The organism is Pseudomonas sp. GD04019 (genome assembly GCF_029837695.1).
Taxonomy (GTDB): domain Bacteria; phylum Pseudomonadota; class Gammaproteobacteria; order Pseudomonadales; family Pseudomonadaceae; genus Aquipseudomonas.
In genome coordinates this window covers 55,644-111,995 of the sequence record NZ_JAOEEA010000012.1, presented here as the reverse complement: position 1 = coordinate 111,995, position 56,352 = coordinate 55,644, and the positions used below count along the sequence as shown (strand labels likewise).

At 62.7% G+C, this 56,352-nt stretch carries 54 protein-coding genes (2 of these 54 running past the window's edge); 12 read left to right on the top strand and 42 right to left on the bottom strand.

Going from position 1 to position 56,352, the window contains the following annotated elements:
- From fliF to N7607_RS18480, 36 genes are all read right to left on the bottom strand, one after another.
- A protein-coding gene (fliF, locus tag N7607_RS18655; RefSeq protein WP_279867344.1) for a flagellar basal-body MS-ring/collar protein FliF crosses the window boundary here: on the bottom strand, positions 1 to 1,040 show its 5' portion. 754 nt of this gene lie to the left of the window's left edge; the window shows 1,040 of its 1,794 coding nt (coding positions 1–1,040); the start codon lies at positions 1,038 to 1,040; the stop codon falls past the left edge of the window.
- Positions 1,041 to 1,057: 17 nt separating this feature from the next.
- The gene (gene fliE / locus N7607_RS18650; protein ID WP_279867343.1) at positions 1,058 to 1,390 is read right to left on the bottom strand and encodes a flagellar hook-basal body complex protein FliE; all 333 of its coding nucleotides are present in this window, start codon (positions 1,388 to 1,390) and stop codon (positions 1,058 to 1,060) included.
- A gap of 152 nt (positions 1,391 to 1,542) precedes the next feature.
- Positions 1,543 to 2,994, bottom strand: coding sequence for a sigma-54-dependent response regulator transcription factor FleR (gene fleR / locus N7607_RS18645; protein WP_279867342.1), 1,452 nt, complete (start codon positions 2,992 to 2,994; stop codon positions 1,543 to 1,545).
- 4 nt (positions 2,995 to 2,998) lie between these two features.
- A complete protein-coding gene (locus N7607_RS18640) occupies positions 2,999 to 4,216 on the bottom strand; it encodes an ATP-binding protein (RefSeq protein ID WP_279867341.1) in 1,218 nt (405 codons plus the stop codon).
- 158 nt (positions 4,217 to 4,374) lie between these two features.
- A complete protein-coding gene (locus N7607_RS18635; protein WP_279867339.1) occupies positions 4,375 to 5,850 on the bottom strand; it encodes a sigma-54 dependent transcriptional regulator in 1,476 nt (491 codons plus the stop codon).
- A 180-nt stretch (positions 5,851 to 6,030) separates the two neighbouring features.
- Positions 6,031 to 6,327: a flagellar protein FliT gene (locus N7607_RS18630; RefSeq protein WP_137972835.1), complete on the bottom strand. Its 297-nt coding sequence runs from the start codon at positions 6,325 to 6,327 to the stop codon at positions 6,031 to 6,033.
- A 28-nt stretch (positions 6,328 to 6,355) separates the two neighbouring features.
- Positions 6,356 to 6,736: a flagellar export chaperone FliS gene (gene fliS, locus N7607_RS18625; protein ID WP_279867336.1), complete on the bottom strand. Its 381-nt coding sequence runs from the start codon at positions 6,734 to 6,736 to the stop codon at positions 6,356 to 6,358.
- 88 nt (positions 6,737 to 6,824) lie between these two features.
- Positions 6,825 to 7,220 (bottom strand): flagellar export chaperone FliS, encoded by a 396-nt coding sequence (gene fliS, locus N7607_RS18620; protein ID WP_279867335.1) that lies wholly within the window; start codon positions 7,218 to 7,220, stop codon positions 6,825 to 6,827.
- Positions 7,221 to 7,222: 2 nt separating this feature from the next.
- Positions 7,223 to 8,992: a flagellar filament capping protein FliD gene (gene fliD, locus N7607_RS18615; protein WP_279867334.1), complete on the bottom strand. Its 1,770-nt coding sequence runs from the start codon at positions 8,990 to 8,992 to the stop codon at positions 7,223 to 7,225.
- Between the two features lie 75 nt (positions 8,993 to 9,067).
- Positions 9,068 to 9,433 (bottom strand): flagellar protein FlaG, encoded by a 366-nt coding sequence (locus N7607_RS18610; RefSeq protein ID WP_279867333.1) that lies wholly within the window; start codon positions 9,431 to 9,433, stop codon positions 9,068 to 9,070.
- A gap of 72 nt (positions 9,434 to 9,505) precedes the next feature.
- The gene (locus N7607_RS18605) at positions 9,506 to 10,990 is read right to left on the bottom strand and encodes a flagellin (RefSeq protein WP_279867332.1); all 1,485 of its coding nucleotides are present in this window, start codon (positions 10,988 to 10,990) and stop codon (positions 9,506 to 9,508) included.
- Between the two features lie 263 nt (positions 10,991 to 11,253).
- On the bottom strand, positions 11,254 to 16,395 hold the full coding sequence (locus N7607_RS18600) for a glycosyltransferase (protein ID WP_279867331.1): 5,142 nt from the start codon (positions 16,393 to 16,395) through the stop codon (positions 11,254 to 11,256).
- 71 nt (positions 16,396 to 16,466) lie between these two features.
- Positions 16,467 to 17,210 (bottom strand): cephalosporin hydroxylase family protein, encoded by a 744-nt coding sequence (locus N7607_RS18595; RefSeq protein WP_279867330.1) that lies wholly within the window; start codon positions 17,208 to 17,210, stop codon positions 16,467 to 16,469.
- Positions 17,197 to 17,931 (bottom strand): WbqC family protein, encoded by a 735-nt coding sequence (locus N7607_RS18590; protein WP_279867328.1) that lies wholly within the window; start codon positions 17,929 to 17,931, stop codon positions 17,197 to 17,199. Before N7607_RS18590 ends, N7607_RS18595 begins: the two co-directional genes overlap by 14 nt.
- Positions 17,932 to 17,933: 2 nt before the next feature.
- Complete coding sequence (locus N7607_RS18585; RefSeq protein ID WP_279867326.1) at positions 17,934 to 19,082, bottom strand: class I SAM-dependent methyltransferase; 1,149 nt, start codon at positions 19,080 to 19,082, stop codon at positions 17,934 to 17,936.
- Positions 19,045 to 20,358 carry an NAD(P)-binding protein gene (locus tag N7607_RS18580; RefSeq protein WP_279867324.1) on the bottom strand — a complete coding sequence of 438 codons (1,314 nt, stop codon included), beginning with the start codon at positions 20,356 to 20,358 and terminating at the stop codon, positions 19,045 to 19,047. Before N7607_RS18580 ends, N7607_RS18585 begins: the two co-directional genes overlap by 38 nt.
- 2 nt (positions 20,359 to 20,360) lie before the next feature.
- Positions 20,361 to 21,119, bottom strand: a complete 759-nt coding sequence (locus N7607_RS18575) for a hypothetical protein (RefSeq protein ID WP_279867323.1) — start codon at positions 21,117 to 21,119, stop codon at positions 20,361 to 20,363.
- A gap of 9 nt (positions 21,120 to 21,128) precedes the next feature.
- Complete coding sequence (locus tag N7607_RS18570; RefSeq protein WP_279867322.1) at positions 21,129 to 22,238, bottom strand: DegT/DnrJ/EryC1/StrS aminotransferase family protein; 1,110 nt, start codon at positions 22,236 to 22,238, stop codon at positions 21,129 to 21,131.
- A complete protein-coding gene (locus N7607_RS18565; protein WP_279867321.1) occupies positions 22,235 to 23,458 on the bottom strand; it encodes a class I SAM-dependent methyltransferase in 1,224 nt (407 codons plus the stop codon). The genes N7607_RS18570 and N7607_RS18565 overlap by 4 nt, the downstream gene beginning before the upstream one ends.
- Entirely contained in the window at positions 23,455 to 24,012 is a 558-nt protein-coding gene (gene rfbC, locus N7607_RS18560) for a dTDP-4-dehydrorhamnose 3,5-epimerase (RefSeq protein ID WP_279867425.1), read from the bottom strand. The genes N7607_RS18565 and rfbC overlap by 4 nt, the downstream gene beginning before the upstream one ends.
- On the bottom strand, positions 24,003 to 25,079 hold the full coding sequence (gene rfbG / locus N7607_RS18555; RefSeq protein WP_279867319.1) for a CDP-glucose 4,6-dehydratase: 1,077 nt from the start codon (positions 25,077 to 25,079) through the stop codon (positions 24,003 to 24,005). Before rfbG ends, rfbC begins: the two co-directional genes overlap by 10 nt.
- Positions 25,076 to 25,846 (bottom strand): glucose-1-phosphate cytidylyltransferase, encoded by a 771-nt coding sequence (rfbF, locus tag N7607_RS18550; RefSeq protein ID WP_279867424.1) that lies wholly within the window; start codon positions 25,844 to 25,846, stop codon positions 25,076 to 25,078. Before rfbF ends, rfbG begins: the two co-directional genes overlap by 4 nt.
- 117 nt (positions 25,847 to 25,963) lie before the next feature.
- Positions 25,964 to 27,295: a UDP-glucose/GDP-mannose dehydrogenase family protein gene (locus N7607_RS18545; RefSeq protein WP_279867317.1), complete on the bottom strand. Its 1,332-nt coding sequence runs from the start codon at positions 27,293 to 27,295 to the stop codon at positions 25,964 to 25,966.
- Between the two features lie 43 nt (positions 27,296 to 27,338).
- On the bottom strand, positions 27,339 to 29,018 hold the full coding sequence (locus tag N7607_RS18540; protein WP_279867315.1) for a flagellar hook-associated protein 3: 1,680 nt from the start codon (positions 29,016 to 29,018) through the stop codon (positions 27,339 to 27,341).
- A 14-nt stretch (positions 29,019 to 29,032) separates the two neighbouring features.
- Positions 29,033 to 31,096, bottom strand: a complete 2,064-nt coding sequence (flgK, locus tag N7607_RS18535) for a flagellar hook-associated protein FlgK (protein ID WP_279867313.1) — start codon at positions 31,094 to 31,096, stop codon at positions 29,033 to 29,035.
- Positions 31,097 to 31,106: 10 nt separating this feature from the next.
- Entirely contained in the window at positions 31,107 to 32,264 is a 1,158-nt protein-coding gene (gene flgJ, locus N7607_RS18530) for a flagellar assembly peptidoglycan hydrolase FlgJ (RefSeq protein ID WP_279867310.1), read from the bottom strand.
- 11 nt (positions 32,265 to 32,275) lie between these two features.
- On the bottom strand, positions 32,276 to 33,376 hold the full coding sequence (locus N7607_RS18525) for a flagellar basal body P-ring protein FlgI (protein WP_279867308.1): 1,101 nt from the start codon (positions 33,374 to 33,376) through the stop codon (positions 32,276 to 32,278).
- Positions 33,377 to 33,389: 13 nt separating this feature from the next.
- On the bottom strand, positions 33,390 to 34,103 hold the full coding sequence (gene flgH, locus N7607_RS18520) for a flagellar basal body L-ring protein FlgH (RefSeq protein WP_279867307.1): 714 nt from the start codon (positions 34,101 to 34,103) through the stop codon (positions 33,390 to 33,392).
- A 58-nt stretch (positions 34,104 to 34,161) separates the two neighbouring features.
- Complete coding sequence (gene flgG, locus N7607_RS18515) at positions 34,162 to 34,947, bottom strand: flagellar basal-body rod protein FlgG (RefSeq protein ID WP_279867305.1); 786 nt, start codon at positions 34,945 to 34,947, stop codon at positions 34,162 to 34,164.
- A gap of 46 nt (positions 34,948 to 34,993) precedes the next feature.
- A complete protein-coding gene (locus N7607_RS18510) occupies positions 34,994 to 35,737 on the bottom strand; it encodes a flagellar basal body rod protein FlgF (RefSeq protein ID WP_279867304.1) in 744 nt (247 codons plus the stop codon).
- Between the two features lie 185 nt (positions 35,738 to 35,922).
- Positions 35,923 to 37,416, bottom strand: coding sequence for a flagellar hook protein FlgE (locus tag N7607_RS18505; protein WP_279867303.1), 1,494 nt, complete (start codon positions 37,414 to 37,416; stop codon positions 35,923 to 35,925).
- A gap of 44 nt (positions 37,417 to 37,460) precedes the next feature.
- On the bottom strand, positions 37,461 to 38,129 hold the full coding sequence (flgD, locus tag N7607_RS18500) for a flagellar hook assembly protein FlgD (protein WP_279867302.1): 669 nt from the start codon (positions 38,127 to 38,129) through the stop codon (positions 37,461 to 37,463).
- A 22-nt stretch (positions 38,130 to 38,151) separates the two neighbouring features.
- Entirely contained in the window at positions 38,152 to 38,595 is a 444-nt protein-coding gene (flgC, locus tag N7607_RS18495; RefSeq protein ID WP_279867301.1) for a flagellar basal body rod protein FlgC, read from the bottom strand.
- A 14-nt stretch (positions 38,596 to 38,609) separates the two neighbouring features.
- Positions 38,610 to 39,017, bottom strand: a complete 408-nt coding sequence (flgB, locus tag N7607_RS18490; protein ID WP_279867300.1) for a flagellar basal body rod protein FlgB — start codon at positions 39,015 to 39,017, stop codon at positions 38,610 to 38,612.
- A gap of 236 nt (positions 39,018 to 39,253) precedes the next feature.
- Positions 39,254 to 40,081, bottom strand: a complete 828-nt coding sequence (gene cheR, locus N7607_RS18485; RefSeq protein ID WP_279867298.1) for a protein-glutamate O-methyltransferase CheR — start codon at positions 40,079 to 40,081, stop codon at positions 39,254 to 39,256.
- A 44-nt stretch (positions 40,082 to 40,125) separates the two neighbouring features.
- Positions 40,126 to 41,058, bottom strand: a complete 933-nt coding sequence (locus tag N7607_RS18480) for a chemotaxis protein CheV (RefSeq protein WP_279867296.1) — start codon at positions 41,056 to 41,058, stop codon at positions 40,126 to 40,128.
- A gap of 78 nt (positions 41,059 to 41,136) precedes the next feature.
- Here N7607_RS18480 and flgA point away from each other — a divergent pair, with 78 nt between their 5' ends.
- The 4 genes from flgA (at position 41,137) to N7607_RS18460 (ending at position 43,705) form a co-directional block, all read left to right on the top strand.
- Positions 41,137 to 41,895: a flagellar basal body P-ring formation chaperone FlgA gene (gene flgA, locus N7607_RS18475; RefSeq protein ID WP_279867294.1), complete on the top strand. Its 759-nt coding sequence runs from the start codon at positions 41,137 to 41,139 to the stop codon at positions 41,893 to 41,895.
- Between the two features lie 133 nt (positions 41,896 to 42,028).
- The gene (gene flgM / locus N7607_RS18470; protein ID WP_279867292.1) at positions 42,029 to 42,370 is read left to right on the top strand and encodes a flagellar biosynthesis anti-sigma factor FlgM; all 342 of its coding nucleotides are present in this window, start codon (positions 42,029 to 42,031) and stop codon (positions 42,368 to 42,370) included.
- Positions 42,371 to 42,419: 49 nt separating this feature from the next.
- The gene (flgN, locus tag N7607_RS18465) at positions 42,420 to 42,887 is read left to right on the top strand and encodes a flagellar export chaperone FlgN (RefSeq protein WP_279867291.1); all 468 of its coding nucleotides are present in this window, start codon (positions 42,420 to 42,422) and stop codon (positions 42,885 to 42,887) included.
- Between the two features lie 23 nt (positions 42,888 to 42,910).
- Positions 42,911 to 43,705, top strand: coding sequence for a flagellar brake protein (locus N7607_RS18460; protein WP_279867290.1), 795 nt, complete (start codon positions 42,911 to 42,913; stop codon positions 43,703 to 43,705).
- A gap of 45 nt (positions 43,706 to 43,750) precedes the next feature.
- Here N7607_RS18460 and N7607_RS18455 read toward each other — a convergent pair whose 3' ends face one another.
- From N7607_RS18455 to N7607_RS18445, 3 genes are all read right to left on the bottom strand, one after another.
- Positions 43,751 to 44,989 (bottom strand): glutamine synthetase family protein, encoded by a 1,239-nt coding sequence (locus N7607_RS18455; RefSeq protein ID WP_279867423.1) that lies wholly within the window; start codon positions 44,987 to 44,989, stop codon positions 43,751 to 43,753.
- Between the two features lie 179 nt (positions 44,990 to 45,168).
- Complete coding sequence (locus tag N7607_RS18450; RefSeq protein WP_279867288.1) at positions 45,169 to 45,405, bottom strand: glutaredoxin family protein; 237 nt, start codon at positions 45,403 to 45,405, stop codon at positions 45,169 to 45,171.
- Positions 45,406 to 45,448: 43 nt separating this feature from the next.
- Positions 45,449 to 46,588: a DUF5610 domain-containing protein gene (locus N7607_RS18445; protein ID WP_279867286.1), complete on the bottom strand. Its 1,140-nt coding sequence runs from the start codon at positions 46,586 to 46,588 to the stop codon at positions 45,449 to 45,451.
- Between the two features lie 148 nt (positions 46,589 to 46,736).
- On the opposite strand from N7607_RS18445, the gene N7607_RS18440 reads away from it, so the two are divergent.
- Positions 46,737 to 48,695, top strand: a complete 1,959-nt coding sequence (locus N7607_RS18440) for a monovalent cation:proton antiporter-2 (CPA2) family protein (RefSeq protein ID WP_279867285.1) — start codon at positions 46,737 to 46,739, stop codon at positions 48,693 to 48,695.
- 1 nt (position 48,696) lies between these two features.
- Here N7607_RS18440 and N7607_RS18435 read toward each other — a convergent pair whose 3' ends face one another.
- Positions 48,697 to 49,254, bottom strand: a complete 558-nt coding sequence (locus N7607_RS18435) for a helix-turn-helix domain containing protein (protein ID WP_279867284.1) — start codon at positions 49,252 to 49,254, stop codon at positions 48,697 to 48,699.
- A 126-nt stretch (positions 49,255 to 49,380) separates the two neighbouring features.
- Between N7607_RS18435 and N7607_RS18430 the strand changes: the two genes are divergently transcribed.
- From N7607_RS18430 to N7607_RS18415, 4 genes are all read left to right on the top strand, one after another.
- Entirely contained in the window at positions 49,381 to 49,977 is a 597-nt protein-coding gene (locus tag N7607_RS18430; RefSeq protein ID WP_279867283.1) for a glutathione S-transferase family protein, read from the top strand.
- A gap of 10 nt (positions 49,978 to 49,987) precedes the next feature.
- A complete protein-coding gene (locus tag N7607_RS18425; protein ID WP_279867281.1) occupies positions 49,988 to 50,896 on the top strand; it encodes a pyridoxamine 5'-phosphate oxidase family protein in 909 nt (302 codons plus the stop codon).
- A gap of 1 nt (position 50,897) precedes the next feature.
- Entirely contained in the window at positions 50,898 to 51,755 is an 858-nt protein-coding gene (locus tag N7607_RS18420; protein WP_279867280.1) for an MBL fold metallo-hydrolase, read from the top strand.
- A 107-nt stretch (positions 51,756 to 51,862) separates the two neighbouring features.
- The gene (locus tag N7607_RS18415; RefSeq protein WP_279867278.1) at positions 51,863 to 53,125 is read left to right on the top strand and encodes an OprD family porin; all 1,263 of its coding nucleotides are present in this window, start codon (positions 51,863 to 51,865) and stop codon (positions 53,123 to 53,125) included.
- A gap of 213 nt (positions 53,126 to 53,338) precedes the next feature.
- On the opposite strand, the gene N7607_RS18410 is transcribed toward N7607_RS18415, so the two are convergent.
- Positions 53,339 to 54,547, bottom strand: coding sequence for an ammonium transporter (locus tag N7607_RS18410; protein ID WP_279867276.1), 1,209 nt, complete (start codon positions 54,545 to 54,547; stop codon positions 53,339 to 53,341).
- A 351-nt stretch (positions 54,548 to 54,898) separates the two neighbouring features.
- On the opposite strand from N7607_RS18410, the gene N7607_RS18405 reads away from it, so the two are divergent.
- Genes N7607_RS18405 through N7607_RS18395 form a run of 3 tightly spaced genes read left to right on the top strand, consistent with a single transcriptional unit; the run spans position 54,899 to position 56,012 of the window.
- Positions 54,899 to 55,294 (top strand): DUF883 family protein, encoded by a 396-nt coding sequence (locus N7607_RS18405; protein ID WP_279867274.1) that lies wholly within the window; start codon positions 54,899 to 54,901, stop codon positions 55,292 to 55,294.
- A 23-nt stretch (positions 55,295 to 55,317) separates the two neighbouring features.
- Positions 55,318 to 55,698 (top strand): phage holin family protein, encoded by a 381-nt coding sequence (locus N7607_RS18400; protein ID WP_192398744.1) that lies wholly within the window; start codon positions 55,318 to 55,320, stop codon positions 55,696 to 55,698.
- Entirely contained in the window at positions 55,695 to 56,012 is a 318-nt protein-coding gene (locus tag N7607_RS18395; protein ID WP_279867269.1) for a hypothetical protein, read from the top strand. Before N7607_RS18400 ends, N7607_RS18395 begins: the two co-directional genes overlap by 4 nt.
- A gap of 57 nt (positions 56,013 to 56,069) precedes the next feature.
- On the opposite strand, the gene N7607_RS18390 is transcribed toward N7607_RS18395, so the two are convergent.
- A protein-coding gene (locus N7607_RS18390; RefSeq protein WP_279867268.1) for a GGDEF domain-containing protein crosses the window boundary here: on the bottom strand, positions 56,070 to 56,352 show its 3' end. Its footprint extends 830 nt past the window's final position; the window shows 283 of its 1,113 coding nt (coding positions 831–1,113); the start codon falls outside the window, past its right edge; it ends in the stop codon at positions 56,070 to 56,072.

Genomic DNA, 56,352 nt, shown 5'->3' with positions numbered 1-56,352 from the left:
GGTGCGGCAGCGGCCTGCTCGGGAGCGGTGGCGGCGCCAGGCGGCTGGTTGCTCAGGGCACCCGGCACGCCTTGCGGCGGCATACTGCTGGAGCGCTGCTCGTTGACCTGCTGCTCGCTGCGCAGGGCCGGCTGGTCCGGGTTGAACATCTCGGAGGTGGATTCCACCGCGCTGAAGTCGACGTCCGCGGAAACCTCGGCCTTGTAGCGGCCATTGCCCAGCACCGGCTGCAGGATGTTGTGCACGCGCTGGGTGAACAGGGTTTCCATGCGCCGGGTGTAGTCGAACTGCTTGCCGGCCATGGTCAGCTCGGACAGCTCCTGCTGGTCGGACAGCAGGTTGCCCTTCTGGTCGACCACGGTGACCTGCGACTTGGTCAGCTCCGGCACGGAGGTGGCCACCAGATTGACGATGGCCATTACCTGGCTCGGTTCCAAGCTGCGGCCCGGGTAGAGCTCGACCAGCACCGAGGCGGTGGGCTTGCGCTCGTCACGCACGAACACCGAGCTCTTCGGGATAGCCAGGTGCACGCGGGCACCCTTGACGTTGTTCAGGCTGGAGATGGTGCGCGCCAGCTCGCCTTCCAGGCCGCGGCGATAGCGGGTGGCCTCCATGAACTGGCTGGTGCCCAGGCTCTGCTCCTGGTCGAGGATCTCGAAGCCGACGTTGCCGTCGGCCGGCGCCACGCCGGCGGCAGCCAGCTTCATGCGGGCGCGGCCGAGGTCGTCGGACTTGACCAGCAGCGCCCCGGAATTGGGCTCGACGGTGTAGGCGATGTCGGCGGCATTGAGCACCTCCATTACCTGGTTGCTGTCCATACCGGCCAGGTTGCCCAGCAGCGGCTTGTAATCCGGCTGCTGCGACCACAGGACCACGGCGAAGCCGATCGCCACGCTGGCGGCCAGGCCGACCAGCAGGCCGAGCTGGCGCAGCATGGACATCTCGGAGAGGTTCTCCAGGAAGGCCAGCCCGAACAGCGGCTTCTTCGGCTCGTCGGCGCCAGTGGTGGCGGGTACGTTTGCAGCGACTGCTTCAGCCATGACTCAAATCCGCCCTGTTAAACCGGCATCTGCATGATGTCTTGATAGGCCTGAACCAGCTTGTTGCGCACCTGGGTCATGGCCTGGAAGGAAACGCTGGCCTTCTGCGAGGCGATCATCACGTCGGTGATATCGACACCCGCCTGCCCCATCTCGAAGGCAGTGGCCAACTGGCTGGACGCTTGCTGGGTCTCGTTCACCTTTTCAACGGCCTGGCCGAGCATTTCCGAGAAGCTCGGCGCACCCGGCTCCGGCGCGGAAACCTGCGCAGGCTTGACCTTGGCCATGGCCTCCATCTGCATGGAGCGCATTTCCAACATCAGGCGATTGAATTCGACACCCTGGCTCATGACCTTTCCTCCAGCGACCGCGGTTTTTTGACGCTACGCGGCCTGTGCGGGGGTATCTGCAAGCACAGTGCCAAAAAACAAAGACACGCGCGAGGCGGGCCAAGAGGGGATTGTTACTGCCGCGCTCGGCAAGGCCGAGCGTGGCCGAATACTCAGCTGGCGTAGAGGTAGGCTTCCACGTCCATGCCGGCGTCGCGCATCTGCGCCAGCTTGTAGCGCAGGGTCCGCGGGCTGATGCCCAGGCGCTCGGCAGCCTCCTTGCGGCGGCCTCGCTCGGCGCGCAGGGTATCGATGATCACTTGGAACTCGCGGCGGCGCAGATCTTCGCCCAGGGCACCGGCGCCCTCCGCAGCGGCGGTTGGCTCCTCTGTCGGATTGCTGGTCGGAGCCGGGACCGACGCTCCCGTCGCCGGGGCCACGGGATTGCCAGCCACCAGCCTCACAGGCGGCGCGACGCTAATCGGCGCCATGCCGATGGGCGCGGTCAGGCACAGGTCATGCGGCTGGATCAGCCCACCCTGTTGCAGGATCAGCGCACGCTGGATGGCGTTGTCCAGCTCGCGCACATTGCCCGGCCAGGCATGTGCCACCAGCGCGGCGCGGGCCTGCGGCGAGAGCTGGACGGCGGCATGGTTCATTTTTTTGACGTGTTTGCCGAGCAGGCGCTCGGCCAACGGCAGAATGTCGGCAGGCCGCTCGCGCAGGGAACGCCAAGCCAGCGGGAAGACCGACAGGCGATAGTAGAGGTCTTCGCGGAAACGCCCGGCTGCCACTTCGCCGGCCAGGTCGCGGTTGGTGGTGGCGAGCACGCGGATATCCAGGTTGATCGGTTTGCGTGCCCCTACCCGCTCCACTTCGCGCTCCTGCAGCACGCGCAACAGCTTGGCCTGCAGCCCCAGCGGCATCTCGGAAATCTCGTCGAGCAGAATGGTGCCGCCATCGGCCAGTTCGAACTTGCCCGGCTGGGCGGCGATGGCGCCAGTGAAGGCGCCCTTCTCGTGACCGAACAGGGTGGCCTCGAGCATGTTGTCAGGAATCGCCGCGCAGTTGATGGCGATGAATGGGCCATTGCCGCGGTTCGACTGCTGATGGATGTAGCGCGCCAGCACTTCCTTGCCGGTACCGGACTCGCCGGAGATCAGCACGGTGGAATCGCTCCTGGCCACGCGGGCGGCCAGCTCCAGCAGTTGCCGGCTGGCCGGCTCGCAGGCCACCGGGCCATCGCTGTCGCTGGCTGGCAGACGACCGAGGGCGTGGCGCGCCACCAGCTCCAGCAAAGTGCGCGGCTCGAACGGCTTGACCAGGTAATCGGCGGCGCCCTGACGGATCGCATCCACCGCACGCTCGACCGCACCATAGGCAGTCATCAGCAGTACCGGCAGTTGCGGATAGCTGGCGCGGATCAGGCCGAGCAGTTGGTGGCCGTCCATGCCGGGCATGTTGACGTCGCTGATCACCAGGCTGAAAGCCTCTTCGCCCAGCGCCTCGATGGCATCCTCGGCGCACTCAACGGCGCGGAAGTCATGGCCGCCGAGCAGCAGGGTGTCGGCAAGCGCCTCACGCAGTGCGCGGTCGTCTTCGACCAGCAGAACCTTGGCGGTCATGGGCTTACTCCTGAATATCCGGTTGCGCCGCGCTGATCAGCGGCAATACGAGGGTGGCGGTGGTGCCACGACCAACGCGCGAACGCAGGCGCAGCTCGCCCTGGTGGGCGCGCACCACGGCCTGAACCACCGCCAGGCCGAGGCCGGTACCGGTGGTTTTGGTGGTGAAGAAAGGCTCGCCAAGGCACGCCAGGGTGACTTCGTCGATGCCCGGCCCGTTGTCGCTGACACACAGACGCAGGCTGTTGTCGCGGGCATACAGGTGAATCTTCAGGCTGGCCTCGCGGCCGCCGGCCTGAATGGCATTCTCGATCAGATTGAGCACGGTACCGACCAGGGTGTCGCGGTTGCACAGCAACTCGCCCAGGCGGGTATCGCACTGCCAGCGCACATTCATGCCCAGCACATGGGGCTCGGCGGCGCGGCGCAAGGCGTCGAAGAAGGCGTTGGGGGCGATGCGATCGGGCAAGGGCAGCTCGCCGCGGGCGAACACCAGCATGTCGCGCACCTGATGCTCCAACTCATGCAGGCGCTCCTTGATGCGCCCGGCGAAACGCTGTTGCTGCTCGAACGGCAGCTCCTGCTCGGCGAGGTGACTGGCATACAGCAGCGCGGCGGACAACGGCGTGCGGATCTGATGAGCCAGCGAGGCGACCATGCGCCCCAGGGACGACAGGCGCTCGTGGCGCGCCAGCTGATCCTGCAGTCGGCGGGTTTCCGTCAGGTCGGTGAGCAACACCAGCTGCCCCGGCTCGCCCTGCAGCGAACGGGTGGCAATGGACAGGCGGCGCCCATCCTTGAGGGAAATCTCGTGGCCGTCGTCTTCACGCGGAGCGAAGTTGCGCGCGATCACCTCGCGCCAGAGCATCCCCACCAGCGGCTTGGCCAGCAGGCTGCGCGCCACCGGATTGGCCTCGCGCACCACACCCTGACCATCGATGACGATCACGCCGCCGGGCAGCAGATCGAGCAAACTCTGCAGACGCTGGGCCAGGCGCTCCTTCTCGGCCAACTCCTGCATGCGCTGCGCGCTGACCAGGGCCAGTTGGCCCTTGAGTTCGCTGACCCGCGCCTCGAGCATGCTGTAGGAGCTGCTGAGCTGCGTGGACATCTGGTTGAACAGGGCGAAGGCCTGTTCCAGGTTGGCACGGCTGGCCTGTTCGATAGGCGCAGCTGGCGCGGCGGCTTCGGGGGTAACGGGCGACGGGGCGGCTTGGCTCATGCTCTTCTCTCGGCTGGCGAACCGTCAGCAGACGGTCAGTCGAGAGTGTCTTAGCAATCCCCATGCCTAAAAAATAGGCTTTATATTTCAATCACTTAAAAAATAAAGCCGGAGCTTGCGTCAAAGCTCCGGCTCTATTTCATGGACAGCGAGGAGATTCAGTCCTCGTCGCCACCTTCGTCATCGCGGCGGCTCATGCCGTACTTGCGCATCTTCTCCACCAGGGTGGTGCGGCGAATGCGCAGGCGCTCGGCGGCTCGCGCCACTACGCCATTGGCATCATCCAGCGCTTGCTGGATCAGCCCCTGTTCGAGATTGCCGAGGTAATCCTTCAGATCGAGGCCCTCCGGCGGCAGCATGGCAGTATTGGCCATGCCCGGCATGCTGGAGCCAATAGCGGCACGCTCGTCCAGCTCCTCGCGCAGGCTGATGGCCAGTTGCTCGTCCTCGTCATCGACATGACGGAATTTCTTCGGCAGCTCACCGACACCGATGACGCCATAGGGGTGCATGATCGCCATGCGCTCGACCAGGTTGGCCAGCTCGCGCACGTTGCCTGGCCAGTCATGGCGGCACAACGACATGATGGCGGCGGAGTTGAAGCGGATGGAGCCGCGCTTCTCGAACTCCATGCGCGAGATCAGCTCGTTCATCAGCAGCGGGATGTCTTCCACGCGCTCACGCAGCGGCGCCATCTCGATCGGGAAGACATTGAGGCGGTAGTAGAGGTCCTCGCGGAAGGTCCCCTCCTCGATCATCTTTTCCAGGTTCTTGTGGGTGGCGGCGATGATGCGCACATCCACCGACTGGGTCTTGTTGCTGCCGACCCGTTCGAAAGTGCGCTCCTGCAACACCCGCAGCAGCTTGACCTGCATCGGCAGCGGCATGTCACCGATCTCGTCGAGGAACAGGGTGCCACCATTGGCCAGTTCGAAGCGCCCGGCACGGCTGGTGATGGCACCGGTAAATGCGCCCTTCTCATGGCCGAACAGTTCGCTTTCCAGCAGCTCCGCCGGAATCGCCCCGCAGTTGACCGGTACGAACGGCGCTTCGCGGCGCTTGGAGTGATAGTGCAGGTTGCGCGCCACCACCTCCTTGCCGGTACCCGATTCGCCGAGGATCAGCACGCTGGCCTCGGTATCGGCCACCTGCTGCATCATCTGACGCACCTGATGGATGGCACGGCTGGTGCCGACCAAGCTGCGGAACAAATTGGGCTCGCGCTGGCGGCCACGCTCGCGGGCCTGGTCGTACATCTCGCGATAGACCTGGGCACGGTGCAGGGAGTCGAGCAGCTTGTTGTAGCTGGGCGGCATCTCCAGGCTGGCCAGCACCCGCCGGCGCAGATCCTCCGCCCAGTCGGCCGGAACCGGCTCGCCGATCATCAGCAGCGGCAGGTTCTCGTCCCAGGCGATGATCTGCTTGAGCAGCTCCAGGGCACCGCCCTTGGCGTTCACATCGCCGAGCAGGACGTTGAGCACTTCGCGGCTGGAGTCGAGCTTGCCCACTGCTTCACGCCAATCGGCGCTGCTGCAGGCCAGATGGTCTTCGCCAAGAAAACCGAGAATCACCGCCAGGTCGCGGCGGCGCTCGGCGTTGTCGTCAATCAGCAGGATTTTGGTTTCACGCCACATCTTATTCTGGTCTGGCTCGCGGGCTGGGAAAAGGAGTCGCCAAGCGACAACGGCAATTGGCCACTAGTAAAGTCAAAAATCAGGCGAGAGTCAAATTTATGGCGTAAATTTTTCTGCGAATCCCGAGAGCATCCGTAATTGTCTGTAGATGCCTGAGAAATTCGTAAGGAAGGATGATCTTCAGGTGAACAGCTGGTAGACCTTGGCACCCTGTTGCGACTGGTTGAGCTGTACCAGCTCGCCAGCCAAGCGACGCTGCTCGGCCTGGCAGGTCATCACCAATTCACGGTAGAGATCCAGCAGAGTCTGCATACGCTCACGCAGCACGCCCTCGTCACGCTCGGCCTCGACCATGGCCTCATCGACGGCATGGCGGCACTGGGCATCCAGCTCACCAATGGCAGCCCAGTCCCGGCGAGCAAGTGCATCACGCAAGGCGTTACCGGTGGCTTCAAGAAGCTGGACGGATGAACTCATGGCTACTTCCCCTTCACACTGCAGATGCTCAGTGACTGATGGCATCCCAACCGGATTTCACGTTGCGCAACAGCTCGGCCACTTCGTCGATGATCGCCACATCGTTACCGATGTTGGCCTCAACCAGGCGCGAAACCATGTACTCATAGAGTCTGTCGAGATTAGCGGCAATTTCGCCGCCTTGCTTCAGGTCGAGACTCTCGCGCAGGCCGCCGATAATACCAATTGCCTTGCTGATCAGCTCGCCTTTCGCTGCATGCTGGCCATGCATCATGGCGCCCTTGGCCTGCGCCAGGCGGGACAGGCCACCTTCCATGAGCATCTGGATCAAACGATGCGGACTGGCGTCGCTGACCTGGGCCTGAGTGTTGACGGTTTGATACTGCCGAAGGGCCGCCATTGCGTTCATGATTGCTCCACTGAACATTGCCTGGATACAGTCTTTGTATCGGCAAAGCGGTCCTCACCTTGAGGACCGAACGAAGCAAAAAAGCGGATTATTCCGTAGCGGCGGCGGGCTCTACTTCCGGACCGATGCCGTCCCAGGCAGACTTCAGCTGAGTCAGCAGCTTCTGCACTTCATCAAGGCTGCGCGGCGTATCGTCCAGCGCTACACCAGCCAGACGGCGGGTCATGTAGTCGTACAGCGCATCGAGATTTTCGGCGATCTCGCCGCCCAACTTCTTGTCGAGGCTGGCCTGTAGCACGCCGAGGATGGTGATGGTGCTGCCCACCGCCATACCGCGAATCTCGATATCGCCTTCCGCCTGCGCCTGACGCGCGAGCAGAACACGTTCCAAGGCGCCGTCCAGCAACATCTGTACGGCCCTGTAAGGACTGACTTCCTGGCTGGTCTTGACCTGCTTATAGGTGTCGATCGGTTTCTTGCTCATCGTCAGCTCTTCTTCACGAGGCCAGGCAGGCTGGCCAACTGGTTGGTCAGGCTCTCGCTGGTTTTCTGCAGACGAGCAACCAGCTGGTCCATGGCGGTGTATTGAGCCACTAAACGCTCTTGGATTTTACCAACGCGCATATCCAGCGCTTTGCGCTGTTCGTCTATGCCGCCAGGTCCGGTCAAGGTGGCCTGCAACGCCTTGGTGCGCTGATCAAATACTCCGCCGGTTTTGAGGTATTCGCCGACATTCCTGTCGAGTCGCACCATCAAACCCTTGTCGCCCGTAAAGTAGCTGGAGACTTGCTCAAAGTCAGCATCCAGCGCCGAGGACAGCTTAGCGTCATCAATCTTGAGCGTGCCGTCCTTCTGGGTCGTGATACCGAGGTCAGCCAGCGCACGAACCCCCTCTTCTCCCGTCGTCTTGACAAGCTCGTTGCGCAATCCCGCCAGCAGCCCTCGAACCGTGGCATCTCCGACCAGCGCCCCCGTAACCGGCTTGGAGCCTTCGCCAACCTGAACCACGGCGGTTTGCTGTGCAGCAGTAGTCATGACGCCGTTATAAGCATCGACAAACTTCTGGATATTCGTCTTGACCGAGCCCTTATCGACGCCAATGGTGACGTCGATAGTCTTACCGGCAGCCAGGTCGCTCTCACTTTGAGCCGAGGCTAGGTTCAGCGTGACGCCATCAATGGCAGAAGACACGGTATTGCTTTCGCTGACGACCTTGAGACCATCAACGAACAATACAGCCGACTGAGCTTTGCTGATTACCCCAGCCGCACCACTGGTGGAGTTGGGACTGGCGGAGGTAGCAGTTACCCCAGCAGCGGGATTCAGAGAGGTCAAAGCATTGCTGGTGGGAGTACCACCAGAGGCAGTTGCCGTCACTTCAAGCGCGGTACCGTTGGTGGAGTTCAACACCAATCGAGAGCCGGACGCATCTGTTTCGATACTGGCTGAGACCCCTTGGCCAGCACCGGAAGCGTTGATGGCATCTCGAACACTTTCAAGAGAAGAACCATCGCTGATAGCCACATTGAGATTGGTCGAGCCTGCCTTGATGGCTAGGTTTCCGCTTTGAAACAAAGTGGCGCCCGGAGCACCACTGAAGGCAGGTAGCTTGAGGCTAGCGGATGACTGAAAAGCTTGAGTGGCAAGGGCCACAGTACCCGTCGTAACGCCATCCTCAGCGACAGCGACCTTGATGTCGTTGCCAGCGCCGGTCTTGCTTGAGTTCAGTACCAACCGAGATCCGGAAGCATCCGTCACTATAGTGGCACTGATGCCTTTGTCTTTACCGGCGGCATTGATGCTGTCACGCACGCCTGCAAGGGTGTTATTGGCAGCAGTAACATCCACCTCAATACTGGATGAGCCAGCAGAGATAGTCATTTTTCCACTGTTGAACGTAGTGGAGGCAGTGGCAGGCACCGACTGCAAACCGACTTTACTGCTGGTCGCCAGTTGCTGGACCTGAACGCTGTACTTGCCGGCAATAGCTGCAGTGTCCGCTTTGGCACTGAGCACTGCACTGCTGCTCGAAGAGGCAGTGCGAGTCGTGAAAAGAGATGGCTTGTTGAGATTCTGGATGGCGGTCTGCAACCCACTCAGCGACCCTTTCAACGTACCTAGCGCGGAAAAGCGCGAGGTCGTTGCTTTCTCAAGGCGATCAAGTTGCTGAGTCTTCGGTGCCTTCTCGGCGTTAACCAGCGCGGCGACGATTTCATCAATCTTGATGCCCGTTCCAACACCTAGTATTCCAGCCATTTCTCACCTCGCCAAAAATATGACTCTTAACCACCGAATGGTGGCTAACAGTCAAAAGCCGTGCCAACTAAAAAGTTAAGCCTCGGCCTTGAACAGCAAACTACGCACTTCCTCGAGACTCTCGGCTAACTGGAGGGCCTCTTCCGACGGAATCTGCCGGATGATGTCCCCGGAAGACGCATCGGTAACTTTAACCACCACTCTTCCGGAAGCATCTTCCAGGGTGAAATTCACGTTCCGCCGCACCGACTGAACGAACTCCTGGATGGTCGACACAGCTGATTCAACCTGCTCACGGGAGGCACCGCCCTGCCCAGCGGCAGCCGCTTGAACTACAGGCTCTTCCTCGGGGCTGCCAGTTGACTGCTTACGCTCTTCTACGGGAGCAGCGCGCCCAGTAAGCAGCGGATTCAACGAATTCTTGATTGAACCGACGTCCATAACTTTCTCCTCACAAAGAGGTAGCGGGGAGAAGAGCCAAGCCCTTCTCCCCGCAGTCTAGCGCCTCTGACCTTAGCCGAGCAGGCTGAGTACAGCCTGCGGCAGCTGGTTGGCCTGAGCCAGGATCGCGGTACCGGCCTGTTGCAGGATCTGATTCTTGGTCAGTTCCGAAGTTTCGGTAGCGAAGTCGGTGTCACGAATCCGGCTACGAGCAGCGGAGGCGTTCTCAGAGATGTTCTGCAGGTTCGAGATGGTGTTCTCGAAGCGGTTCTGCACAGCACCCAGTTGAGCACGCTGGCTGTCGATGTTGGAGATCGCACCGTTGATGATACCCAAGGCATCCTGTGCTCCCGCGGCCGTACTGATGTCGATCGTGTTGACAGCATCCAGCTCACTGAAGCCGTCGGCACCCAGGCCACCGGACATACCGGTCACTTGGAAGGCATCGGCTGCCTCGAGTTGAACTTGGCCATCGGCACGAGCACCACCACCTTCTACGACAGTTGCAGCAGTACCAATATCGTCTTCGCCATCGAAGCTCTTCGCCTGCAGAGTCGCGCCACCCGAACCCGAGTAGTTGGACAGGATGATCGAGTCACCGCGCGAGCTGGTCAGCTCGATGGTGTCGCCTTTGGAGATCGCGGAGATACCGGTCTTGCCAGTTTCCTTGTTGATCGCCTCAGCCAGAGAAGACAGATCGCTGGTGTCGGTGACCACCGCGGAGACGGTAGCGCTATCGGTATCGAGCGACTTGCTGGTGCCGCCGTACAGGTTGAAGGACACGGTACCGGAGGCAGTGATGCCACCCAGCTCGGCAACGGTACGAGCATTGGCGGTAACGCCGGTTTCATCGCTCTTGGCGTTGACGGCCTTGGCCACTTCGCTAGCCGAGCCGCTGGCAGCGCCAGTGATGGTCACGGCGCCATCGGACAGCTTGGAGTCGATGTCGAAGGTGGAATCGGCGTAGGCGCTGCCGGAAGTGGCGCTGAAAGCGGCACCGGAAGCAGTCGCTACAGCAGCTGCGCCAGAAGTTTCAACCCGGTTGATACCGATACGGTCGGTAGCAGCGGAGCCGATGGAGACGGCGATGGTCTCGTAGGCGTTGGCACCAACCTGGAAGCTCTGCGAACCGAAGGAACCATCCAGAATCTTGCGGCCACCGAAGCTGGTGGTATCGGAGATACGGTTGAGTTCCTGTTGCAGCTGAGCAACTTCGGACTGCAGAGCGGCACGCTCGGTAGCGCCGTTGGAGCCGTTGGCAGATTGCAGCGACAGGTCACGCATACGCTGCAGGATGCCGGTGGATTGCTGCAGGGCACCTTCAGCGGTCTGCGCCAGGGAGATACCATCGTTCGAGTTGCGGGTAGCAACGTTCAGACCGTTGATCTGGCTGGTCAGACGGTTGGAGATCTGCAGGCCAGCGGCGTCGTCTTTCGCACTATTGATGCGGAAGCCGGTGGACAGACGCTGCAGCGAAGTATCCAGACCTTTGGAAGAAGTATTCAGGTTGCGCTGGGTGTTGAGGGACGCAACGTTAGTGTTGACTGTCAGGGCCATGGTAATGCCTCCAGATGACCGTAAAACCGTTTGTCTGAGCTTGCGAGCTCGGGCCTGCATGCTCAGACGCCCAGAGAGTTCGCATTCGTACTTTGTATCGGCGCTGGAGGCAGGAGCTTTAGAGAGATTTTTTGCTTTTTTATTGATTTTTTTTTTGCTTTTACATCAGTGACTTAACCAATAAAAGCAGCAGAACTAGCCACTGTGACGAAATCCCGACAGCCAATCTCCGATTGACTGCCGGGATTTTGCGTGTAACGCCCTTAGTCTGGAGTCCAGCCTTGACGCCAACGGAGCAGATTCTCGCCGCTGAGCATCCAGTCGCGATGCACTGCCTCCCGCAACTGATCCCCCGCACGAGCCGCCGCGTCCAGATCGTTTATATGCATCCGAATGGCGTCGACCCAATCCTTGAAGCGATTCTTCACCCGGGTAACGGGCAGATTATCGTCCTGATAGCAGCGCACTTCGCTGCACACCACCGGGAACCCGCAGGCGCCATACTCGAGCAGCCGTAGATTGCTCTTGCATTCGTTGAACAGATTCTGTTCGACAGGCGCCAGCGCCAGATCGAGATTCAGTGCCGCCAGCGCTTTCGGATACTGGTCTATATCGACGCCCTGATGGATTTCATGAACGAAGGGGCGCAGCTTCTCCGGGCACATGCCGAAGAAGATCCACTCCACCTCGCCCGCTAGCTCCTTCACCACATCGACGATCATTTCCAGATCTCCGGTGTGGCCGACGCCGCCGGCCCAGCCGACCCGCGCCTTGCGTCCTTGGCGACGCAGCCCCTGTAGATCCCCCCACCAATGCGTCGGGAGGTAGTTCTTCACTACACGGATGTCGCCATGCAGCCCGGCAAAGGCCTCGGCGAGAGGTGCGGTAGACACCACGAAACGATCCACCAGGTCCAAACCGCGGCGCAGCGACTTGAGGATGTCTCGGGGCATCTGCGAGCGGTGCGCGCTCTTCAGCGGCAGATTGGGCAGATAATCGTCGAGTTCGTACACCGTGAAGGCACGCGAGAACTCACGAATACGCCGCATCGCCTCAAGACGCTCATCGCCGATCTGTCGTTGCAGCACGATCACATCGGGATCGAAGCGCTCCAGGTCCGGCACCTGCAGCAGCCCCATGGACATCATGCCGTCGACCAGTCCAGCCTCCTTGAGCGCGGAGAACGGCTTGATCATCCGATAGTTGCCACATCCCCAGGGGTCTGCCGGGTGCGCCAGGACAACTGGCAAGGGACGCCAGGTCAGGGGACGCCAGGTCAGACCGGTGTCGCTCTCGAGATCGAATCCGCGACCACTGAGTGCGAGGTTGCGGTTGTAGGCCGGATCACGAGCCAGCGCCGGCAGGTGGCGCTGATAGACCTTATCCTGCTCGTCGACACGAGCCTGCCGAGGCTGCCCTTCATGCAGCACTGCAGCATGTGCGGCCCAGACGGTCAGGTAGCCGGCATCGCGCATCCGCAGGCAGAGATCGACATCGCGGTAGGCACCCATATCGCTATCGAGACCGCCTAGCTGGCGGAACACCTCGGCGCGCACCATGAGGCACGCCTCGCCCACCGCGCTGTAGTCCTGGTCGACCTGCAAGCGCTGCATATAACCTGCGGCGCTCATTGGTTCGCTGGCAAATGCGGCAGTGGCCGGCCCACCCAGGCCGAGCAGGAGCCCTGCCTGGTCGATACGCCCATCGGCCGTCAGGAGCTTGGCTCCAACGATGCCGACTTCTGGGCGCTGGGCATGGTTGAGCAGCTCACCCAGCCAGTTCTCTTGCATCACCGCCGACTCGCCGGAAAGCAGCAGCAGATACTCGCCTTGTGCCGCCGCTGCGGCAGCATTTAGCGCCTTCGCGGGCGCTGCACAGCTCACTACTCGCAGCTTGGCGTCGCCCAGAGCGGCAACAGCCTGCAGCCATGCCTGTGTTTCGGCGTCTGTGGAGCAGTCGACCAGCAGGATTTCGTAATGTGGATAGCTGGTCTTTTCCAGCAGGCTATCCAGACAGCGCTGCAGGCGTGCCAGCGGCACATCGGCGGCAATCAGCACGGACACCAGCGGGCTGGTTGAGTGGCCGTAGTCCACCCGGTAACGCGCGGGCAGGCCGGGGAGTACCTTGGCCTGATAGCCCCGATTCGCCAGATGGCGCTCGATCACCCGGCGCTCGTCCGGGTTGTCGCGCAGCGCTGGCGCCGCGGTAATCAACAAGGGCTCGTCGATATGACCGAGCCCCACCAACCCGCCTTGCTCGATCAACCGGGTAATCAGCTCGAACTCCAAGGCCTCGGCAAACTGCGCGTCGAAACCGCCCATGCTGATAAACAGATCCCTGCGGAACAGCCAGTAGCGGGCCGCTACCAGAGGGAAACTGAGGAGGAGATCGAGATTGAAGCCAGGCAGGAAAGCCCCCCCCAAGCTGCCATCCGGCAGACGCTGCAACTGATCACCGTACACAGCCCGGCACTCGGGGCTGGCCAGCAATTCCAGGCCCGCAATCATCAGACCGCTCGGCGTGAACTCATCGCCCGCCTGGACCAACATGAACCAGTCGAAATCAGCCTCCCCGACCGCTCGGTTGATCTGCCCTGCCAACTCGTCGCCAGCCAGGCGGATGAAGTGCAATTTGTCTGCCGCTGAAGTAGCGGGGGCCGTACTCGGTGTCAGCACGATGATCTTGAGCGTGGAATAGAGGCAGCGATCACCACTCAGGCTCTTCAGAGTCGCCATCAGCTTGTCTGACTGCCCGTCGATATCAAGCACCACCACACCGATGAGCGGCCCACCGCCATGTGCCTGCAGATGCTCACTGATTAAGCGATTTTCCGTTTCCGTCGGCAGTCGCTCCGCCAACCAACGTTCCAGGCTGGATTTGCTGGGTCTTTCCCCCAGACGCGCCAGCATCTGCCGGCGCTCGTGCTGCAGGCCCTCGCTGGAAGAGCCGGCATAACGCCGATACAGCTCTTTATAGAGGGCAGGAAAATTCTTCCGCTCGCGCCCCAGCATGTGATCGGCGCCCGCTCCAACCTCCCGCGTATGCACCTCCGAGGTGACCGTCGGCACATGCACGAAGGGGTAGCGAGTGGCCAGCCGCAGCAACATGTCCCAGTCTTCAAAAGCAGCAAGGTCGATGTCGAATTCACCAACCTCCGCGAGCATGTCACGCGGGTGCGCCCAGGTGTTCACCGGTATGTAGTTCTGTGCGAACAGGCGGTCCCGATCAAACACCTCGTGCTGGAAAGGTCGGTTGCGGCCAAGCTCGACACGTCGCCCCTCCTCCAGGCGCTCGCTGACGTATTCCACGCCGGTGTACACCACGCTCTGCGGATGCTGCTCGAACGCCTCGGCGAGTACCGCCAGGTGATTGGGCAGATAGATGTCGTCATCGTCGAGATAGACCACATAGCGGCCCCTGGCCTGCTTCAGGCCGGCGTTGCGCGCTGCGGACAGGCCTCGGTTGCGGCCCTGACGGATGTAGCTGATAGGGAAGTCGTAGTCAGCCAGCAGATGTTCGACCGGCTCGCCATTATCGTTGATCAGGATGACTTCGAAGTCCCGCAGTGTCTGTCGACCGACACTGCTGAGCGCATCGCGCAGCAGATCGGACCGGTTGTAGGTGGTGAGGATGATGGAAAAAGCGGGCTCGTAGCCGTTCCCTGCCAGCTTTTCCAGCTCAGCCAGCTCACCAGCCGCATGACCGAGAGCACGCGCCTTGTAAGCCAGACGCAAGGCGGATGAATACTCCTGCAACTGCTGCAGGATGCCGGATACGCGTTGGCAGGCCTCGGCCTGGCCACGGGTGTCATCGGCCAAATCGGGGAACAGGCGGCTGACCGGATAACGGGCGAAGGCATCCAGGATCACCTTGGCCTCGAAGGCACGCGTCTTGGCGCTGGAAAGGCTCTCACCATGCTGCCGCCAGTGGCAGAGAATCGCGTCCACCTTTTTGAAGCGTGCGGTGTCGGCGAGCCGGGTCCAGATCTGGTAATCGTGACAGCGGGTAAAGGACGTGTCATAGCCGCCATGGCGCGCGTACAGCTCGCGGCGCACCGCCGTGCCGGGGTTGGGCAGGCAGTTGCCCTGAATCAGTAGTGGTAGCAGGTCCCGTCCCAGGTGGTCTGGATAGTGGGTATGCAGGACCTGATTGCTCTGCTCCTCGTCGAATATTTCCAGGTCGCCATAGAAGATATCGGCATCGACACTGGCGATGCTCTTGCGCAGCGTGGCCAGGGCGCCCGGCGCCTGCTTGTCATCGCTGTCGATCCAGACGATAAATTCGCCGCGCGCAGCCTTGATCCCGGTATTACGCGCCGCCGCACCGCCGCCGTGCTGATTGCGCAACAGCCGCAGCCTTGGATCGTCGATCCTTTCCACGATTTCCAACGAACGGTCGGTAGAACCGTCGTCAACCACGATCAGCTCGAAATCGGCATCGCTCTGCGTCAATACGGAATCGATCGCCTCCTTTACATAGCGCTCGCGGTTGTACATCGGCATGACGACGCTGAAGAACGGAGCTGCCCCACTGGCCGCCGACGATACGCTGGCAGACGCCGCCACCGGCGCTGCAGAGCGAGCACTGAAGACCTTGAAGCGCTCGTCCATCCACTGCAGAACCTGGCTGATCAACTGCGGCTTGCGTGCCGGGTCGATGGCTGGATGGGTAGCAATGCTGTCGACGAACAACGCCGCCAGCTCGTAGTGTTTCGCCTCGATCTTCTGCCCGGTCAGCCGCTCCATGGGCGTGCTGTCGCGCTTGCTGATCTCACGGCGCACGTAGAGTGGCTTTTCTACCCGAGCGAATGGGCCATGGCCGGCCAGATGGCAGAGAAACGCCAGATCGGCACTGATGACCGGGCGGAACGAGAAGTCGATACAGGAGCGTCGGATCAGCTGATTGACCGGTTCGCAGCGATACAGCGCCCGCAACAGCTTGAGATAGCGCTCATGGGCCTGCAGTGGCTCGTCGAAAATGTAATTGCCGCCGTTGGTCTGCGCCAGGGGCCGGCCGAGTTCGTCGATGTAGCTGGTATGCCCATACACCAGGCTTACGCTGTCGTCTGCTTGCATCCGCGCCAGGGTTTCGGCCAGGAATTCCGGTACCACCTGGTCATGGCCGCCCAGCCACATGAAGAACTCGGAATCGCTGTTCTCCAGGCAGTAGCGGAAATTCTCCAAGGCTCCCAGGTTGGAAGCGTGGCGCACGTAGGTGAAACGCTTATCCGTGGCGCAGAACGTCCGGCAGACCTGCTCGGTACCGTCGGTCGAGGCGTTGTCCGCCACCAGCACCTTGAACTCTCCATGGGTCTGCGCGGCAAGCGAGCGCAGCGTCTCCAGGATGTAGGCGCCTTCGTTGTAGATCGGCACACCGATCACGATCTGACTTTCTATCTTCTGCATGCATGCACCGTGTCATTGCGGTGGGCGGCGGGCCGCCCGTAGAACCAGGGCCAGGAACTGGCGATATCCGATCAGGCCTGCGCACCCTGCACACGACGCAGATAGCCGTCCGGTGCCACGGTGATAAGCAGCTTCGCCTCGAGATCCTTGTCGATCACGAAGTCCGTTGTTTCTTTCAGATACTGGTGGACTGCGGTCTTGGGGCTGTTACCGACGCTCCAGGGCCGATCGTCGGCCAGCAGCGAAGCCGGCATGTCCTCCAGCACCGTGTCCATCACCACGCAGTATCCGCCTTCGCATACCAGCGGCGCATAGGCACGCAGTTCGGCCAGGACATGGTCGTGGGTGTGATTGGAGTCGAGCACGACGATCACCCGCTTGCCTTTGGCCAGCGCCTGGACCTGAGCGATGATGTCGGGCGCAATCGAGGAGCCCTCGATCAGGCGCAGGCGCCGGCTCATCGGATGCTCCTCGATGGCTTTGCGGTTATGGGCACGAACATCGATATCGATGCCGACTACCTCACCATGTCCCATCAGCTCCAGCAGCGAGGCGTAATAGAGGACGGAGCCGCCATGAGCGACGCCGGTCTCGATGATCAGATCCGGACGGGTTGCCCAGACGATTTCCTGCATGGCCATCATGTCCTGAGGAAACTGGATGATCGGCCGCCCCATCCATTTGAAGTTATAAACGTACCGATGTGGAGAGGTCTCCCGCAGCCAGATGCGCGACAGCGCCTGGACGTCGCGGTCGGCTTTCAGGCCTTCGATCTGCGTGCACATGTCAGCATCGAACGAGTCAGTCGCGCTCATTGAGGAAATCTCTCCAGGTAAGGGTGTCGGAAGCAATGTAACGCACGCCGTCCCGGCCGCAATTGGCGACCAGGTCCAGGCCCGATACATAGGGGGTAAAAGCGCCATGTGCCTGCGGATAAGGCAGGCGCCGGTAATTCACATACTCGACGTTGACACCCTGGCGCTCGAAGCCTGGATGGTCGAGGTAGCGCGATGCACCGTGACCGGTGATGTAGACATCGCCTCCCAGGCTGCGCACCACGGCGAGAACGCGCTCGCTGCTGCTGCCCGGGATAGCCAGTTCGGTCACATCGACGAAACGCGTACCAGCATCGAGGCCAAAGTAGCGCACCAGCGTGAGCAGGGAAGCACGCGCCAGCGCACCGATATGCGCATGCTCACTGAAATAGACTTCCTCGGCCAGTTCCAGAGCATCCGCAGCGAAGGGCGCACCGGAGAAGCTGCGCCGCAGCAGCATCATGTGAGCATCGCGCCAACGCTCCGGCGGAGCGATACGCACTTCGTCGATGCGCTGGCCCAAGTGCAGCGATTCCAGCGGCACCGTCATCCAGCGCATGCCTTCCGGAGTCTTGAGCTGCACGCGGTTGACGAAACCACCCTTGGAAAACTGCACATCGTCGTAATGCACGAAGATATCAGCCAGGCGCACCTGCTCCAGCAGGCCGACCCAGGGGAACAACATCGACTGGGAAATGACAACACGGGGGGCAGCCGGCATCGCTACACCTCCCCCAGGGTACTGATGCCATGAATGAGCCCGGCCGGAACGCCGCGCGCCATAAGGCTCTTGCGGATTTCCTCATAGAAGGTATTCGAGCCGATGAAGATCGCCCGACCATCTTCCGGAACAATCTCCTGCGGTGAGCGAATCGGCCTCTGGTAGCCATCAATGTACTTGCCATGCCAACTGGTGTTGGAATCGAAGAGATCGTGATCGCCGTAGTCGCCTACCGCGGCGAGATAGGGGATGCAACGCAGCGGCACGTAGTAGCCACAGGCACCATGCAACTGGGCATGCAGCCGCGTGAAGGCCTCGATCCGGCGCTGCGCACGCTCGAAATAGCCGTCACAGTCGCCCTGCACTCCATCGGCGGGCAACGAACTGCCGCCCTTGCGGGCAACAACATGGAAGGTATTGCCATAGGAGCCCCGGCCAACCCGTACTTCGCCGAAGCCGGCAGCCCGCAGGATTCGAATGATCGAGCCTTCGGTGAACATGTTCACATGCTGATGTTCGAGCATCGAGATGTCGCCGAACTGAATTGCCTGCGTCGAGTTGGTCGTGGCAAACGCGAAGGTTCCTCCTGCGACCAGCGCCTTGCAGACCTGGCGGGAAAACTCGACCACTGTGCCCACGTGTTCGAAAACGTCGTTGCAGAACACGAAGTCGGCGTCCAGGCCGAGCGCATCCGCATCGAAGAACTGGTTGATCAGCGGGAAACCCAGACGCTCGCTCCAGCGCAATGAGTACTCGGACGGGTCTATACCCGTAACCTGCCAGCCATGTCGCCGCATGAACTCGATACTGAAGCCTGCGCCGCAACCGATCTCGAAAATTCGCGCCGGCCGCACGGCGCTCACCGCCTCCAGAAAAAAGGCGTTCACGCTTGCCCCATAGGTATCGATCTGCCCCGACTCGGGGTTGATGAAACCGATATTGGCATCCTGCTGGTAAGCGAGATCCAGGCACGCTTGCTCACTGGCGGTCAGTGCCAGCTCCAGGTAATCGAACTCGGCGTTGACCTGCAGCCGCACCGGCATGCGCGCATCGATGCCTGGTACGGCATGCTTTCCGTCACTCAGCCGCCAGTAGAACGGCATCGAGGCGATTTCAAGGCAGCCTTTGCGAACAGTCCAGTGCGGCTGCATATGCGGCTCCAACGGTTTGATGGGAGAAGAACAAGCCCTTGTCAGTGCGCATTCCGGTGAAGTGGAGCAGAGTAAACCCCGAGCGCTCGCTTACCCGCTGGGCCAAGTCATCCAGCCTGGCCGCATTGGCCAGGCTCGGCACGGCTACCCGCAGTCGACGCGACAATCCATGACTATCGAGCACGCGGACGCCAGGCAGGACCTGCTGCAGTTCTGCGACAAGGCGCTCTATGGACGGTGGCTGGCCGACCTCGTGCACCGCCTCGACCGCGAGCACGCGGTCAAGGTGAGGCGCCTGGTCGAAGTTGTAGGCTCGATAATTGACGATGCGACTCGCTGCGAGCCCACTGTCATGGCAAAGCACATAGTAGGCCGGCAGCTCCAGCGGCTCGATCTGGAAGTAGAAAATCGACAGCTCGACACTGTCCAGCTGCTGCGCCACATCGGGCGCCAAGGCGGCCAGCGGACTGGCGATGATGCAGGCGTCGAACTCGGCGCTCAGCGGCTTACCGTCGCGTACCAGCATGTCGTCGTCCAGGCGCACGTCGCAACCCAGCTCGACGCAGATGCCCTCCCCGCGCAGATAATTGACAGCCCGGTCGGAAAGGTCATGTGCCGCAGCAGTAAAGAACAGTGCTCTACGCCCGCCGTATACCTCGCCGGCCGGGTGGGTCTGCTCGGGGTTGCCGATCACCGCGTCCAGTCGAGGCTCCTGTTTCAGGGCATCGGCTTGCGGCTTGTCCGCCAGAATGATCCGCCTCAGGTCGAAAAAGCAGTGCAATGCGCCGGAGGTCAGCGTCTGCGCAGGTTGTTTCCAAAGCTTCTCAAGTATCGGGGCTATCACCTGCTCCGCCGCCACGGCGCCGAAGCGTGCTCGGGATTCCTCGGCAACGCTGGCCTGGGCGGTGTGCTCGCTTCGCTGCAGGACCTGTTCGCGAATCAGGGGCAGCTCTGGCAGATGGCGCACATCGGGGTAAATGCTGTTCGGGTTGAGCACGCCTGCGTTGAACGAAGCGCCGATATCCACTTGCACACCGCGTTTCTCGATGAACACCTCGGAACCAAACATCGCGGTCAGCAATGCCTGTTGCTCAGCACTCACATAAAGCACGTGCATACCCAACTCGCAGGTACCGAAGGGGGTATCAACGGTCGCGTACAGGCCACCTACCGACTGGCCCTTTTCCAGCAAGGTAACGTCCCAGCCAGCTTCCCTGAGCTGGGCAGCAGCCACCAGGCCGCCTATGGAAGCTCCAACTATGACGGCACTGGGCATGATTAGCCTCCGTAGACCATGTAGCTGAGATGCGGGCAGATCGGGTCGCGCTGCAAACAGATTTCGTTGGGCGTGAAGACTTCGTACAGAGCCCTGGTTTCGCCCGGCCAGTTGGCCTGGTTGAGTTCCTCGAACACCAGCACGCTGCCTTTCTGCAGACGAGGCTTGAGCAGGGTCAACAACTCCAGTGTCGGCTGATAGAGACCCAGGCCGAAGTTGGCCATGGCCACGATGGTTTCGGGATGTTCCTGAAGGTATCTGGCGAGCCCCGCTCCCGCTTCGTCCTGAACTACCAGGGCATTGCGCACATGCCCCAGCGGACGGTTGAGGTCGTGCAGTTCGATACCCCGCATGATCTCCGTCAAGCCATCCGGAAACTCCATGCCGCCCTGCTTCTTCAGCGCGATGGCCTCGCCTCCGGAGTCCTCGTCGCCAAGGGCCGAGAAACCGTTGAACGAGTCGAAGCCGATGAACTTGCGATTGTGGTTGTAGGGCTCGTAGATGGCGTTGAGCTGAAGCCAGGTGAAGAACGACGCACCGCGGTGGATACCAAAATCCAGCACAGAACCATGCAGCGGCAGGATACGTTTGTAGACTTCGATGCGCGCCAGCATGTAGCTGAACGACTGGCGAGGCATGAAGCGCGCCACGGCGTGAGCCTTCTCGCTGAAGCTACCGGTGCTTTGCGCGAAATAGTCGCCGATTTCGCTGAAGTAGCGTTTCTCGCCGTCCAGGTAGTTATGTGGGTTGGATTGGTCCATGGGCGATCCTCAGGAGATGGCGAATGCGCTGCGCACGTGGCGTACGACACGCTCTATGCTCGCCTCGTCCAGGTCGTGATAGCTGGGAAGATTGATGGCCCGCTGATACAGCCCGTAGGCCACGCTGTTCTCGGGGCGTGACTCGAACATGGGCAACTGGCTGAGCGGCCAGAAGAATACTCGCCCGTCCACCTGGTCCGCCTGGAATGCCTGCAGGAGAGCCTCGCGGTCAAAGGCCACGCCCTCATCAGCCGCCAGCGTCGGCATCCAGTAGCCGTTCACGGTGTCTGCCGGTTGCGGATTCATGCGCAGCGGCAGGTCCTGGAGACGCTCGCGATAGGCCTGGAAGACAGCTCGCTTGGCGGCGATCAACTCCTCAATGCGCTCGGTCTGGGCGCAACCCAATGCTGCCTGCAGGTTCGACATCTTGTATTTGAAGCCCAGCAGCTCGGGCCAGAACTGCTTGGGGTTGCCCGCGACGCGACCGTGGTTGCTCATGGCCAATACCCTGTCGAACAGGGCGTCGTCCTGGGTTACGAACATGCCACCCTCGCCAGTCGTGAGCGTCTTGGTGCCATGAAAGGAAAAGGCGCCGAACGCACCCAGGGTACCGGCACGCTGTCCACGGTAAACAGAACCGACGGCCTCCGCTGCATCCTCTACGACGGGAATTCCATAGCGACGACCGATGTCCAGCAACGCATCCATATCGCAGAGATTGCCGTACAAATGCACGGCGATGATCGCCTTGGTTGCCGGAGTGATCGCCGCTTCGACCCGCTCAGGGTCGAGGCACCAGCTATCCGCCAGTACATCGACGAAGACCGGCTTGGCGCCCAGGTAGGTCACCGGTGCCGCCGATGCAATCCAATTGATGTCGCCCAGGATCACCTCGTCACCGGGCCCGATCCCGAGGCCGGCCAGCCCCATGTGCAGCGCGCCGGTGGCGCTGGAGGTCGCAATCGCGTGGCGTGCTCCCAGGTGCGCTTTGAACGATGCCTCAAAGCGCTGGATGTAGGCATAACAGTTCTCGCCCCAGCCATTGCGCGCGGCATCGGTCACATACTCGACTTCTAGCTCGGTGATGGAGGGCTTGGTGTAGTGGATGCGCGAGCTCATACGACTTCCAACTCCGGCACAGCGATGACGAAACGACCGCCCCATTGGCGAATCCTGTCGTTCTGCGCCATCACTTCCTCAGCGATGTTCCAGGGCAGGATCAACAGCAGGTCGGGACGTATCTCGTCCAGAATTTCCGGCGAACGAATCGGGATATGGCTGCCCGGCAGGTACTTCCCCTGCTTCGATGGTGCAGCATCGAATACCCATGGCAACAGATCAGGCCGGACCCCGGCGTAGTTGAGGATGGTGTTGCCCTTGGCGGCGGCACCATAAGCGGCTACCCGCCGACCAGCTCGCTTCTGCTCCAGCAGGAAGCTGAGCAGGTCATCCTTGACCCGATCCGCTCGGGCCTGGAAGCCACGATAGGTCGTCAAGTCGCGTAGGCCGGCCTGGGCCTCCGCCTGCAGAACGGCCTCCACCGACGCCGCTTGGGTACGCGGATCATCCTCATGGCAGGCAAAAATACGCAGACTGCCGCCGTGGGTGGCCAACTCCTCAACATCATGGATACGCAGACCAGCAGCGGAAAGGATGCGCTGGACGCTATACAAGGACAGATAGGAAAAGTGCTCGTGGTAGACGGTATCGAACTGCACCAGCTCGATCAGGCGCAGCAGGTGCGGAAACTCGAGGGTGAGCGTACCGCCAGGCTTGAGCACGGCCTTGAGCCCGCGGGAAAAGTCGTTGATATCCGGTACGTGGGCGAACACGTTGTTGCCGATCAGCAGATCGGCCTGCCGGCCCTCCTTCGCCAACTGGCGGCCAAGCGCCTCACCGAAAAACTCACGCAGAACCGGAATACCCAGCCGCTCGGCGGCATCGGCCGTACTGGTGGTGGGCTCGATGCCCAGGCACGGAACCCCCGCGGCGACGAAGTTGCGCAACAGGTAACCGTCGTTGGCCGCCACTTCGATCACCAGGCTATCCGCCTGCAGCGCGAGCGTCGAACGCATACGCTCGGCATAATCGCTGGCGTGTGCCAGCCAGCTGCTGGAAGTGGACGAGAAATAGGCATAGTCGGCCGCGAACAGTTCACCGGCATCGGCATAGTCGTCGGTCTGTACCAACCAGCAATGCTCGCAGACCCACAGGCGCAGCGGGTAGTAGCGCTCCGGCCTCGTCAGGTCGGCTTCGGTCAGATAGGCATTCGACGGCGGCGCGTGACCGAGGTCGAGGAAGGAATGCCGTAGCGCAACGTCACAGTGACGACAATTCATGGTGCCAGCCCAACGAAGTCCGGGGTGATAAGTGAATGCTGACGATCACGTGCCGACAGGTCCCGCACGGGAAGCGGCCATTCGATGGCCAGCGCCGGGTCGTCATGACGCACCCCACCCTCCGCGTCGGGACGGTAGAACTCGGTATGCAGGTAAAGCATCTCACTGTTCGCCTCCAGCGTCTGGAAACCGTGGGCACAGCCCTCGGGGATCACCAGCATGATTCGGTTGGCTGCACTCAGGCGCTCGGCATGCCAGCGCAGGAAGGTGGGCGAGCCGCGGCGCAGGTCCACCACCACGTCCCAGACCTCGCCACGGATGCAACGTACGAGTTTCATCTCGGCATGGGGGTAGCGCTGGAAATGCAGGCCGCGCACCGCGCCGACCTGGCGAGTGTGGGACTGGTTGATCTGCACGATGCGGCGCGGGCCGAGCAACGACTCGAGCTCTTGGGCGCAGAACAGACGCGCAAAGGCGCCGCGCTCGTCGTGGTGTGCGTCACCTTCGACGCGCAGCAGGCCGTCGATCGCGGTGGCCACCGGGGTCAGGCCCATACGCACCCCGCAGCCTGAGCCGCCTCGGCAAACCGGGCGAGTTGATCGCGGGTAGGTACTTCTCCGTCTTCATGACAGCGTCGATACCAGTCGGCAGTCATTTCCAAGGCGGTCGACAATGGCCAGACGGGGGTCCAGTGCAGCCCAAGATGGGCCTTGGCACTGTCCAGATAAAGCAGCCGGGCTTCGTGCAGACCATCTCCCGCGGTGGCCTGCCAACTCAAAGCGGGCCAGTGGGCCTGCAGCGCATCGAGAATATCGGCAACGCGGCGATTGGCTTCCGGCGCAGGGCCGAAGTTCCACGCCTCGGCGCAGGCACGATCCCCCTCTAACAGGCGCTGGCCCAGCAACAAATAGCCGGACAAGCACTCCAGCACATGCTGCCAAGGGCGCGTGGACGATGGCGAGCGGATCTGCAGCGTCTGCCCTGCCTGGACGGCCCGAACCAGATCGGGAATCAGACGGTCCTCGGCCCAGTCGCCGCCACCGATCACATTTCCCGCACGGGCGGTAGCGAGCAGAGGCCCGGCATGATGCCAGAAGGATTTGCGGTAGCTGTCGCACAGCAGCTCGGTGGCCGCCTTGGAAGCACTATAGGGATCGTGACCGGCGAGCTCGTCGCTTTCCCGGTAACCCCAGGGCCACTCGCGGTTGGCATAGACCTTGTCGGTCGTCACCACCACCACCGCAGCGACACCCTCGGCGAGACGGCAAGCCTCAAGGACGTTGGCCGTGCCGAGGACATTGCTCGACCAAGCTTCCAGCGGCGCTCGATAGGAGGGTCGCACCAGCGACTGTGCCGCCAGATGGAAAACGATTTCCGGGCGGTACTCGGCCACTACCCGCTGCAGTAGGGCGGCATCCCGGATGTCGCCACGCAGATCGGTCACTGGCAGCGCCAGCGCATCCCAGTGCGGAGCGTCACCATTCAGCTCACGGGGGAGGGAAAAACCGACAACGTCGGCACCAAGCTCGGTCAGCCAGGCTGCCAGCCAGCTACCCTTGAAGCCGGTATGCCCGGTCAGCAATACCCTGCGTCCGCGATAGCATGCCGCGAACTGATTCATTGCCAGAGTTTCCAGGGCGCCTTGCCGCCAACCCAGAGATCATTCAGCTGATTCTTGTCGCGCAGCGTGTCCATCGCCTGCCAGAAGCCCCGGTGACGAAACGCCATCAGATTGTCCTCCTCAGCCAGGCGCATCAACGGCTCCCCTTCCCAGCTACATTGATCGCCCTCGATGTAGTCGATGACGGAAGGGTTGAGAACGAAAAAGCCACCGTTGATCCAGGAGCCATCACCCGCAGGCTTTTCCTGAAAGGCATCAACCAGATCGCCATGCATACCGAGCGCTCCGTAGCGCCCAGGCGGCTGGATGGCGGTTACCGTGGCCGGTTTTCCGTGCGCCTTGTGGAAGTCGATGAGCGCACTGACATCGATGTCCGCCACACCATCGCCGTAGGTAAAGCAGAACGGTTCATCGCCCAGATGTTCGCGGACGCGGCGCAAACGTCCACCTGTCAGGGTGTCCTCTCCAGTGTTGACCAGGGTCACTCGCCAGGGTTCGACGTAGCGCTGGTGGACTTCCATGGAATTCTTTGACAGGTCGAAAGTGACGTCGGACATGTGCAGGAAGTAGTTGGCGAAGTACTCCTTGATCACATAGCCCTTGTAGCCGAGGCAGATGACGAAGTCCTGAATTCCATGATGGGAATAGATCTTCATGATGTGCCAGAGAATCGGCTTGCCACCGATCTCGATCATCGGCTTGGGTCTCAGGTGAGACTCCTCGCTGATGCGTGTGCCAAGCCCGCCGGCAAGAATGACCGCCTTCATCGCTGCTCCCTCGACGCGGATACCTGAACCGTCAATTAGTCGACGTGTTGTTGTCTTGTATACAGGTATAGCAATAAGCAGGCCACGCATGCGAAGCCTGCTTATTACGGGGGGAGATTAAACCGGGAGGCGGCCGATGGAGTAGTAACGTAGGCCGTAGCGGCGCATTACCTGAGGATCGTAGAGGTTGCGCCCGTCGAAGACGCAGGCGTCCTTGAGCGTGCGCCGGATGAAATCGAAATCCGGCGCCTTGAAACTCTGCCAGTCGGTCACGACTACCAGCGCATCGGCTCCGGCCAGCGCCTCTTCTTTGCTATCGACCAGCTCCAGATCCGGCCGCTTTCCGTAAAGACGCAGGCATTCCGGCATAGCCTCAGGATCGAAGGCACGCACCCTCGCACCCGCCTGCCACAAACCCTCCAGGAGAGTGCGACTGGGGGCCTCACGCATATCGCCGGTGTTGGCTTTGAAGGCCAAGCCCCAGAGAGCGAAGACACGGCCACGCAGATCGCCGCCATAGCAGTCGAGAATATTGCTGCCGAGCTTCAGCTTCTGAGATTCGTTGACCGACTCCACCGCGTGCAGGATGGCAGGCTCATAACCGACCTCGGAGGCCGAGGACTTGAGGGCACGTACGTCCTTGGGAAAACACGCGCCGCCATAACCGCAGCCGGGATAGATGAAGTCGTAGCCGATACGCGGATCGGCACCGATGCCCTTGCGCACCATCTCGATGTCAGCAGCGAACAGCTCCGCCAGGTTGGCCATCTCGTTCATGAAGGAGATCTTGGTGGCGAGGAAAGCATTGGCCGCATACTTGGTCAGCTCGGCGCTGCGCCGATCCATGATGATCATCTTTTCCCGGTTGCGGTTGAACGGCGCGTAGAGCTCCTGCAGCACCTCGATGCTGTTCGCATCACTCGAACCGACGATGATCCTATCCGGCCGCTGGCAATCGCTGACTGCCGCACCCTGCTTGAGAAATTCGGGATTGGCCACCACATCAACCGCCAGCTCGGAGCGCCCGCGCCCTGCCAGAGTCTCTGACATCAATGCATGGATAGCATCCGCCGTACCCACAGGAGCGGTGGATTTGTTGATGATCAGTTGATCGGTTTCGGTGGCCTGGGCAATGCCCCTGGCCACGTCGTTCACATAGGTGAGATCGGCACGCCCATTGGCATCGGAAGGCGTACCCACCGCGATGAACTGGATGCGGGCATGCTTGACCGCATCCGCCAAATCACCCGAGAAGCGCAGCCGCCCTTCCGCCACGTTGCTTCGCACGAGCCCCTCCAATCCGGGCTCATAGATCGGCACCTTGCCGTTCTCCAGCATTTCGCGCTTGGCGGCATCGCTCTCGATGCACAGCACGTTGTGTCCCACGTTCGCCAAGACGGCAGCCTGGACCAGCCCCACGTAGCCCGCGCCGAATACACAAATGTTCATTCCCAGTTTCCTGATCAGCCGCTAGGGATTTTGTTCGGATACCTTAACGCAGCTGGTTGAACAAATTGAGTCCGGCGATTTTGACGTAGCTTTGCTGCGCGGCTTCGAGAATGACCGTCTGGAACGACAGGCGCGACAGGGCCTCGGCGTAGTCCAGTTCACTGAGATCGGCCTGAACAGCCTTGTTGACCAGCGTCACATCCTCGTTATCGACCTCGGTGGTGTCGATCAGATTGAGCCGAGCGCCGATCTCGGTCTGCACCTCAAGCACCTGCCCGATGCCGTTATCGAGATTCTTCAGGGCAATGGATACTTCGTCGCGTACCGCAAGATTCCCAGCCGCAGAGGTAGGAGATGACTCCAGCGACTGTCTCAACTGGGAGATGGTGTTGAGAATGCTGCGCTGCTCCTGGAACTGCGGCTTGACGCCGAATTCATCGCCAGCCGCTGCCGCCCCACTGAGCGTGAAGTCGGCGCCGAACACGCTGAACGTGGATGGATAGGGCCCCGGCGCCGTGCCCGTGGCAATGGGTGTGCTGCTCGGCCCCACCGGTTGGGCGTAGACGTCGAAATCGGTCGCGTTGGTAAAACGCAGCACGACACCGGAAGTAGGGAACTGTGCGTTGAAAGTGGCCTGGTTGCTGATCGTGCCGCCGGCAACCACTGCCGTAGAGGCGTTGGTAGAAGAGCGGGTCACGGCAAATTCGGTCGGCGCAGACTGCAGCGTGAAACTGTGGGTACCGATGCCTGGGGTGCCTGGCGTGGTGGTATCAGCCAACAGGTTGTCCAGGTCCTGCTCGTTGTCGCCCGGTTGCAAGACCACATCCAACTGGAAGCGCATCCCACGGAAGTTGATAACGTTGCCACCATTGGCCAGCGGATCAATCTGCCCACCTCCGGGAACCTCCGAGGTCACGTCGGTGCCGGCGCTGTCATAGATACGAAATTCGTTGCCGCTAACGAACGCCAGCGAGTACGGCTCACCCGCACGAAAATTAGCGTTGAACGTATCCTGATTTTCTACCAGTCCCTGTGACATGAAGACCCGCTGATCCGCAGCCGGCACTGGAGGAATGGTGGTCGCCGGCAGCGGAGGCACCTGACCGGCCAGGGCGGGATTGTTGATCCCGCCCGTTTCCAGCACTCGATCGGCGTTGATTACATCCTCGAACAGACGCTTGCCGTTGTCGTTGATGGCCACCGTCGTCGAGCTGGCCACCTGTAGGCTGCGCTGCCCTTCGTCACCAAAGTAGGAGTAGGTGCCATCGGGGTTACGCAGAAACGGCTCGGTCTTGCCCAGAAAGCCGGCGAACAGATACTCGCCGCGGGCATTGCGGCTGTTCATCAGGTTGAGCAGCTCGCTCTCGCGCTCGCCGAGCTCCTTGGCAATAGACTTGCGGTCCTCTGCCGACAGCGCACCACCACCGGCCTGCACCGCCAGCTCCCGGATGCGCTGCAGCACCGTAACTGTCGAGTTCAGCGTGGTTTCCTCCTGGGTCAGGCTGTTCTTCGCCGCAGTCAGATTGTCCTTGTATTGACCGAGCAACGCCTGCTGCTGCTCCAGCTGCAACAGGCGTACCGACGCCACCGGATCGTCCGCCGGGGTCAGGATGCGCTTGCCACTGCTGATCTGTTCCTGGGTGCGGATCACATTGGAATAATTGCGCCCGATGCCATTAACACCGTTGTTGAAGGCCTGGATGGAGGAGATGCGCATGACCATGATGGCTATCCGGCTTAGAAGGTGTTGATCAGGGTATCGAACAGAGTCCGCGCAACTTGAATGATCTGCGCCGACGCCTGGTAGTACTGTTCGAACTGGATGAGCTTGGCCGCCTCTTCGTCGAGGTTCACCGCCGACACCGAATCGCGGTTGTCGGTGGCTTGCTTGAGGATGGCTCCAGTCGCTTCGCCATCCACCCGCGCCTGGCTGGTCAGGGTACCGACCCGCTCCACCAGATCACCGTAGGAGTCAGTAAAACTCGTGCCGGTGGTACCAGGGAAGTTCGGGTCGATACCGATCGTCGCCTTGTTCTGCAGATCCGCCAGTTTCAGAGCGTTGCGGTTATCCGACACGCCGTTGGTATTGAAGGCGATGGTGAAGTTGTCGCCCGTGCTGGGCCGGCCACTGATGGTGAACTCGAAGGTGAAGTCGTTGGGCGGTGTGCCAGCGGTGATCTGCTGGGTGTTGTTCTGCCCCGGCACGATGGTGTTGCTGCTCAGCACGGCGCCGGTGGTGTCCACCACGTCGTAACCGGTGGTCGAGGTAAACACGATGCGCAGCGGCGGCGTGGTGCGCAGGCTGTTCTCCAGAGCCGCCTGGACCACCGGGTCGTAGATGTCGATCTTGGTGGTCAAACTCGGCTGGGTGATCACCCCGGTACCGATATTGCCTGGGCTGGTCTCGGCCTTGAGCGGCGAGGCGAAGGCCAGTTCCTCCGCGTTCTTCAGATCCGCACGAATATCGTCACCGGCCGTACGGGTCGGCATCACCCGGAAGCGGTCACCGACGGCAAAGGTGCCCGCAGCGACATTCATGGAGAACCCCTCGAACACCAGCGGCGTGGCGCTGGTGATGTCGTACGGAGAAGGCGCGGCGACCAGCGGGGTATCCGGATCGCCATCGTCGTCATACAGCGCCGACACCGTCTGGCCATCGGAGACCCGGCGCACCACATATTCGGTGGCGCTGGTGAATTCGACCTCGTAGTCGCTGGTGCTCAGCGCCGTGGTGTCCTCGATCAACACGTTGAGGTTGGCCGAAGGGTCGCTGTTGCCGACGCGGGCAATGCTGCGCTGGCCGATCAGCAGCGGATCGTTGATCGCGCGGAACAGCGGCTCGCCGAAATTGCCCTTGAGATCCAGGCCCTGACCCAGTTGGCTGTTGACCTGATCGGCAATCGAAAGAGCCAGACGCCCGACGGCATTCAGCGACTCGTCCAGTACGTCTTCGCGGTAGCGGATCAGTCCGCCCATCTCCCCGCCAGTGATCAGCGAGGTGATGCCCTGGCGTGAGTTGCCGCTGACGAACTGCACCTCGGCGCGCAGCGGGTCGGACTGCCCCGGCACCACTTCCAGGCGCGAGGCGGTGGCGCCCACTACCAGCGGCTGGCCGGAGCCGATGAACAGGTTGTAGCTGCTGTCGTCCTGCGGCACCACGGTCACGCCGATGAACTCGGAAAGCTTGCGTACGGCTTCTTCACGAGCATCAAGCAGGTCGTTGGGCGCCTGGCCGTTGGCTGCAGCCACCGCGATGGCATTGTTGTAGCCGGCGATGGAGGTGGCCAGCTGGTTGACCTGGTCGGTCACCGCCTCGAGCTGCTTGTTGATGAAGGCGTTCTGCTCGTACAAGCGGTCATAAATGGTGTTGAAGCGCTTGGCCAGGCCCTCGGCCTCGGACAGCACCAGCTGCCGTGCCGGGATATTGGCGGGGTCCTCCGCTGCGGTCTGCAGCGAGGCGAACAGTTTCTGCAGGCCGGGGGTGACGCCGGTGGTGCTGCCGGCCAGCAGCGAATCGAGCTGGTTGATCTGGTCCAGATAGGCGGACACGTCGCTGTTCAGCGCCGTGCTGGTACGCACCTGGGTCGTCAGGAATTCGTTGTAGATGCGCCGCACATCCACCAGGGTGGTGCCCGAACCTATGTAGCCGGCCCCGCTGAACTGCGGGATGCGCGTGGCCTGCACCGTGTCCTGCCGCGAGAAGCCGGGCGTGTTGACGTTGGTGATGTTGTGGCCGGTGACTGCCAGCGACGTCTTGTTCGCCGACAGCCCCGACAGGCCAATGCTCAGTAGGTCAGCCATGATCTAGCTCTCAGGTCCTTGTAGTCGGGCTTTCGACGGCCGCTACAGCCTGATAGGTCTGCATCTGCCGGGCGATCTGCGCGATCTTGCGAGCGTACTGAGGGTCGGTGGCGTAACCGGCTTCCTGCAGCTCACGCACGAAGCGTTCCGGTTTGTCGGTCACGGCCAGGGCTTCCTGGTAGCGGCCATTGCCCTGCAGGAAGCTCACGTAGTCGTTGAAGCTCTGCTGATAGGAGTCGTAGGCGCGGAACGACGCCGACTCCTCCACCGCCTCGCCGCCCTTGTATTCGGTGGTCAGCACCCGCGCCGAGTCGCCTTCCCAGCCGCCGTGGGCCTTGATGCCGAACAGGTTGTGGCTGCTGGAGCCATCGGCCTGGCGAATGATCGACTTGCCCCAGCCGGTTTCCAGGGCGGCCTGGGCCACCAGGTAGCGGGCGTCGACGCCGATCTTCTGCGCAGCCTCCTCGGCCATCGGCAGCATGGTCTCGATGAACTCGGCGGCCGAGGCGAAGGCCGACTTGCCCTTGGCCAGCGGCGGCTGGGCCACGCGGCGACCGCTGATAGCGTCGCTGTCGCCCAGGCTCAGCGGCTTTTCACCCGCCACCGCCGTGGCTTGCGCTGGCACCCAGTCGCTGCCGGCCAGCGGCTGCGCTTCGCCGGCGGCCGGGACTATGCCGGCCAGCAGGCGGTCTGTGAGCTTGCTCGGCAGGCTCAGGCGCCTCTGATTGAGCAGCTGGGAGTCGTCACGCAAGGCAACGCCGCCCTCGCCCGCCGGCTTGAAGGCACCGGCACGCGCGGCGCCCGTCGGCGCCTCGACCTGGGCGAACGGATTGACCCGTTTCGGCCCGCTCTTCATCTGGCTGAGCTGACGCTCCAGCACCGAGGCCAGGCCGATGCCGCCATTGCTGGTCGACAGGGTCACGGCCAGCTGCTGGTCGTGCATGTCCTGGTAGGTCTTGCTCTCGTTGCTGTTCATGAAGTTGCCTTCGCCGAACACTTCGTTCGCCTTGCGCATGGCCTTCATCATTTCGTTGAGGAACAGCGATTCGAATTCCTGGGCGACCTTCTTGATGTTGCCGTCGCTGTCGCCGCCGACCTTGAACTGGTTGAGCCGGTTCAGGTCGGTGTAGGCGCCGCTGTCGATGCCGGCTGCGATTCTGGAATCCATGGCCGCCTCCGTCAGATCACGATCAGGTCGGCCTGCAAGGCGCCGGCTTGTTTCAGCGCCTCGAGGATGGCCATCAGGTCGGAAGGTGCGGCGCCCACCTGGTTAACCGCACGCACGATATCGTCCAGGGTGGTGCCCGGGCCGAACTTGAACATCGGCTTGGCTTCCTGCTCGGCATCCACCTGCGAGCGCGGTACCACGGCGGTCTGGCCACCGGCCAGGGCATTGGGCTGGCTGACGATGGGATCTTCGGTGATGGTCACGGTCAGGCTGCCGTGGGTCACCGCGGCCGGCTGCACCTTGACGTTCTGGCCGATGACGATGGTGCCGGTACGCGAGTTGATGATGACCTTGGCCGCCGCCTGGCCCGACTCGATCTCGATGTTCTCCAGTACCGCCAGGTAATCCACACGCTGGTTCGGGTCCAGCGGCGCGCTGACGCGCACCGAGCCGCCGTCGATGGCCTGGGCCACGCCCGGGCCGAGCAGGCCGTTGATTTGGTCGACGATGTTCTTCGCCGTGGTGAAATCCGGACGATTGAGGTTCAGGGTCAGGCTGTTGCCCTGGTCGAAGCCGCTCGGCACCGGACGCTCGACGGTAGCACCGGCGGGGATACGCCCGGCCGACGGCACGTTGACGGTGATGCTCGAGCCGTCGCTGCCGGTGGCGTCGAAGCCGCCGACCACCAGGTTACCCTGGGCGATGGCGTAGACGTTGCCGTCGATACCCTTCATCGGCGTCATCAGCAGGCTGCCGCCGCGCAGACTCTTCGAGTTGCCGATCGAGGAGATGGTCACGTCCAGGGTCTGGCCGGGCTTGGCGAACGGCGGCAGCTCGGCGTGCACGGATACGGCGGCGACGTTCTTCAGCTGCACGTTGCCGCCACCGGTCGGCACCTTGATCCCGAACTGGGCCAGCATGTTGTTGAAGGTCTGCAGGGTGAACGGCGTCTGGGTGGTTTGGTCGCCGGTGCCATTGAGGCCGACCACCAGGCCGTAGCCGATCAGCTGGTTGGTCCGCACACCCTGGATGCTGGCCAGGTCCTTCAGGCGCTCGGCCTGCACGGTAGTGGCGGCGAGCAGCAGGCAGAGGGCGGAAATCAGTCGCTTCATGATCGGTACCTGGTCAGAACGGGAACAACGGGTTCATGAAGAACCGGTCGAACCAGCCCGGCTGGCTGGCGTCGGCGAAGGCGCCGGTGCCGGAATAGGTGATGCGGGCATTGGCCACACGGGTCGAGGACACGGTGTTGTCGGTGGCGATGTCGTCGGCGCGGATCATGCCGGCGATGCGCACCAGCTCGTCGCCGGTGTTCAGGGTCAGCCACTTCTCGCCGCGCACGGCGAGGATGCCATTGGGCAGCACTTCGGCCACGGTCACGGTGATCGAGCCGGACAGGCTGTTGCTCTGGTCGGCCTCGCTTTCGCCATCGGTATCGCGGGTGCCCTCGTAGCCCACATCAAGACTGAGGTTCTCGGCCTTGAGCGGGTTGAGGCTGGTGCTCGGGTTGTCGATGGACACGCCGCCGCCGAACAGCGAGGTCAGGCCGATGTTGGCGCTGCTGTCCTTGGACATGCTGGAGCCGGCCTTCTTGCTCGCCTGGGTGCGCTCGCTGAGGTTGATGGTGATGATGTCGCCGACCCGGTAGGCCTTGCGATCGTCATACAGATTGGTTTCGAAGCCGGCCTGGTAGATCGAGCCGTTGGTCTGAGCCGCCGGCAGCGGGGTGCGCGGCAGCACCGGCGCGTAATAGGGATCGTCCGGCTTCGGCGGAGGCGTGACGCAGCCACTCAGGACCACGCAGCCCAGCAGGGGGAGAAGAATCATCAGCCGGTTCATAACCACTACCTCACGGCGTTCGTGTTGCTAGTTGCCGGCGCCTAGGACGCCCGCGGGATTAAAGATTCTGCGTAATGAAGGAGAGCATCTGGTCCGAGGTGGAGATCACCTTGGAATTCATCTCGTAGGCGCGCTGGGTGGTGATCATGTTGACCAGCTCTTCCACCACGCTGACGTTGGAGTTCTCCAGGGTGTTCTGCAGCACGGTGCCCAGACCGGTCAGGCCCGGGGTGCCGACCTGCGGGGCGCCGCTGGAAGCGGTCTCCAGGAACAGGTTGTTGCCGATGGCCTGCAGGCCCGCCGGGTTGACGAAGTCGGCGGTCTGGATGTTGCCGATCACCTGGGCGGCCGGGTTGCCGGCGGTGGTCACCGACACGGTGCCGTCTTCGCCGACGGTGAAGGTCTGCACCTCGGCCGGCAGAACGATGGCCGGCTCCAGGGGGAAGCCCTGGGAGGTGACGATCTGACCGTCGGAGTCCAGGTGGAAGCTGCCGTCACGGGTGTAGCCGACGGTGCCGTCCGGCATCAGGATCTGGAAGAAGCCACGACCGTTGACCGCCATGTCCAGCGGCTGCTCGGTGGTCTGCAGGCTGCCGGCGGTGAAGATCTTCTGGGTGCCGGCGATGCGCACACCGGTACCCAGCTGCAGGCCGGTGGGCAGCTCGCTGTCCTGGCTGGACTGACCGCCGGGCTGGCGACGGATTTGGTACAGCAGATCCTCGAACTCGGCGCGATCGCGCTTGAAGCCGGTGGTCGAGACGTTGGCCAGGTTGTTGGAAATGGTGGTCAGGTTCATGTCCTGGGCGGACAGACCGGTTTTCGCAACCCAGAGTGCAGGAAGCATGTTCTTTCTCCTCGAGCGCCAGTTTCATGGCGCTTCGCGTTGGTGATTAGCTGAGTTGCATGACCCGTGCCATGGCCGCCGCATCATCTTCGGCGGTGCGCATCATCTTCACGTGCAGTTCGAACTGGCGGGACAGCGAGAGGATCGCGGTCATCTCCTCGACGGCGTTGACGTTGCTCGACTCGAGGAAGCCGGAGGTCACGCGCACATTGGCGTCGGCGGCGATCGGCTCGGTGGCGCCCTCGACGCGGACCAGACCGTCGGCGCCCTTCTCCATGGTCTTGGGATCCGGGTTGACCAGCCTGATGCGGTCCACCTCGGCCATCACGTTCGGCGCCTCGCCGAGGGCGCGGATGCTGATGGTGCCGTCCTGGCCGATCTCGACCTTCTGCTCCGGCGGCACGGCAATCGGCCCACCGTTGCCGAGTACCGGCAAACCGTTGCCGGTGCGCAGCTGGCCGAAGGCATCGATCTGCAGGCTGGCGGTACGCACGTAGGCTTCGCTGCCATCGGCCGCCTGCACGGCGATCCAGCCCTGGCCGTCGACGGCCACGTCCATGTCGCGACCGGTCTCCTGCAACGAACCGGGGGTGAAGTCGGTGGCCGGGCGCTCGGTCATCGCGTAGACCCGAGCCGGATAGTGGTCGCCGAACACCGGCATCGAGCGCGCCTGCTCGTAGTCGCGCTGGAAGCCGCTGGTGGAAATGTTCGCCAGGTTGTTGGCGTGGGCACGCTGGGCCAGGGTGTTCTGGCTGGCGCCCGTCATGGAGATGTACAGCATCTTGTCCATGGTTTGCTCCGCAGGTCGGCAATTGCCGCTCGTAACTCAGTTACCTGCTGTACAGCAAACCGCGTGCCAGGACTTAAAATACAACTTATCTACATGATTAATAAGGATTTATTTAAATCAGATAGCTTTGCTTGCCGGCAATCCGGCGGGGCTTTGCCGCTGGCGGCAAGGCCCCTCCTCCCCTATCAACGCAGGTTGATGATGGTCTGGGTGATGGCGCTCTCGGTCTCGATGGTCTTTGCGTTGGCCTGGTAGTTGCGCTGGGCGACGATCAGATTTACCAGCTGGTCCGACAGCTCGACGTTGGAGTCCTCCAGCGCACCGGCCTGCAGGGCACCCAGGGTTCCGGAGCGCGGCGTACCCACCACCGGCTCGCCGGACTGGAAGGACTGCACCCAGGCAGTCTTGCCGACGGGGGTAAGGCCTTGCACGTTGGCGAAGTTGGCCAGCACCACCTGACCCTGGATCAGCGACTGGCCGTTGGTGTAGCGGGCGAAGATCACCCCGGTGTCGTCGATCTCCAGGCCTGCCAGCTCGCCGGTGGTGTAGCCGTCCTGGCTGACGGCGGTAACGGCGAAGGCGCTGGAGAATTGGGTGGCATCACGAAAATCGATAATCATGCCCGTTGCAGCGGCACTGGCACCGTTCGCGCTCCAAATGGGAGGCACGGAGCTATCTGGTGCCGCTGGAACCCAGTTATTCATGGCAATGGTGCCATCGGGATTCACGGTGAAATCCGTGCTGGTAGTGGAAAGCAGCTGTCCAGCTGCGCTGAAAGTCAAACCAGCAGTAGCGGGCACAGTAGCCAGCGCTTCGGAAGCTGCGAAAACTGCCGCGGCAACACTCGCCGCTGTTGCGCCAGGAGCAGCGGCTGCGGCGGTGGCGGCAGCAATGACGCTAGCGTCGCTGCCTCCCGGCACAGCAGCCAGAACACTCGCCGGAGTCGCTCCAGGAGCAGCTGCCGCCGTATTCACAGCAGTAACCGCAGCCCCGTCACCATCCGGGTTGGAAGGACTACGACCATCGACCAATACGTTCATCGACCAGGTGTTCGGGCCTGTCTTAATGAAATATTGGGTGAACACATGGGCATTGCCCTGGGTATCGTAAATATTGGTCGAGGTCGACGAGTTGTAGGTCTGCGGATTGCTCGGGTCAAACGGCGTCACGGTCGGCACCGTGCTGTTCGAGTTCAGATTGAAGGTCTGCGCCATGTTTTCAGTAGCGCGCGGCGATTGGGAGGCAGTGCGAATCTGGATATCGTCGACGATACCGTTCTGCAGGTTGCCAGCCGCGTCTACCGCATAGCCCTGCAGGCGGTAGCCGAAGTTGTTGACCACATAGCCGTCACGATCGGTGCCGAAATAGCCGGCACGGGTATAGCTGATCTCGCCGTTGTTGCTGGTGACGAAGAAGCCGTTGCCGTTGATGGCCAGGTCCAGGGCGTTCTGCGTGTAGTTGATGTTGCCCTGGTTGAACAACTGCGACACGTCGCCCAGCAGCACGCCGCTGCCCTGCGGATTGGAGCCGGTACCGAGCACCGAGGCGGCGTAGACGTCGGCGAACTCGGCGCGCGACTGCTTGAAGCCTGCGGTGCCAGCGTTGGCGATGTTGTTGCCGGTGACGTTGAGGTCGCTGGTGGCTGCCCGCAGACCGCTGAGACCGATGTTGAAAGCCATGGATATGCTCCTTCGCCGTTACTGCCGGCGCTTACAGCCTGGGGTTATTGACCGATGATCTGGACCTGGGACAGCGGCACTGCGCCGATGCCTGCCAGGTTGAGTTTCATTTCGCCGCCGTTCTGGCCGAGGGCGACGCTGTCGACGTTCGCCGGCAGCAAGGTGTAAAGGCCCTTGGTGCCATCGGCGTAGGTCGCCTGCGCTTCGAACTTGTAAGTGCCGGGCGGCATGAGATTGCCGCTGGAATCCTTGCCGTCCCACATGAAGCTGACATTGCCGGCGGCCTGCTGACCGAGGTTGACCCGGTTCACTACCTTGCCAGCGCTGTCGTAGACGTTGACGTAGACGTTGCTGCTGGTGACCGGCAGCACCAGGCTGCCCTTGAAGGTCTCGCTGGTATCCACCACAGCTTTCTCGCTCGGCACGATCACCTTGCGCCCGACCAGGGACGAAGCCTGCAAAGCCTGGGAGGACTGGTAGCCGGAGAGCAGCGACTCCATGCGCGTGTTGAGCTGTTCGATACCCTCGACCTGGCTGAACTGCGCGAGCTGGGCGATGAACTCGCCGTTCTCCTGCGGTTCCAGCGGGTTCTGGTTGTTCAGCTGGGCCACCAGCAGTTCGAGGAACTCGTTCTTGCCGAGCTCCTTGCTCTGGCCGGTTTCCTGCTTGATCTGGTATTGGTCCAGTACGGAACTGACGCCACTGACACTCATTGTCTTGCTCCTCGTTCGCCGCTTACTGGCCCAGGGTCAGCACGCGCTGCATCATCTGCTTGGCGGTGTTCATCATTTCGACGTTGGTCTGGAAGGCACGGCTGGCGGAAATCATGTCGGCCATCTCCTCGACCACGTTGACGTTCGGGTAATACACATAGCCCTTCTCGTCCGCCGCCGGATGGTTCGGCTCGTAGCGCGGGGTCAGGCTGCTCTGATCCTCGACCACACCCAGCACCTGAACACCGCGACCGGCCTGGTCCTGATCGGCAAACAGCGAACCGCGGTCGCCTTGCATGCTCGACTCGAAGACAGTGGCGAACACCGGATGGCGCGCGCGATAGGTCTGATCGATGCTCGAGGAGACGGTCTCAGCGTTGGCGATATTGCTGGAGATGGTATTCAGACGAGTGCTTTGGGCGCTCATGCCGGTACCGGCGATGTTGAAGACACTGGCGAGTGACATGTTCGTGATCTCCCTTATTCGCCGCGCAGGGCGCCGATCAGCCCTTTGAACTTGCTGTTGAGCATGGTGAAGCTGGCTTGGAACTGCACCGCGTTCTCGGCGTAGTTGGCCTGTTCCTGCTGCATGTCGACGCTGTTCTGGTCGATGGACGGGTGGAACGGAGTGCGGTAGCGCAGCGCCGGATCGGCCAGCTGGATGGCGTCGGCGACAATGTGCTGGCTGTCGGTGCGATTCAGGCCGAAGTATTTGCCACTCTGCTTCTCGTTCTGCTCGGCGAGCACGGCGGAGAAGTCCAGATCACGAGCCTTGTAATGCGGGGTATCGGCGTTGGCGATGTTGTTGGCCAGCACTTCGGCGCGTTCTGCGCGGAAGCTGAGGGCCGTTTCGTGGATGCCGAGTGCGTTTGCGAAGCTGATGCTCATGATCTGGAACCTTTGCCGTTTGGGCGTCGTGCCAGACATAAAGCAATGGCTGTGCCAATTTAATTTTTACTTTTAAATCAGCAGTTTATGGTGAATTAGCGCTATCCGAGAGCGGCAAGCGGCAAAGCTTTTCCGCTACGTGGCAAGGCCACTGGCAGCATGGCAACACCCTTTTTGCCGCACAGAAACGAAAACGGGAGGCCATTGGCCTCCCGTTACGCTCTCGCGGGTTTGTGTCATTTCACCTTGTAGATGATCCCAGGGCTGCACTGCACCATCTGGTACAGGTCCGGCAGGCCATTGAGGGCCTCGGACGCACCGAGGAACAGGTAGCCGCCCGGCTTGAGGGTCGCGTGGATGCGGGTGAGGATGTCCTTCTTCACTTCGGCGGAGAAGTAGATCAACACGTTGCGGCAGAACACCACGTCGAACTTGCCGAGGGCCGCGTAGCTTTCCAGCAGGTTGATCGCACGGAACTCAACGCGACTCTTGATCGGCGCCTTGACCACCCAGCGCCCCGGCCCTTTCGGATCGAAGTAGCGCTGCAGACGCTCCTGCGACAGGCCGCGGCCCATCGCCAGGCTGTCGTACTCGCCGGACTTGCAGTTGGTCAGCATGGAGGGCGACAGATCGGTGGCAATGATCTGCACCCCAGCCTTGAGCTGGCCCAGGTTGGTCTTCTCGAACTCGTCGATGGTCATCGACAGCGAATAAGGCTCCTGCCCCGAGGAGCAGGCCGCCGACCAGATGCGCAGGCGCTGGTTCGGATTGGCCTTGATCAGCTCAGGCAGGACCCGATTCTTCATCACCTCGAAGGGATAGGTATCGCGGAACCACAGGGTCTCGTTGGTGGTCATGGCGTCCACCACCTGCTCGCGCAGCCCTCCGCGAGGCTGGGCCTGCATCTTCTGCACCAGCTCGCCGAGGGTCTTGATTCCCTGCTGCTCCATCAGCTTGTTGAGGCGGCTCGACACCAGGTACTGCTTGTTGCTCCCCAGCAGAATGCCGCAGGCCTTTTCCAGAAAGGTCCGGAACTGCTCGAAATCCAAATTGCCTGAAGACACTAATGCCGCCTCACCAAACATAGTTCTAACCGAGGGCCGAGCCCTCAGCCCCCATCAGCTACCCGGATACGCTCGACCACGCGGGAAGCCAGTTCGTCCGGACGGAATTTCGCGAGGAAATCGTCCGCGCCAACCTTCTTCACCATCGCCTGGTTGAACACCCCGGAGAGCGAAGTATGCAGAATCACGTGGAGGTTCTGCATCCTTGGATCGGAGCGAATCTCCGCAGTCAGGGTGTAGCCGTCCATCTCCGGCATCTCGATATCGGAGATCAGCATGAGGAACTCCTCCGCCGGGATCTTGCCATCCTCCACCAGCTTGCGCAGGTAGTCGTAGGCCTGTCGGCCGTCGTTGAGCGCCACCACCTCGACACCGATGCTCTCCAGGCAGCGCGATACCTGCTTGCGTGCCACGGAGGAGTCGTCGCAGATCAACACCCGCTTGGATACCGCGCGAGCCTGGGTCTCGACGTCCACCACGCCTTCGGAAATGGCCTCCGACATGGGCGCCACCTCGGCGAGGATCTTCTCCACGTCGATGATTTCCACCAGCTTGTTGTCCACTCGCGTCACCGCCGTCAGGTAGTGGTCGCGGCCGGTGCCCTTGGGTGGTGGATGGATCTCTTCCCAGTTCATGTTGACGATGCGTTCGACCGAGCGCACCAGGAAACCCTGCACCTTGGTGTTGTACTCGGTGATGATCACGAAACTGTTGTTGATATCGTCCAGCGCCTGCCTACCAGTAGCCAGCGCCAGATCGAGGATGGGAATGGTGCCCCCGCGGATGTTCGCCACACCGCGCACCACCTGGCTGGATTTGGGCATTACGGTGAGTTTGGGGCATTGCAGCACCTCCTTCACCTTGAACACATTGATGCCATACAGCTGCGAGCCGTCCAGACGGAACAGCAAGAGCTCCAGGCGGTTCTGCCCGACCAGTTGGGTACGCTGGTTAACCGAGTCCAATACTCCGGCCATGCCCAGACTCCTTATTGTTCATATCGTCGCGCTCCTGCTAAGCCTAGCAGGCGGCACGAGCCTTGCTTCGTGAGCTGCATGAACGCACTCACGACACTTTACCGACGCATGATGGCAAAAAGCCGTTTCCTTGCCGGTGTTGTACCCGCTTTGGGCCTGTTCGGCTACAGCTCGCTGCACGCCGCGCCGCTGACCCTGCCCGAAGAGCTTATCGGCGCCACCGAAGGCTTTCTTGAGTTCACCGTCGAGGACTATCTAGAGCGTAGCGAAATCCCCGCACGCCATGAGATTCAGGTGAACCCGATCGACCCGCGGCTGCGCCTCGCCGCGTGCGACAGCGATTTGACGCAAAGCCTGGAAAGCCCTGCACAGCCGATTGGCCGGGTAACCGTCCGGGTCAGCTGCGAAGGCACAACGCCTTGGACAGTGTTCATCCCCGCCCAGGTGCGCATCTTCCGACCGGTGGCAGTGCTGAAGAACCCACTCAAACGCGACAGCATCATTGGACCGGCGGATATCGCCATGATCGAGCAAGACATTGGACTGCTCAATCGAGGCTATATCAGCGATCCCGAGCAGGCCATCGGCAAAAAACTGACGCGTCCGCTTCAGGCAGATCAGGTATTGACTCCTGCAATCCTGCAGCTGGCGGAAAGCGTGCGCCGCGGCGATCAGGTGGTAATCGCCGCGCGTGCTGGCGGCATCAACGTGCGCATGCAGGGCGAAGCCTTGTCCGGCGGGACTCTCGGCCAGCAGATCAACGTGCGCAACCTAAGTTCTCAACGCGTGGTCAGAGCCAGGGTGATAGGACCTGGACAGGTCGAGGTAGGGATGTAGGCATGATTCTTGTAGCGCTTATCCCTAACGATTTCCTACACTGTTAAACGACGCACATAATTGCGCCCTAAAGTTTCGACGGAACCGGCCGACAACCCAGTCAAGCGTCCAGATACCGTCAGAGGTTTACACCATGGTTATCGACTTCAACCGGCTGAACAATGCCGCCAGCCCCGCCAACAGCGGGCGCGCAGGCAATGCCCAGGCCAGCGGCCGTAACGAGGCCGTCAGCAGCACTCCGCAGAATGCGGTACAGGTTGCCGACGAGCAGGCCACTGCCGGCAAGACTGGCGAATCCGTGCAGCTCAGCCGTGAAGCCCAGCAATTGCAGAAAGCCGGCGACAAGCTGCGCGACCTGCCGACCGTTGATAAAGAACGTGTCGCCAAGTTGAAGCAGGCCATTGCCGATGGCAGCTACCAGGTCGATGCCAAGCGCGTCGCCGGCAAGCTGCTCGATTTCGAATCCCAGCGCTAGTCCCAGGGCTGCGCTGGGGGTGTTGGACGCCCGATCCCCAGAGCCCGCGATGCAAAGTAACGATCTGCTGCAACTGTTCATCGAAGATATCGGCACGGCCCAGCGCCTGCTTGAGCTGATCGATGCCGAATTCCAGGCCATGGGCGAACGCGACCTGCCGCGCCTGGAACAGATCCTCGGCGAGAAACTCCCCCTCCTCAGCCTGCTCGACCAGCATGGCAGCGCACGCAGCAAACTGCTCGGCGAGCAGCAGCTGAGCGCTGATCGCGCCGGCCTGGAAACCTTTGCCGCCGGCCAGGCCAATGGTGCAGAGCTGCTGGCGCGCAGCGATGAGCTGAACCAGCTGCTGGAAAGCTGCCGTGACGCGAACCAGCGCAATGGCCGGCTGATCCGTGCCAATCAGGCATCGCTCAAGAGCGTGCTCGGCATTCTCCGTGGCGGTGAGACGCCAGGGCTCTATGACAGCCGCGGCGGCGCCGCTAGAATCGCGCAGCAACGCCCTCTCAGCCAGGCCTGAGCCATAACAACAAGCACAGGGACATGCCGGCAATATGCCAGTATGCTAGTGCGGTAGTACCTGGAGATACCCGGATCGTGCCCAACCCATTCCTTGAGGACGATGGCCCACAGCCACCCAAGGTGCTGACCGCACCCTTGGAGATCGTTGCCAACCTGCGTTTACTGCAGCAGAGCCATGATCCCCTCATTGTCATGTTCAAGGACCGCAACCTGCGGTTCCAAAGCTATCTGATCGAAATCGACCGCGATCGCGGCGTTATTGCTCTCGACGAAATGATTCCCAACGATGGCGAGCGCTTCATGCAGAACGGCGAACCGTTCCGTGTGGAGGGCTTTCACGATGGCGTACGCATCGCCTGGGAGTGCGAGGATCCAGTGCAGCTCGGCGAGCTGGATGGCTCGCGCTGCTACTGGAGCTACATCCCGGAGCGGGTGACCTATCACCAGCGTCGCAATGCCTTCCGTGCGGCGCTCAGCCAGGGTCAACTGGTCAACATCGAGCTGTCCGGCAGTAAGCTCAATCCCGGCATCAAGGGCCAGATGCTGGATATCTCCGCCACCGGCTGCCGTCTGCGCTTCGCCGGCGATGTCAGCAGCCGCCTGCAGCCCGGCCAGGTCTACGAGCGCTTCACCGCCATGTTGCCGATCGGCTCCATGACCACTGCCGGCGAGCTGCGCCACGTGCAATATGCGGAGAAGGTCAACATGACCTTCGTCGGCCTGCGCTTCCACCGCATGAGCGGCCTGGAGCAGCGTCAGGTAGAGCGCTTCGTCTATCAGCTCCAGCGCGAAGCACGCCGCGTCGAGCAGGAATAGAACCACCTGCACCAGCCAGAGGCCGCCCATGGGGGCCTCTGCGTTTCAGACCTGGGCTCCCAACACCCTCCGCTCCCAGGGTGTGATCTCGTCCAGGTAACTCGTCAGCTCCATGCCCTTGCTGGCGCAATAGCCGTCGACGAACTCCTCGCCGAACCACTGCCGCGCCAGCGCACTGCCCTGCAGGCGCTGCAAGGCCGCATGCATGGTGCACGGCAGGCTGAGCTTGGGCGGCACCTCGAACTCGCCCTGGATCGGCGCACTCGGCTCCAACTGTTGCTGCAGGCCATGCAGGCCGGCGGCCAGGCTGGCAGCAATGGCCAGATAGGGGTTGGCGTCGGCTCCTGGCAGGCGATTCTCCACCCGCCGCGCCGCAGGTCCACTGGCCGGAATACGCAGCCCGGCGGCGCGATTGTCGTGCGACCAGCAGGCATTGTTCGGTGAGGCGTAGGGATGACACAGACGCTGGTAGGAGTTCACATGCGGTGCGAACAGCAGGGTGAAGTCCGCCAGCGCCGCCTGCTGCCCGCCGATGAAATGAAAGAAGGCTGGAGCCGCCTCACCATTCTCGACGCTGAAGAGATTGCGACCGCTGCCCTGCTCCACCACGCTCTGATGAATGTGCATGGAGCTGCCCGGCGTATGCGGCAGCGGCTTGGCCATGCACACTACCGCCAGACCGTGCTTGAGGCCAACTTCGCGCAGCAGATGCTTGAACAGGAAAGTCTGATCGGCCACCTGCAGCGGATCGCCATGCAGCAGATTGATCTCGAACTGGCTGACGCCCATCTCGTGCATGAAGGTATCGCGCGGCAGACCGAGCGCCTCCATGCAGCGATAGACCTCCTCGAAGAACGGCCGCAGGCCGTTGCCGGATGACACGCTGAACGCCGAGCAGCCAGTCTCGCGACTGCCGTCCAGACCTAGTGGCGGCTGGAAAGGACGATTCGCATCGAGATGCCGCTCGAAGACGAAGAACTCCAGCTCGGTCGCCACCACCGGCTGCCAGCCACGCTCGGCATAGGCAGCCACCACCTTCTTCAGCAGGCCGCGGGTAGACAGTCCCGAACTGCGCCCATCCAGCTCATCGGCGTCGCAGATGGCCATGGCCCGCGACTCGCTCCAGGGCAGACGGAACACCCGCTCTGGTGTGGTGCTGAGCATCAGGTCGCCATCGTCGCTGCCGTAGAAACGCGCCGGCGGATAGCCGCCCATGATGCATTGCAACAGCACACCCCGCGCCAGCTGCAAGCGGCGGCCTTCGAGAAAGCCCTCTGCAGTCATCACCTTGCCCCGCGGTACCCCGTTGAGGTCGGCGGTGACACATTCGATCTCGGTAATCCCGGACAAGCGCTCTGCAAGCGCACTACGGCCGTCGGTACTCATGACTGCATATCCCTGTGGTTGATCCGTACAAAATACGCATCAGCCGTTCAAGATATCAAGCAGTCAAAAGAGATGGATCAGCGCAGGAAGGCTACCACCTGATCGGCGTCGAACGGCCAGTCGAGCTCGGCGCCGCTGTCGTTGCGACGCAGCACCGGAATGCGCAGGCCGTATTGCTCGACCCAGTCCTCGCGCTCGGCGATATCCACCAGTTCGACCAGCAGGCCGTATTCGACAAAGGGCATCAACAACGCCTCGGCCACCTCGCAGAGGTGGCAGCCGAGGGTGCCGAAGAGTTGGCATTCAGGGGGCATCGGGGCGTCTCCGAATCAATCAGAGACGCAGTCTAGCACCGGCTCAGGCTTCCTCGGCCGGCGGGTTCTGCAGCATGCCCTGCAGGCCGTCGAGCAGGCGGCCGTTGAGCTCCTTGGCCTTCTCCAGCAAGGATCCGTCGAAGCGCTCGTCGAGACTGAAGCCGCCGTCCAGCAGCTGTTCCAAGGTGCCCTTGGCATCTTCCGAGACCTTGTCGGCGGTGCGCAGCGCATCGAGCAAGCCGCGGGCGTAGTCGATCAGATCGTCGTTCACCGCACTGGCCGCCTGGCCGCCCTGCTGGGCCACGGCGCCATAGGCGTCGGTGGCCTGACGCACGCTGGTCTGAGTCAGTTGCAGCGACATCGAGGCTAGTTGCGAGCCATCCATGTTCAGTTGCATGGCGCGGTCGAAGGCGCCACCCAGATTGCCGGAATAGAAGTCGCTGGAAATGTCCTGCACCTGCTTGAACAGGTCCTCCAGGGCGGCGCGCTCTTCATCGTCCAGCTCGCCTTCCACCTGCACCTGCCAACCGCCGATCTGCATGCTGCCGGAGCTGCTGCTGGCGCTGGCCTGAGAACCGTTGCCGTTGCTGGCGGCAGCCGCATCGCTCTGCGACCAACTGGCGGAGGCGCTGGCGATGGAAATATTCAGGCGATCGCCATCGCGGGTAGTGACCTGCATGTCGAAGGTCTCGGCCTGGGCGGCGAAACGCTCGCTGCGCGCGGCCACGGCGACGGTGTTGCCGCCACTGGCGGGAGCCTTGACGCCGTAGTCGGACTCGAGGCCTTTCAGGCCGTTCTGAATCTTGTCGTAGGTGGCATTGATGTCTTCCGCCACCTTGCCCTTGAGCACGCCCATGCCGTCGAGGATCTTGCGCGCCTCCTCGAAGCCCTTTTCCACCCCTTCACGGGCCTGGGCCAGCAGGCTTTCCAGCTTGGAAGTGTCGGCGCCGGCGGCGGCCTCACTTTTCAGGCGCTGCTCGATGAAGCCGAGCACCCGGCCTGCCACCTTGTCGGGAGTGAAGTCTTCGCGCTTGCCGTCCAGCGCACCGGGCTCCAGGCCCAGGCGGTTGGCCAGGCGATTGGCCAGGGTGCCCTGGGCATCCACATGGCCACGCGGGTTGGCCAGGGTGTTGATGCCAGTGGGGCGGGACTGCGACGGGGAAAGGGAAGCCAGAGTATTCATGATGAAGTACCAAGCAGGGTGAACTGCCTCTTTGACGGCAGGCACCCCAGAAAATTGAGGCAAAACCGACCAATGGCCACTTTGACCGAGAGCATGGACGCCTGGTTGCCGCTTCGGCATGCTCGCAGGCAATCGAAGGAGAATCGCCTTGTTCACCGACCTGCTGATCATCCTGGCCTGCTCGCTGCTGGTCATCGCCCTGTTCCGTCGCCTGCGCCTGCCGCCGGTGCTCGGCTACCTCTGCGTCGGCCTGCTGGTGGGACCGGCCGCGCTGGACTGGATAGGCTCGGCCCGTGATCTGCCACGGCTGGCCGAACTGGGCGTGGTGTTCCTGCTGTTCAGCCTGGGCCTGGAGTTCTCCCTGCCGCGCATGCTGGCGCTGCGGCGTACCGTATTCGGTCTGGGCAGTCTGCAGGTCGCCCTGTGCGGCTCGGCCCTGGGTGCCCTGCTCTATCTAGGCGGCGTGGCGCCAACCAGCGCCGCAGTGCTCGGCCTGGGCCTGGCGCTTTCCTCCACTGCCATCGTCGGCAAGGAGCTGGTCAGCCTCGGCGAGGTATTCAGCGGCCATGGTCAGAACGCCATGGGCGTGCTGCTGTTCCAGGACCTGGTGGCGGTATTGCTGCTGACCCTGGTGCCCGCCATTGCCGGCCACGGCGGCGAGCCCTGGTACCTGGCCATTCCGCTGACGCTGGGCAAGACCGTGCTGCTGTTCCTCGGCCTGCTGCTGGCCAGCCGCTGGCTGCTGCCCAAGCTGTTCCACGAGGTGGCGCAGGCCCATTCCGCCGAGCTGTTCGTCATGCTCGCCCTGGTCATCGTCCTGCTCACCGCCTGGCTCACCCATATGCTCGGCCTGTCCATGGCGCTGGGCGCGTTCCTCGCCGGCATGCTGCTGGGCGAAAGCCATTATCGCCACCAGGTCGAAGCGGATATCCGGCCGTTCCGCGACATTCTCCTCGGCCTGTTCTTCGTCTGCGTAGGCATGCTGATCGATCTCAAGCTGTTCGCCGAGCAGGGCTGGGCCATCCTTGGCGCCACCCTGCTGCTGCTCGCGCTCAAGGGCGGCCTGGTGGCGCTGTTGGTCAAGGTCCGCGGCGAGAGCGGCGAAACAGCCTGGCGCAGCGGCCTGGCCCTGGCCCAGGCCGGCGAATTCTTCTTCGCCCTGGTGGCGCTGATGCGTCAGCAGCAGATGCTGGAAGCGCCACTGGCCGGTCTGCTGCTGGCCGCCGCGTTCTGCTCCATGGCCCTCACCCCGCTCTTGCTGCGCGCCGCACCGCTGCTGGCCGCGCGTCTGCGCCGCACACCGGGGCGCGAGAGCCATCTGGAGGAGATCGCCAGCCACAGTGCGGAGCTGCGTGGTCATGCGGTGATCTGCGGCTACGGCCGAGTCGGCCAGTCCATCGGGCGCTTCCTGCAGCGTGAGGGCCAGGAGTTCGTCGCCCTCGACGATGATCCGGTGCGGGTCGAGGAAGCCAGCGCTGGCGAAAACAACGTGCACTACGGCGACTCGCGTCGGCGCGACCTGCTGGAGGCCGTCGGCATCGCCCGTGCCCGCCTGCTGGTGGTGGCGGTGGACAAGACCGACGTGGCCCTGGCCATCGTCGAGCAGGCACGCCAGCACTGCCCCGACCTGCCGATCCTGGTGCGCACTCGCGACGACAGCCGGCTCGCCGAACTGCAGGCGGCCGGCGCCAGCGAAGTGGTGCCGGAAGTGCTGGAGTCCAGCCTGATGCTGGCGTCCCACGCCCTGGTGATGCTCGGCATTCCCGAGCAACGGGTGCAGCAGCATCTGGATGACGTGCGCAGTAATCGCTATCGCCTGCTGCACGGTTTCTACCATGGCGCCCAGGCCAACCTGGTGGACGCCCAGGGCCAGCCGCGCGTGCTGCTGCATGCGGTGAACCTGCCGGCAGATGCCCATGCCTGCGGCCGCTGCCCAACCGATATGCAATTGGAAGCGCTGGGATTGGAGGTGCAGGCGGTGCGCCGCAATGGCGTCAACCTGGCGCTGGAAGCGCGGCCGCAGCTGCGCGAGGGCGATACCGTGCTGCTGTCCGGACCGCTGCAGGCCATCGAAGCCGGCGAGGCGCGCCTGCTCGGCGGGGCCTGATTCAGATACCGGCGGCGCCCAGCAAAATCGCCGCCGCCGCCTTGGCCTGCAACGCCTGGTCCCCCGGGCCCTGCACGTGGGCCATGCTCAGTGCGCCCTCCAGCAGAAACTGCAGCTGCCCGGCCAGTTGCTCCGCCTGGGACGCCTGCAGCGCCTGCAACAGCTCGCGGAAATGCCCACCGAAAGCCGCCTTGAACCCCGCCGCCTGACGATGGATCGGGTGCTCGCGGTCATGAAACTCCGCCGCCGCATGAATAAAGCTGCAGCCGCAGAAATCGCGCTCGTTGATCCATGCATGCAGGCCGTCGAAGGTCAGCAACAGCGCCTCGCGCGGCAGCTTGGCGGCGCGCAGCTGGGCCAGGTTGCCGAGCGTCTCGCGCTCGCGCTCTTCGAGCACGGCCAGGATCAGCTCGTCCTTGGAGCGGAAGTGCTTGTACAGGGTCATCTTGGCCACCCCGGACTCCGCCAGGATGCGGTCGATGCCCGTGGCGTGGTAACCCTCGCGGGCGAACAGGCCTTGGGCGGTGCTGATCAATTGTTCGCGTTTGCTCGATGCCATCTGGCCCTCCAAGGCGGACATTATGCGGGCGGCGATGACCGCGCTCCAGTTCGGAAAAATCCCCACTTGAAATATACAGACCTGTCTGTCTAATATCGAGTCACACCCCTTCGCGAGACTCCTCCCATGCAGCTTCATGACTTCACCCTCTCCGGCAACTGCTACAAGGTCCGCCTGTTCCTCGCCCTGCTCGGCCGTGAAGTCGAGCTGCAACAGATCGATCTGCTCGGCGGCGCGCAGAAGCGCCCGGAGTTCCTAACCCTCAACCCGCGCGGCCAGGTGCCGGTGCTGGTCGATGAAGGTCAGGCGATCTATGACTCCCAGGCCATTCTGGTGTACCTGGCCAAGCGCTATGCCGACCCCAGTTGGTACCCGCAGGACGTCCTGAGCCAGGCGCGCATCGCCAGCTGGCTGAGCTTCGCCGCCAACGAAGTGGCCAAGGGTCCGGGACAAGCCCGCCTGCATGGGCTGTTCCGCATGCCCGGCGACCTGCAGCAGGCCCAACAGCGCGCCGTGCAGGTACTGGAGCTGGTGGACGCACATCTGGCTCAGCACAGCTGGCTGGCACAGGGTTCGGCGCCGACCATCGCCGACCTCGCCGTCTACCCTTACATCGCGCTGGCCAGTGATGGCGGATTGGACCTGGCGCCCTATGCCAACCTCGCCGCCTGGTTCGCGCGTATCCGCGCCCTGCCCGGCTACATCGGCATGCCCGGCCTCTGAGGAGTTCGCCATGGACAGCCCCTTCCATCCCGGCGAGCAGCAGATCCAGTCCCGCCTGGGCGTGCGTGACAAGCTGGAGGAGATCGGCAAGCGAGTGATCCGCGACCATATGCCGGAGCAGCACCGCGAGTTCTTCGCCCTGCTGCCCTGGCTGCTGGTCGGCAGCCGCGACGCCGCTGGCCAGCCCCAGGCCTCGGTGCTCTGGGGCGCACCGGGCTTCGTCCACTCGCCGCAGCCGCAGCGCCTGCAGATCCGGGCACTGCCCGAGGCGGACGATCCACTGGCCGCCAACCTGCATGACGGCGCAGGACTCGGCCTGCTCGGCATCGAGCTGCCGACCCGCCGGCGCAACCGGCTCAATGGCCGCGCCCGCCATCTCGACGAGGGTGGCTTCGCGGTCGACGTGCACGAGTCGTTCGGCAACTGCCCCAAGTACATCCAGGTGCGTCGCTGGCAGGCCGAGCCGCGTGAGCCCGGCCCACTGGAACAGGGCGAAGGTCTAGACCCGCGCTGGCTGCCCCTGGCGCTGCACAGCGACACCCTGTTCATCGCCAGCAGCCATGGCGAGGACGTCGACGTGTCGCACCGCGGCGGCCCGCCCGGCTTCGTTCGCCTGGGCACGGATGGTCGCCTGTGGTTGCCGGACTACAGCGGCAACTTCATGTTCAACACCCTCGGCAACCTGCTGCTGGAGCCGCGCTGCGCGTTGCTGTGGATCGACTTCGCCAGCGGCGACCTGCTGCAGTTGGAAGCCCGCGCCGAGCTGGTTTGGCCCGAGGACTATCCCGAACCCGCGCCGCCCGGCGCTGAACGTATGCTGGCGCTCACCCCCGGTCGCTGGCGCCTGCGCCGCGCCCGCCTGCCCCTGGCCTTCGGCATCGCCGAACCCTCGCCCTTCCTGCCCGTTGAAGGAAACTGATATGCGCCCCCTGCTCTTCGCCCTGCTGCTGATGGTCGCCGGCACCAGTCAGGCCGCCGGCCTGCGTTTCGCCCTGGTCAAGACCGCCGAGACCGAGACCCGCGACGCCTTTACCGTCGAGGGCGGTGCCTGGACCGAGAAGGCCATCGCCAACCACGTGGCCGTGCTGATCGAGCATCACGCCGCCACCCTGTTGCTCGATACCTCCCTGGGCCGCCAGGTGGACCAGCAGTTCGAATCGGAAATGCCCTGGTACGACAAGCCACTGCTGCGCTATGGCCAGGTCACCCCGGTGCGCGACCAGTTGGACCATGCCGGCATTCGCGTCGACCGCATCCTGCTCACCCACAGCCACTGGGACCACGCTTCCGGCCTGGCCGACTTCCCGGAAGTGCCGGTGTGGGCGCCCTACGAGGAGATCGAATTCAGCCGCATCGCAACCCCGCCGGCGGTGCTGCCCAGCCAGTTCGCCCATGCCATCCGCTGGGTGCCGTTCCAGTACGGCGAATACCCGTTCATGGGCTTCGCCCGCAGCCACGACATGTTCGGCGACGGCAGCCTGGTGCTGGTGCCGCTGGAAGGCCACACACCCGGTTCGGTCGGCCTGTTCCTCACCCTCGACGACGGCCGTCGCTTCTTCTTCACCGGTGACACCAGCTGGCGCCTGGAAGGTTTCACCGGGCCGAAGGAAAAGTTCTGGATCAGCAAGCGCATGGTCGACAACGATCCGCAAGGCACCCGCCAGCAGCTGGAGAAAGTCCACCAGCTGCTGCTGGAGCAACCGCAGCTGACGGTGATCCCGGCCCACGATGAAATGGTGCAGCGCAAGCTCGGTTATTTCCCACACTGGATCGAATAAGGCCTCGACCAAGGTCTAGAAGCCGCCGCCGCGGCAAAGTGGCTTACTCCCCTCGCTGCAACCGGACCGGACAACCGGGCCGCCATCACCAGCCGAGGACAATAACAATGAGCAAGTCCCCTCTTGCCCGCGGCGTGGCCCTGGCCGCGCTGGGCACCAGCCTCACCCTGCCGACCATCAGCCAGGCCGCCTTCATCGAAGACAGCAAGGCCAGCCTGGAACTGCGCAACTTCTACATGAACCGCGACTTCCGCCAGGAAGGCGCCGCCCAGTCCAAGGCCGAGGAATGGGCCCAGGGCTTCCTGCTGCGCTACGAGTCGGGCTACACCGAAGGCACCGTAGGCTTCGGCGTCGACGCCATCGGCACCCTGGGCTTGAAGCTCGACTCCAGCCCCAGCGAGAGCGGCACCGGCCTGCTGCAGCGCGACCGCGAAACCGGCCGCGCCCAGGATGACTATGGCGATCTGGGCGTCACCGCCAAGGTCAAGGTCTCCAACAGCGTGCTCAAGGCCGGCACCCTGATGCCCAAGCTGCCGACCGTGCAGGCCAACGACTCGCGCCTGCTGCCGCAGAGCTTTCAGGGTGGCTGGATCAATTCCCAGGAGATTGCCGGGCTGACCTTCGATGCCGGCCAGCTGAGCCGGGTCAACCAGCGCGACTCCTCCGACCATGAAGCCATGACCATGACCGGCGGCAACGGCCGTGGCATCACCGGCACCGGTGGCGTCACCAGCGACGAGTTCAACTTCGCCGGCGCCAGCTACAAGTGGAACGACCAGCTGACCACCGCCTACCACTACGGCGCCCTGGATGAGTTCTACAAGCAGCACATCCTCAACGCCGTGCACCTGCTGCCGCTGGGCGACAAGCAGAGCCTGAAGAGCGATATCCGCTTCGCCCGCTCCACCGACGACGGCCAGACCAACGTCGACAACAAGGCCTTCGGCGCCATGTTCACCTACAGCCTGGGCGGCCACGCCTTCGGCCTGGGCTACCAGAAGATGAGCGGCGACACCGGCTACGCCTACATTGGCGGAACCGACCCGTTCCTGGTCAACTACGTGCAGATCGGCGACTTCGCCTTCAAGGACGAAAAGTCCTGGCAGGCTCGCTACGACTACAACTTCGCCGCCCTCGGTATCCCCGGCCTGACCTTCATGACCCGCTACCTCTCCGGCGACAACGTCGACCGCGGTGCCGGCCTGTCCGAAGGCAAGGAATGGGAGCGCAACACCGACATCGCCTATGTGTTCCAGGACGGCCCGCTGAAGAACTTCGGCGTCAAATGGCGCAACGCCACGACCCGCTCCAACTTCGGCAACGACCTGGACGAGAATCGCCTGATCCTCAGCTACAGCCTGTCGCTCTGATAGATCTCGAGGCAACCGACCGTCCTGCTGTCTACTCGCCGTCTCGGGCTCCTGGCCCTCGCCTACAAGTTGGGAGGGTGAAGAGCTTGGTAGCCCGGATGCAATCCGGGGGCGGAGCTGCCCGCTCCCCGGATTACATCCGGACTAGACCGCCAAGCCACACAGCAACGAAAAAGCCCGCCGATTGGCGGGCTTTTGCTATCCAGCGCGGACTCAGTCCTGGCTGTTGGCGCCGATCTTGTGGATCGACAGGTCGGCACCGTAGTACTCCTGCTCCTGGCTCAGGCGGATGCCGGTCGAGGCCTTGAGCAGGCCGTACACCAAGAAGCCGCCGACCAGCGCCACCAGCACGCCCAGCGCGGTGCCGATCAGCTGGCTGGCCAGGCTCACGCCACCGAGACCGCCCAGGTAGCTCTGGCCGAAGATGCCGCAGGCGATGCCGCCCCACACGCCGCACAGGCCGTGCAGCGGCCACACGCCGAGCACGTCGTCGATCTTCCACTTCACCTGGGTCGCGGTGAACGCCCAGACGAACAGCGCACCGGCGATGGCGCCGGTGACCAGCGCGCCGACCGGGTGCATCAGGTCGGAGCCGGCGCACACCGCCACCAGGCCGGCCAGCGGGCCGTTGTGCAGGAAGCCCGGGTCGTTGCGACCCACCAGCAGCGCGGCAACGGTGCCGCCGACCATGGCCATCAGCGAGTTGACCGCCACCAGGCCGCTGATGCTGCCCAGGGTCTGGGCGCTCATCACGTTGAAGCCGAACCAGCCGATGATCAGGATCCACGAGCCCAGGGCAAGGAACGGGATGTTCGACGGCGCGAAGGCCACCAGGCGCCCCTCGCGGTAGCGGCCATCGCGGCGACCTAACAGGATCACCGCGCCGAAGGCCAGCCAGCCGCCAACCGCATGTACCACCACCGAGCCGGCGAAATCATGGAAAGCGGCGCCGAAGCGCTCGGTCAGCCAGGCCTGCAGACCGAAGTTGCCATTCCAGATCAGCCCCTCGAAGAACGGATAGACGAAGGCGACGATCAGCAGCGTGGCGCACAGCTGCGGGCCGAACTTGGCGCGCTCGGCAATGCCGCCGGAGATGATCGCCGGGATGGCGGCGGCGAAGGTCAGCAGGAAGAAGAACTTCACCAGGGCGTAACCGCTACCGGCGGTCAGCTCGCTGGCCGGCGCGAAGAAGGTCACGCCATAGGCCACCCAGTAACCGACGAAGAAATAGGCCAGGGCCGAGACGGCGAAGTCGGAGAGAATCTTCGACAGGGCATTGACCTGGTTCTTGTGCCGCACCGTACCCACTTCGAGGCAGGCGAAGCCGGCGTGCATGGCCAGAACCATGATCGCGCCGAGCAGAATGAACAGGGTGTTGGAGCCGTGAATCAGGGTTTCCACGGCGCTGTTTAGGTTTTCCATCGAATGGCTCCCCGGTCGAATAAGCACCAAAAACGATCTCGATTCCGATGCGATGCACCAAACATGAGCAATTGCTCGTCATGCACCGCCGCCACTGCGCTCCGAATCGGAGCAGAAGGTTTCGCAAAAAATCACCAATGTGATTTTTCACCTTTATTTTCAGTGACATATCGAAAGAGACAACAGATCCACCGTGGACCAGGCGCGCCACCAAGGGGCACGCATGAAACTCGGCGCACCATGGCGAGGCAAAAGATGTGCCACACAAGGGCACGAATAAAGCCTGAACCTGGCCGGCCTACCCCCGCTCGAACCTGAAGAGTCCGCAACCACGACCCACAGGAGGGCGCCATGCCTACTACCCCGAACTCCGATCTGTCCGGCTTCGAAACCACTGGCACCACCAGCACCACTGCGAACATCGACAAGGACACCCACCGCCGCAACCTGCGCGATGCGCAGAATGCGCTGTCCGCCGAGTTCCAGGCCCTGATCAGCGACACCGAGCATCTGCTGCGGCAGACCTCCGACGTGGCCGGCACCCAGGTGCAGGAGCTGCGCGCACGCATCAGCGGCAACCTTGGCCGGGCCAAGGACATCCTCAAGGACACCGAGCACAGCCTGGAAGTCCAGGGGCGCCTGGCCGTGGCGAAAACCGAGGAATACGTGCAGCAGCATCCCTGGCAAACCCTCGGCGTAGCCGCTGGCGTGGGCTTCCTGCTCGGCCTGCTGGCCGGGCGCCGCTAAGCCGGAGACCGAGCATGGATGACATGCAGTCGCAGGCGGCCAGCGAGCCGCCCAAGCCCTCCCTGAAGAAGCTGGGAGGCGCCCTGGTCGGCCTGCTGCAGGGCCATCTGGAGTTGCTCGGCATCGAGTTCCAGGAGGAGAAGTCGCGCTCGTTCCGACTGTTCATCTTCTCCGGCCTGAGCCTGATCTTCGGCCTGCTGGTCCTGCTCGGTCTGTCGACCGTGGTGCTGATCGCCTTCTGGGACACCTACCGCCTGCCCGCGGCCATCGGCCTGTGCCTGGTATTCGCCACAGCCATGCTGCTGTGCGTATTCAAGGCCATGCGCCTGGCACGCGACGGCGAGTCACCGTTCCGCGCCACGGTCACCGAACTGGCCCGCAACAAGGAGCGCCTATTGCCATGAGCGAAACTCTGTCCAGTGCGGCTCGCCGCGACATGCGCAAGGAGCTGGTCCGCCTGCGCATGGAGATGCACCGCCAGCAGCTGCGCTACCACGTGCAGCCATTGGCCCATCCCCTGCAGCAGCTGCGCCAGATGCGTCAGGGCGAGCCAGCCAATGTGAAGACCCCGCTGATGGTTGCCGCCGGCGTGCTGTTGACCCTGTTCGGCGGGCGTCTCGGCGCCTTCGGCAAGCTGGCACGCGTCGGTCTTATGCTCTATCCGGTGGTGCGTGGTGTGCAGGCGGCACAACGGCCGCCTGTAGAGCGGCATCACTAGGTAGTCCGCGCTCTGGCCCAGGCGGATGCTCATCGCTGATAGTGACGCCAGCGGGGGTCAGATCAGGATCGGTCGGTGGAACGGCGCCAGTTCCATGCGGTTGCGGCCGTTCTGCTTGGCCCGGTACAGCGCCTTGTCGGCACGCTCGATCAGCGCCGGTACTGTCTCCTGCAGGTAGTACTGGGCCACGCCGATCGAGGCGGTGACGCGAACATTGGCCGGCATCCCCTCGAAATTGGCTTCGGCCAGTGCATCCTGGATGCGCTTGATGCAGTGCTGGGCCATTTCCAGCGAAGTCTGCGGCAGGAACAGGAGAAACTCCTCGCCGCCGTAGCGGGCG

Bases quoted from the DNA above. Each gene is read 5' to 3' on its own strand.
- fliE (WP_279867343.1), bottom strand. From the start codon at position 1,390: ATGAGCCAGGGTGTCGAATTCAATCGCCTGATGTTGGAAATGCGCTCC.
- fleR (WP_279867342.1), bottom strand. From the start codon at position 2,994: ATGACCGCCAAGGTTCTGCTGGTCGAAGACGACCGCGCACTGCGTGAG.
- N7607_RS18640 (WP_279867341.1), bottom strand. From the start codon at position 4,216: ATGAGCCAAGCCGCCCCGTCGCCCGTTACCCCCGAAGCCGCCGCGCCA.
- N7607_RS18635 (WP_279867339.1), bottom strand. From the start codon at position 5,850: ATGTGGCGTGAAACCAAAATCCTGCTGATTGACGACAACGCCGAGCGC.
- N7607_RS18630 (WP_137972835.1), bottom strand. From the start codon at position 6,327: ATGAGTTCATCCGTCCAGCTTCTTGAAGCCACCGGTAACGCCTTGCGT.
- fliS (WP_279867336.1), bottom strand. From the start codon at position 6,736: ATGAACGCAATGGCGGCCCTTCGGCAGTATCAAACCGTCAACACTCAG.
- fliS (WP_279867335.1), bottom strand. From the start codon at position 7,220: ATGAGCAAGAAACCGATCGACACCTATAAGCAGGTCAAGACCAGCCAG.
- fliD (WP_279867334.1), bottom strand. From the start codon at position 8,992: ATGGCTGGAATACTAGGTGTTGGAACGGGCATCAAGATTGATGAAATC.
- N7607_RS18610 (WP_279867333.1), bottom strand. From the start codon at position 9,433: ATGGACGTCGGTTCAATCAAGAATTCGTTGAATCCGCTGCTTACTGGG.
- N7607_RS18605 (WP_279867332.1), bottom strand. From the start codon at position 10,990: ATGGCCCTGACAGTCAACACTAACGTTGCGTCCCTCAACACCCAGCGC.
- N7607_RS18600 (WP_279867331.1), bottom strand. From the start codon at position 16,395: ATGCAGAAGATAGAAAGTCAGATCGTGATCGGTGTGCCGATCTACAAC.
- N7607_RS18595 (WP_279867330.1), bottom strand. From the start codon at position 17,210: ATGAGCGCGACTGACTCGTTCGATGCTGACATGTGCACGCAGATCGAA.
- N7607_RS18590 (WP_279867328.1), bottom strand. From the start codon at position 17,931: ATGCCGGCTGCCCCCCGTGTTGTCATTTCCCAGTCGATGTTGTTCCCC.
- N7607_RS18585 (WP_279867326.1), bottom strand. From the start codon at position 19,082: ATGCAGCCGCACTGGACTGTTCGCAAAGGCTGCCTTGAAATCGCCTCG.
- N7607_RS18580 (WP_279867324.1), bottom strand. From the start codon at position 20,358: ATGCCCAGTGCCGTCATAGTTGGAGCTTCCATAGGCGGCCTGGTGGCT.
- N7607_RS18575 (WP_279867323.1), bottom strand. From the start codon at position 21,119: ATGGACCAATCCAACCCACATAACTACCTGGACGGCGAGAAACGCTAC.
- N7607_RS18570 (WP_279867322.1), bottom strand. From the start codon at position 22,238: ATGAGCTCGCGCATCCACTACACCAAGCCCTCCATCACCGAGCTAGAA.
- N7607_RS18565 (WP_279867321.1), bottom strand. From the start codon at position 23,458: ATGAATTGTCGTCACTGTGACGTTGCGCTACGGCATTCCTTCCTCGAC.
- rfbC (WP_279867425.1), bottom strand. From the start codon at position 24,012: ATGGGCCTGACCCCGGTGGCCACCGCGATCGACGGCCTGCTGCGCGTC.
- rfbG (WP_279867319.1), bottom strand. From the start codon at position 25,079: ATGAATCAGTTCGCGGCATGCTATCGCGGACGCAGGGTATTGCTGACC.
- rfbF (WP_279867424.1), bottom strand. From the start codon at position 25,846: ATGAAGGCGGTCATTCTTGCCGGCGGGCTTGGCACACGCATCAGCGAG.
- N7607_RS18545 (WP_279867317.1), bottom strand. From the start codon at position 27,295: ATGAACATTTGTGTATTCGGCGCGGGCTACGTGGGGCTGGTCCAGGCT.
- N7607_RS18540 (WP_279867315.1), bottom strand. From the start codon at position 29,018: ATGGTCATGCGCATCTCCTCCATCCAGGCCTTCAACAACGGTGTTAAT.
- flgK (WP_279867313.1), bottom strand. From the start codon at position 31,096: ATGGCTGACCTACTGAGCATTGGCCTGTCGGGGCTGTCGGCGAACAAG.
- flgJ (WP_279867310.1), bottom strand. From the start codon at position 32,264: ATGGATTCCAGAATCGCAGCCGGCATCGACAGCGGCGCCTACACCGAC.
- N7607_RS18525 (WP_279867308.1), bottom strand. From the start codon at position 33,376: ATGAAGCGACTGATTTCCGCCCTCTGCCTGCTGCTCGCCGCCACTACC.
- flgH (WP_279867307.1), bottom strand. From the start codon at position 34,103: ATGAACCGGCTGATGATTCTTCTCCCCCTGCTGGGCTGCGTGGTCCTG.
- flgG (WP_279867305.1), bottom strand. From the start codon at position 34,947: ATGCTTCCTGCACTCTGGGTTGCGAAAACCGGTCTGTCCGCCCAGGAC.
- N7607_RS18510 (WP_279867304.1), bottom strand. From the start codon at position 35,737: ATGGACAAGATGCTGTACATCTCCATGACGGGCGCCAGCCAGAACACC.
- N7607_RS18505 (WP_279867303.1), bottom strand. From the start codon at position 37,416: ATGGCTTTCAACATCGGTCTCAGCGGTCTGCGGGCAGCCACCAGCGAC.
- flgD (WP_279867302.1), bottom strand. From the start codon at position 38,129: ATGAGTGTCAGTGGCGTCAGTTCCGTACTGGACCAATACCAGATCAAG.
- flgC (WP_279867301.1), bottom strand. From the start codon at position 38,595: ATGTCACTCGCCAGTGTCTTCAACATCGCCGGTACCGGCATGAGCGCC.
- flgB (WP_279867300.1), bottom strand. From the start codon at position 39,017: ATGAGCATCAGCTTCGCAAACGCACTCGGCATCCACGAAACGGCCCTC.
- N7607_RS18480 (WP_279867296.1), bottom strand. From the start codon at position 41,058: ATGGCCGGAGTATTGGACTCGGTTAACCAGCGTACCCAACTGGTCGGG.
- flgA (WP_279867294.1), top strand. From the start codon at position 41,137: ATGAACGCACTCACGACACTTTACCGACGCATGATGGCAAAAAGCCGT.
- flgM (WP_279867292.1), top strand. From the start codon at position 42,029: ATGGTTATCGACTTCAACCGGCTGAACAATGCCGCCAGCCCCGCCAAC.
- flgN (WP_279867291.1), top strand. From the start codon at position 42,420: ATGCAAAGTAACGATCTGCTGCAACTGTTCATCGAAGATATCGGCACG.
- N7607_RS18460 (WP_279867290.1), top strand. From the start codon at position 42,911: ATGCCGGCAATATGCCAGTATGCTAGTGCGGTAGTACCTGGAGATACC.
- N7607_RS18455 (WP_279867423.1), bottom strand. From the start codon at position 44,989: ATGACTGCAGAGGGCTTTCTCGAAGGCCGCCGCTTGCAGCTGGCGCGG.
- N7607_RS18450 (WP_279867288.1), bottom strand. From the start codon at position 45,405: ATGCCCCCTGAATGCCAACTCTTCGGCACCCTCGGCTGCCACCTCTGC.
- N7607_RS18445 (WP_279867286.1), bottom strand. From the start codon at position 46,588: ATGAATACTCTGGCTTCCCTTTCCCCGTCGCAGTCCCGCCCCACTGGC.
- N7607_RS18435 (WP_279867284.1), bottom strand. From the start codon at position 49,254: ATGGCATCGAGCAAACGCGAACAATTGATCAGCACCGCCCAAGGCCTG.
- N7607_RS18430 (WP_279867283.1), top strand. From the start codon at position 49,381: ATGCAGCTTCATGACTTCACCCTCTCCGGCAACTGCTACAAGGTCCGC.
- N7607_RS18425 (WP_279867281.1), top strand. From the start codon at position 49,988: ATGGACAGCCCCTTCCATCCCGGCGAGCAGCAGATCCAGTCCCGCCTG.
- N7607_RS18420 (WP_279867280.1), top strand. From the start codon at position 50,898: ATGCGCCCCCTGCTCTTCGCCCTGCTGCTGATGGTCGCCGGCACCAGT.
- N7607_RS18415 (WP_279867278.1), top strand. From the start codon at position 51,863: ATGAGCAAGTCCCCTCTTGCCCGCGGCGTGGCCCTGGCCGCGCTGGGC.
- N7607_RS18410 (WP_279867276.1), bottom strand. From the start codon at position 54,547: ATGGAAAACCTAAACAGCGCCGTGGAAACCCTGATTCACGGCTCCAAC.
- N7607_RS18405 (WP_279867274.1), top strand. From the start codon at position 54,899: ATGCCTACTACCCCGAACTCCGATCTGTCCGGCTTCGAAACCACTGGC.
- N7607_RS18400 (WP_192398744.1), top strand. From the start codon at position 55,318: ATGCAGTCGCAGGCGGCCAGCGAGCCGCCCAAGCCCTCCCTGAAGAAG.
- N7607_RS18395 (WP_279867269.1), top strand. From the start codon at position 55,695: ATGAGCGAAACTCTGTCCAGTGCGGCTCGCCGCGACATGCGCAAGGAG.